Origin of the sequence: Schleiferilactobacillus shenzhenensis LY-73 (assembly GCF_000469325.1) — a bacterium.
Taxonomy (GTDB): domain Bacteria; phylum Bacillota; class Bacilli; order Lactobacillales; family Lactobacillaceae; genus Schleiferilactobacillus; species Schleiferilactobacillus shenzhenensis.
Window position 1 is genome coordinate 18,215 of sequence record NZ_KI271583.1, and the last position, 55,744, is coordinate 73,958.

A 55,744-nucleotide genomic window follows, 5' to 3' on the forward strand; every position below is an offset into this window, starting at 1 on the left:
ACCCGTTTATGGCGTGTGGAGAAAAGCCCCGCACTTGGGCATTCTTGACTTAGGGTCCTTAGACTGTGTGGGGCTGCCCGCCGGAGCCCGTCTGGGGCTGGCTTGGGGTCCTTAGACCACGGTGGCCTGCTCGGTGGAACCCGTTTAGAGGAGCCCGATTTGTACTATCGCACAGAACACCATTACGCCATCGGTTTGCGGGGCTGGGATAAGAAAGGCGGGGAGACGATCATGGCACCGAGAATTCGCGTACCGCACCTGCTGCAGCATCTCATCAAGGGGGCGTTAACCGCCACGGTGATCCTGGCCGTGTGGATCGTACTGTATCTGCTGGATGCCGGGGAAGGCGATTCATCCCCGCTGGAATTGGCTGGGATGTGGACGTTCATTGTGATCAGCGCGCTACTGTGGCTGGCGGTATGGACCCTCATGATGCGGCGGCACCGCAAATGATTACTCAAAACAGGCAAGGATGACAAAACGCCGGAGTTTCCTCAGCCAATCTGTCGCCTTGCCTTTTTCATATTCAAATCCCCATACTTTTCTGGCCATTCACCCCTACTTTCTCCCCCCGGAAACAGCTTACACTAGGAGCATAAGGCCGTTTAGCGGTCAATGACATTGACGAGGTGAGAGATTGTGACACCTGATATTCGCTGGCTTGATGATCCCGAGACGTTTCGGGTAGGCGTGCTGCCCGCCCACAGTGACCATCGCTTCTACCAGCATTACCACGAGATCGCGGGGGAGCATTCCAGCTTGGCCCAAAGTCTCAACGGGACATGGCGCTTCCATTTTGCGCCCAACCCCCAAGCCCGGCTGCAGGATTTCTGGCAGGCTGATTACGACCTCAGCGGCTTCGACACCATCACCGTGCCGGAGCATGTTGAGATCGCGGGGTACGATAAGCTGCATTACATCAATACGATGTATCCCTGGGAGGGCCATCATTTCCGCCGGCCCGCCCACACCGTGGGGCAGGATACCAGCGGCACCGGCATGTTCAGCACCGCCCCGGACAATCCGGTGGGCCAGTATGCACTGGACTTCACGCTCGCGCCGGCCTTTGCCGGTAAGACGGTCACCGTGCAGTTCGCCGGTGTGGAAGAGGCCATGTATGTTTGGCTCAACGGCCACTTCTTAGGCTACGCAGAGGACAGTTTCACCCCTTCGGAATTCGACTTGACGCCATACTTGCACGCCGGCGCCAACCGGTTAGCTGTCGAGGTATTCAAGCGCAGTACGGCCGCTTACTTAGAAGACCAAGATATGTTCCGCTTCTTCGGCATCTTCCGCGACGTGACGCTGCTGGCCAAGCCGGCCACGCACATCGAGGACCTGCACATTCAGCCGACGCTGGCCGACGACTTGCAGAGCGGCGTGGTCAAACTGGACTTGACTTGCAGCCCAGTGGCTGCCGGGTCCACCGTGCGGGCCATCATCCGCGACGATGAGGGTGAGACCCTGATGGATACGACCCAGCCTGCCGCGGCAGCCCAGTCATTCACCAGCGACACCCTGGTCCATGTTCATCTTTGGGACCACCACCACCCCTATCTGTACCAGCTGTATCTGGAAGTGCATGATGCAGCTGGCCAACTGGTGGAACTGGTACCGTATCAATTCGGCTTCCGGACCATCACGATCGATGCGCAGAAAGTGATCCGCTTGAACGGAGAGCGCCTGATCATCAACGGCGTCAACCGCCACGAGTGGGACGATGAGCGGGGCCGGGCGGTCACGGCCGCCGACATGGATGAGGACATCCGCATCATGAAGACGCACCACATCAACGCGGTGCGGACCTGCCATTATCCCGACCACATTTCCTGGTACGACCGCTGCGATGTGAACGGCATTTACATGATGGCCGAGACGAACCTGGAATCCCATGGTACCTGGCAGAAAATGGGCGCCATTGAGCCGTCCTACAACGTCCCCGGCTCCGTGGCGGAATGGCGAGCGGCGGTTCTGGACCGGGCCCAGAATAACTACGAGACCTTCAAGAACCACACCGCCATCCTCTTCTGGTCCCTGGGCAACGAATCCTTCGCCGGCGACAACATTGCGGCGATGAACGCCTACTTTAAGAAAGTCGACCCGACGCGCCTCGTGCACTACGAAGGCGTCGTGAACGACCGCGAATACGAGGATCGTATTTCTGATGTTGAAAGCCGGATGTATGCCCATCCGGAAGACATCGTCAAGTACCTGGGCAATCACCCCAAGAAGCCGTTCCTGCTGTGCGAATACATGCACGACATGGGCAACTCGCTGGGCGGGATGAAGGCTTACACCGACCTCATTGACCGCTTCCCGCAATACGCGGGCGGCTTTATCTGGGATTTCATCGACCAAGCGATTGCGGTGACCGATCCGGTGACTGGGCAGAAAGTCCACCGCTACGGCGGCGACTTCGACGATCGGCCAGCGGACTATGAATTCTCCGGCGACGGCCTGCTCTTTGCGGACCGTACACCCAAACCAGCACTCCAGGAGGTGAGCTATTATTATGGCCGATACGACAAATAAAAAGTTGCGCGTCATTTACGGCGACGTCACGTTAGGCGTTCAAAGCGACCGGGTGCAATACATTTTCAATTACACCCGCAACGGCTTGGAATCCCTGGTGGTGGACGGTAAAGAATGGCTCTACCGGACGCCGCTGCCCACTTTCTGGCGGGCGACGACGGATAACGACCGGGGCAACGGCTTTTCTCAAAAATCCGTGCAGTGGCTAGGCGCCGATATGTTCATGAAAGCGGCGGGGGCCACGGTGAAAATTGACGGCGAGCCGATCGACTTGCCCATCGCGCCGGGAAACAACCAGTATTCGGATCACGAATACGCCGATAGTGTGGCGGTGACCGTTCATTTCACGACGGCCACGATTCCCACCACGGCGGTCCAGGTGGAGTACCGCATTGCGGCAGACGGCACCTTGACGATGCACGTCCACTATACCGGCAACGCCAATCTGCCGGATCTGCCGGTCTTCGGGCTGCGCCTGATCATGCCCACCAAGGCCGTGCGCTATACCTATCAGGGCCTGTCCGGCGAGACATATCCCGACCGGATGGCCGGCGGCGTTCCCGGAACGTATACCATCCAAGGGCTGCCGGTAACGCCGTACCTGGTACCGCAGGATAACGGCGTGCACATGGCCACCGACTGGGTCGAGGTCGTCCGCGCGACGACCCAGGACAACACCCAGCTGACCCCCGGGGAGTTCGGCTTGCGCATCAGCAGTGTGGACGCACCGTTCGCTTTCTCCTGCCTGCCGTACACGGCAGAGGAGCTGGAGAACGCCACCCACATCGAGGAATTGCCGCCCGCGCGGCGCACCGTGCTGAGTATTCTCGGGGCCGTTCGCGGTGTCGGCGGAATCGACAGCTGGGGCGCAGATGTGGACAAGCCGTACCATATTCCGGCCGGTGAAGACATCGACTTCAGCTTTAAGGTCGCCCCGTTGTAATCGATTGAAGGCAGAAAAAAAGCAGGTTCCGCCAGCGCGTCAAACGCGCCGGGGACCTGCTTTTTTTGCTTGGCCGGGGCACAGGATTAACTCTTCCTCGCCAGACGCTTCATCGTCCGCCAACTGGTCGCCGCTAAGTAAACGTAGATTCCAATCCAAAGCAGTGTGACGACGATCTGGCCGGTGGTATTAATACCCTCGAACAGGTTCGGTGCGGCCATCACACCGAAGAGGATGAACATCACTGCGCGGAGCAGGCACTGGACGACGAATTCCCGTGGGTGGCGGGGAATGCTGTAAAGTAAGCGGGCAGTGCGCCGGCGGTCGAACATGACCCAGAACCCGAAGATGACCAGCAGAATGAGGGCGCCGTATTGCATGATGAATTTCTCCTTTGTTGAGCCCAAGACCTGTCTGCCTCTATTGTAAGGCAGACGGGCCAACAAGCGGTGCCAGCGGCTTGGACCAGGGGGCAGACGGCCTTTTCTCCCTTAGCCGGCTTAAATCTTACCGACCAGATCAGCACCCGGCTTCAATGTCTTGTCGCCGGGCTGCCAATTCGCCGGGCAAACCTGGTCGCCGTGGGCGGCGACGAACTGGGCCGCTTCCAGTGTACGCAGGCATTCGGCGGCGTTACGGCCGATGCCCATGTTATTGATGGTGTAGGACTGAATCTGGCCCTTGGGATCGATAATGAAGGTCCCGCGGAAGGCCTGGCCGCTGGCCTTGTCGTAGACGTCTAAGGCGTGGGCGAGGGTACCGGCGGGGTCGGCCAGCATCGGGAACTGGATATCCTTAATGGTGGGACTTTGCTGGTGCCAGGACATGTGCACGAACTCGGAGTCTTCCGAGACTGAGTAGACCTCAGCATCGTGACTGACGAAGTCTTGGTAATGCTTTTGCATATCACCCAGCTCGGTGGGGCAGACGAACGAATAGTCTGCGGGATAGAACATCAAGACGGCCCACTTGCCCAGCATGTCGGAGCGGCTGACATCGTGGAAGCCCTCGTTTTGGTAGGCCTTAACGGTGAAGTCCGGTAACGTTTGACCAATTAAACTCATGATCATTCCTCCAATTTAGAATCATTATTGAGTCACCATCAGCGTAGTCCCTTGCTAATTCTTTGGCAAGACGAAAAAAACCGTCACCGGTAAGACCGGGACGGCAGGGAACGCTTGGGTTTACTTCAATGCATCTTTGATTTTTTGCGGGACCTTGCTGGCCGCGATAGGCGACGGGCCATCCACAATCCGTTTTTCGGAGACCTTGCCGATGTAGTAACTGTTGTTCACCAGCGGGGTGGGGTTGATCCGGCTGATCTCGAAGGGCACGGTCACCTTGGAGCCGTCTTCCCGAATGAAGGTCAAACTGTAGTCATAAGAGTACAGCTGCTGGCCATTGTCAGAAACCTTGGCCCCGGTACTGTCCACCGTCGGTTTTTTTTCTGGGGTGGCAGTCACGTAAGTGTACGCTGTTTTACCATTATATGTACTGTCCCAATAGCGATAACCGACGACGCCGACGACGAGCAGCGCGGCGAGTGCGATGATACCGAGAATCTTTTTCATTTTAGAATCCCTCCGTTTGTCTGATTGAATACAGTATACTCGGTCGACGGTGAGAAGGAACGAACGGATTTGTAAGGGAGAAAGGCAGGTACCTAAATAGTTTGACAAGGGAAGAGACCGGGTGTATCATCATCAATAAGTTAGGTACCTCATATTAAGCTGCCTAACAATAAATTCAAGGAGACGATATTGAATGACTGACCAAACGCAAGATTTGTTCCGCGCCTTCCGCCGCTTCGGCCAACTGAGCCGGCGCCTCGCCTGGCAGCAGCCCCAGCCGCCGCACCATCATGGCCAAGCCCGCATCCTGCGGGTCATCGCGAATGAAGACGAGCCCAACTCCGCCCGTCTCGCCGAGATCCTCGACATCCGGCCGTCCTCAGTTTCTGAATTATTGAAGAAACTGGAAGACGCCGGCCTGATCACCCGGGAACCCGACCCGGATGACAAGCGGGCTAGCAAGATCCACATGACACCAGCGGGGGAGGCGAAGCTGAAGGAAGCGGAGCAGGCCCAGACCGACTTCGCAGACAAGGCCTTCAGCGGCCTCAGCGACGAGGAGCAGCAGCAGCTGCTGGCTTTGCTCACGAAGACCGACGATGCCTTGGCTGGCCAAGTGAAGGATACCCCGGACTTCCCGGACGATCCCCGCTTCGGCGGTCGCGGTATGCACCATCACGGCCCCTGGGGCGATGGTATGCAACACCATGGCCCCCACGGCTTCGGCCGCGGCGAAGGCTTCCCCGGCCGGCCCGAATTCGGCGAACGCCACATCCACGGCTTCGGCGAACAACCGGACGACGACGAGGATGAAGACTAATATAGGGTGAAAGGCACTGCTGACCGGTCCCAAGCAGTAATTGGTCCCGGTCCGTGGTAAGATAGAGAGCATCGCACTCGCAAGAGGGGCGCTGCTCTCTTTTTTTCTGATGATGGAAGGGGCGCGTTACGGGGATGGGGCGATCGCCATAAACGGGCTCCGCCCTCTTTTTTTCTGCAAACCACGATTACGCCTTGTAATCTCAGCCCCCATCTTGTAGAATATCAAAGGTGCTGTTTTTTCAGAGGGATTAATATACCCCTGAGAGGAAACAGAACCAAGTAGCGCAGACGCAGGAGGTTGCGACACGCCCGGGTGCTTTGCCACGGGCCAGGCCGGGAATTCTTGCTGAGCTAGTCTACTTTGCGAAAATAGACGAAGGAGGTCACACCATGGCAAAACAAAAGATTCGTATTCGTTTGAAGGCCTACGAGCACCGGACCTTGGACCAGGCTGCTGATAAGATCGTGCAAACCGCACAACGTACCGGCGCCCAGATTTCTGGTCCGATCCCGCTGCCCACCGAACGCTCCCTGTATACGGTGATCCGTTCACCCCATAAGTACAAGGATTCGCGTGAACAATTCGAAATGCGGACGCACAAGCGCCTGATCGACATTATCGATCCGACACCCAAGACCGTGGATTCACTGATGAAGTTGGATCTGCCCAGCGGCGTCGACATCGAGATCAAGCTGTAATTCATAAATCAAATTTATTGGAGGTGTACTCATGGCCAGAAAAGGTATCTTAGGAACAAAAGTGGGAATGACTCAAGTCTTTACCAAGAACGGCGAGCTGATTCCGGTGACTGTCATTAAGGCAGACCCGAACGTGGTCTTACAAGTGAAGACCCCGGAAACAGACGGCTACGAAGCTGTCCAACTCGGCTACGACGATCTGCGTAAAGTATTGAGTACCAAACCTGCGCAAGGTCATGCAGCAAAAGCTAACACGACGCCTAAGCGCTACATTCGGGAAATTCGCGATGTTGCGCTGGACGATTACAAAGTTGGTGCGACAGTTACTGTCGACGAATTTCAGGCTGGGGACATCGTTGATGTTACCGGTCGTTCCAAAGGCCATGGTTTCCAAGGTAACATTAAAAAGAACGGCCAGTCCCGCGGTCCTGAGACCCACGGTTCCCGTTACCACCGTGTACCAGGTTCAATGGGTTCCATCATCAACCGGGTCTTCAAGAACAAGGCATTGCCTGGCCGGATGGGCAACCACAAGGTAACCATGCAAAACCTTGAAGTGGTGTCCACTGATACGGAAAACAACGTGATTTTGATCCGGGGGAACGTCCCTGGGGCAAACAAATCATTAGTAACGATTCGTTCGACCGTTAAACACGGCAAGCTTAAGAAATAACAAATCAGAAAGGAGGAGCACTAAATGGCAGACGTCACATTATACAAGCAAGACGGCAGTGAAAACGGCACGATCACGTTGAACGATGCGATCTTCGGTATTGAACCGAACGACAGCGTCATCTTCGATGCAGTGATCATGCAGCGCGCTGGTCAGCGTCACGGCACCCATGCAGTCCTTAACCGGTCCGCAGTTCGGGGCGGCGGTCGCAAGCCCTGGAAGCAAAAGGGTACTGGCCGGGCTCGTCAAGGGTCGATCCGGGCACCGCAATGGCGCGGTGGTGGTATCGTCTTTGGCCCGACACAGCGGTCTTACGCTTACAAGTTACCGAAGAAAGCCCGCCGCTTGGCAATCAAGTCCGCGCTTTCGCAAAAGGTCATTGACGGCGATTTGATCGTTGTCGATACCCTGAAGTTCGACAGCCCCAAGACGAAGGAATTCGCCAGCGTCCTGAAGAACCTGAAGGTCGACAGCAAGGCATTGATTGCCTTGGAAGCCGGCAATGAACAAGCTGCTTTGTCCGCCCGCAACCTGGCCAACGTTACTGTTGTTCCGGCCACCGGCGTGAACGTCTTAGACGTTGTGAACAGCGATAAGCTGATCTTGACCCAAGCAGCGCTTTCCAAGATTGAGGAGGTGCTCGCATAATGGCAGCTCGAGATATTATCTTACGCCCCGTTGTCACCGAACAATCCATGGCGCTCATGGATGACAAGAAGTACACGTTCGATGTCGCGATTGGCGCCAACAAGATTGCTGTGAAGCACGCCGTTGAAGAAATCTTCGGTGTCCACGTCAAGTCAGTCAACATTGCCAACATCAAGCCCAAGAAGAAGCGGGTCGGTCAGTACATGGGCCGGACCAAGAAGCGGCGCAAGGCAATCGTGACATTGACCGCCGACAGCAAAGAAATCAAACTGTTCGAAGAATAATCCTTACACATTTTGAATAACTAGGAGGGGAATCGCGTGGCCATTATTAAGTATAAACCGACGACCAACGGCCGCCGGAATATGACCGGTTCCGACTTCGCTGAAATCACTAAGACGACGCCGGAGAAGAGCCTGCTGGAAAGCAAGAGCAAGACGGCAGGCCGCAACGCTCATGGGCACATCACCGTGCGCCATAAGGGCGGCGGCAACAAGCGCAAGTACCGCGTCATCGATTTTAAGCGGAATAGCAAAGACGGTGTGAAGGCAACGGTCAAGGCAATCGAATACGATCCTAACCGTACCGCTAACATCGCATTGCTGGGTTACGAAGACGGCACCAAGGCTTACATCATTGCACCTAAGGGCCTGAAGGTCGGGGCAACGGTTGAATCCGGTGCCCAAGTCGACATCCAGATCGGTAACGCCATGGAGTTGGGCAACATCCCTGATGGGACGACCATCCATAACGTTGAGTTGAAGCCTGGCAAGGGCGGCCAATTGGCACGTTCCGCTGGTGCTTCTGCGACGATCTTAGGTAACGAAGGCAAGTACACGCTGGTTCGGTTGAGCTCCGGTGAAGTCCGGATGATCATCTCGACCGCCCGTGCTTCCATCGGTTCCGTCGGTAACGAACAGCACGAATTGATCAGCATCGGTAAAGCCGGCCGCAAGCGCTGGATGGGCGTTCGCCCGACGGTCCGCGGCTCGGTTATGAACCCGAACGATCACCCGCATGGTGGTGGTGAAGGGAAAGCACCGATCGGTCATCCGTCACCGATGTCACCGTGGGGCAAGAAGACGCTGGGTAAGAAGACCCGGAATACGCGTGCCCGCAGTGAAAAGCTCATCGTTCGTCACCGCAAGGGCAAATAAGCATGACGCTTATGCCCCTTGCCATTACACTTTACGCATAAGGGAGGTTTACGAATGGGTCGCAGTTTGAAAAAAGGACCGTTCGCCGATCAGTCATTACTGAAAAAGATCGAAGCCCAAGAGGGCCACGATAAGAAGACAGTAATTAAGACTTGGTCTCGCCGGTCCACAATTTTCCCAAGTTTCGTTGGTAACACGATTGCCGTTTATGATGGTCGGAAGCATGTCCCGGTGTACATCCAGGAAGACATGGTCGGCCACAAGTTAGGCGAATTCGTACCGACCCGGACATTCCATGGTCACGGTACCGACGACAAAAAGACAGCCCCTGCAGCTCGTCCTGCAGCACGCTAGTAAGGGAGGAAAGAACTCATGGCTGAAACAATTACCTCAGCAACCGCGATTGCGCGGACAGTCCGCATCGCTCCCCGAAAGGCGCGTCTCGTGATCGATTTGATTCGGGGCCGCAGCGTTGCGGAGGCGCTGGCAATTTTACAATTTACGCCCCGCGCCGGCAGCCCGATCATCACGAAAGTGTTGAAGTCGGCTGTTGCAAATGCTGAACACAACTATGACTTAGAAGCGCAAAACCTGTATGTCTCTGATGCTTTTGTCAACGAAGGCCCAACCCTCAAGCGGTTCCGTCCTCGGGCCAAAGGCTCCGCGTCTGCCATCAACAAGCGGACGAGCCATATTACGGTCACCGTTTCTGAAAAAGAAGAATAAAGGAGGGAATTACGAGTGGGTCAAAAAATTAATCCGATCGGCTTCCGGGTCGGTGTCATCCGCGATTGGGATGCACGCTGGTATGCCGAACGTAAAGACTTCGCCGACAATCTGCACGAAGACTTGGAGATCCGTAACTACATCGCCAAACGATTAGTTGACGCCTCCGTTTCCCGCGTGGAAATCGAGCGGGCCGCTAACCGGGTCAACGTTTCCATTCACACTGCGAAGCCGGGTATGGTGATCGGCAAGGGCGGCGCTGAAGTGGAGAACTTGCGCAAAGAGTTGAATAACTTGACCGGCAAGCGCGTCCACATCAACATCGTGGAAATCAAGAAGCCTGATTTGGACGCTCATCTGGTTGGCGATTCTGTCGCTAAGCAGCTGGAAGCCCGGATTGCCTTCCGTCGTGCCCAGCGCCAAGCCGTTCAACGGACGATGCGCGCTGGTGCCGAAGGGGTCAAGATCCTCGTTTCTGGCCGTCTGAACGGTGCCGATATTGCCCGTAAGGAAATGCAGCACCAAGGTTCCGTGCCGCTGCACACCCTGCGTGCCGACATCGACTACTCATGGGACGAAGCCCACACCACTTACGGTAAGTTGGGTATCAAGACTTGGATCTACCGCGGTGAAGTACTGCCTGGCCAAAAGCCGGTGGCAGACGACGCTGGTCCCAGTCAGAACCAGCAACGGCGCAATGACCGTCCGCAACGGCCGCGTCGGAACAACAACAGCAGAGGAGGGAAATAATCCATGTTAGTGCCTAAGCGTGTTAAGCACCGTCGTGAATTCCGTGGTAAAATGCGGGGCGCTGCCAAAGGCGGCAAGACGGTGGAATTCGGCGACTTTGGTTTGGAAGCACTCCAATCACACTGGATTACCAACCGTCAGATCGAAGCAGCCCGTATCGCCATGACGCGTTACACCAAGCGTGGCGGTAAGGTCTACATCCGTATTTTCCCTCATAAGTCATACACAGCCAAAGGTGTCGGCGTCCGGATGGGTTCCGGGAAAGGCGCACCGGCTGGCTGGGTATCACCCGTTAAGCGCGAAAAGATCATGTTTGAGATCGGCGGGGTTTCGGAAGAAGCCGCGAAGGAAGCATTACGTTTGGCTTCCAACAAGCTGCCCATCAAGACCAAGATCGTTAAGCGGCAGGAAGTAGGTGGCGAATCTAATGAAGGCTAAAGATTTCACAAAAGAATTACGTGGTTTGTCCACTGACGAAATGCTGAAGCGTGAGCAACAGTACAAGGAAGAGCTTTTTAACCTCCGTTTCCAACAGGCGACTGGCCAGTTGCAAAACACTGCACGCTTGTCTGTCGTTCGCAAGAGCATTGCCCGGATCAAGACTGTCTTGCGCGAGCAAGCGGCGAATAAGTAATCGGAAGGGAGAAAGTTAACTTGAGCGAAGCAACTACTGAACGTAACCACCGTCACGTTTATCAAGGCCGTGTCGTAGCTGACAAGGGCGATAAGACGATCACGGTCGTTGTGCAAACGTACAAGACGCATCCCGTGTACAAGAAACGGGTCAAGTATTCCAAGAAGTACTATGCCCACGATGAGAAGAACGAAGCTAAAGTCGGCGATCTGGTACGGATCATGGAAACACGTCCGTTGTCTAAGACCAAGCGCTTCCGGTTACTCGACATTGTGGAGCAATCGAAGTAACGCCCGTCTGACGAAAGGAGGAAATACAAGTGATTCAACAAGAAACTCGGTTGAACGTCGCCGATAACTCCGGTGCCCGGCAGATTTTGACCATCAAGGTCTTGGGCGGTTCGAACCGTAAGACAGCCAACATCGGCGACGTTATCGTTGCCACTGTGAAACAGGCTACACCCGGTGGCGTTGTCAAGAAGGGTGACGTCGTGAAGGCGGTCATCGTCCGGACGGTATCCGGTGCGCGGCGTGCGGACGGCTCCTACATTCGTTTCGACGAGAATGCAGCGGTCCTGATCAATGCGGACAAGAGCCCGCGGGGAACCCGTATCTTTGGCCCCGTTGCGCGGGAATTGCGTGAACACGACTTCATGAAGATCGTGTCCTTAGCGCCGGAAGTACTTTAATTCCACCAATTCCACAACAGCAAGGAGGCTAAAACATGTTTGTAAAAACCGGTGATAAAGTCCGGGTCATTGCAGGCAAGGACAAGGGTAAGGAAGGTACTGTCACCAAAGTACTGCCCAAGCGTAACCGTGTCATTGTCGAGGGTGTGAACAAGGTTAAGAAGCACACCAAGCCGACCCAGGCTCAACCCCAAGGCTCTGTTCAAGACGTTGAAGCAGCGATCCACGCTTCGAACGTCCAAGTCCTGGACCCCAAGGATAACCAGCCTACGCGCGTCGGCTACAAAGAAGTCGACGGCAAGAAAGTACGTTATGCCAAGAAGTCCGGCCAAGCCATCGAATATGTCGCCCCTGTCGCAGCGTCTGACAAAAAAGACGACGCCGACAGCGACGACAAGAAGTAAACTGCCAGCGAAAGGAGGACTACACCTAAATGGCTAATCGTTTAAAAGAACGTTACGTTAAAGAAATCACCCCGTCTCTGATGGAGAAGTTCCACTACACCTCCGTGATGCAGACGCCAAAAATTGCCAAGATCGTGCTCAACATGGGTGTCGGCGACGCTGTCTCCAACGCCAAGAACCTGGACAACGCCGTTGACGAACTGCGTCTGATCGCTGGTCAGCAGCCGCTGATCACAAAGGCTAAGAAGTCCATTGCGACATTCCGTCTGCGTGAAGGCATGTCCATTGGGGCCAAGGTCACACTGCGGGGCGACCGCATGTATGACTTCCTGGACAAACTGATCAACGTTTCTCTCCCTCGGGTTCGTGACTTCCGGGGCGTTAGCAAGAATTCCTTCGACGGCCGGGGCAACTACACCCTGGGTATCAAGGAACAGCTGATTTTCCCTGAAATCGACTATGACAAGGTTGACCGTGTCCGCGGTTTGGACGTTGTTATTGTCACCACTGCGAAGACCGATGAAGAAGCGCGGGAATTGCTGACCCAAGTCGGCATGCCCTTCAGCAAGTAAGGAGGAGCACTTTGGCTAAGAAATCTTTGATCGTCAAAAACGAGCGGCCTGCCAAGTTCAGCTCGCAGGCCTACACTCGCTGCCAGCGTTGTGGTCGGCCACACTCTGTTTACCGTAAGTTCAAGCTCTGCCGGATCTGCTTGCGTGAACTGGCGCATGAAGGTCAGATTCCCGGCATGCACAAGGCTAGCTGGTAATTCCAGTCAGAAGGAGGTTAAAACCACATGACCATGACTGATCCGATCGCAGACTACCTGACCCGGATTCGTAACGCCAATATGGTGCGTCATGAATCTTTGGAGGTACCTGCATCCAAAATGAAAAAAGATATGAGCGAGATCTTGAAGCGCGAAGGCTTCATCCGCGATTACGAAGTCATCGACGACGACAAGCAAGGCATCATCCGCATCTTCCTGAAGTACGGGAAGAACAACGAGCGCGTTATTTCCGGTTTGAAGCGTATTTCTAAACCTGGTTTGCGCAGCTACGTGAAGTCCGGTGACGTGCCGAAGGTCCTGAACGGCCTGGGCATCGCTATCATTTCCACGTCCCAGGGTGTCATCACGGACAAGGAAGCACGCGCCAAAGACGTCGGCGGCGAAGTTATCGCCTACGTTTGGTAATTCATTTCTAGAGGAGGTGCAACACAGTGAGTCGTATTGGTTATAAAGCCATTCCGGTCCCGGCCGGCGTCACCGTTACTGTAAACGGTGACCAATTGACCGTTAAGGGGCCCAAAGGTGAGATGACCCGGACATTCGATCCGGCCATCACCATCAAGCAAGAAGACAACGAGATCCATCTGGACCGTCCGAATGATAGCTTGAAGGCAATCCACGGCACGACCCGGGCGAACCTGAACAACATGGTCGTCGGCGTCACCGAAGGATACACCAAGAAGCTGCAATTGGTTGGGGTCGGCTACCGGGCCCAATTGAAGGGTGACACGTTGACATTGAACGTCGGCTACTCCCACCCGGTCGAGATGCACGCCCCCAAGGGTGTGACCATCGAAGTCCCTTCCAACACTGAGATCAACTTGAGCGGTATTTCTAAGCAAGTCGTTGGTGCCTTCGCTGCCACGATTCGTGAGGTACGCCCGCCTGAACCTTATAAGGGTAAAGGGATCCGTTACGTTGACGAATATGTTCGGCGTAAGGAAGGTAAGACTGGTAAGTAATCCTTACCAGTGGTTCTTGCAACTTAGCCGTGCGCTGTGCGTACGGCGTCAATCAATCGTATGAGGTGAACATTGTGATTTCTAAACCAGATAAAAACAAGACGCGGCAACGGCGTCATGCACGTGTCCGCGGCAAGCTTTCTGGTACTGCTGAGCGCCCACGTCTGAACATTTTCCGTTCGAATCAACACATCTACGCGCAAGTAATTGATGACGTAGCGGGTGTTACGCTCGCAAGTGCCTCAACCATCGAGTCTGACCTGGCCCAAGGGACCAAGACGGAACAAGCCGCCAAAGTTGGCGCAGCTGTTGCCAAGCGCGCAGCAGACAAGGGTATCGAAGAAGTCGTTTTTGATCGCGGCGGTTACTTGTATCATGGCCGGGTAGAAGCCCTGGCTGACGCTGCCCGTGAAAACGGCTTGAAATTCTAATAAAAAGGGAGGCAAATACTTTTATGGCAGTTATCGATCCGAGTCATTTAGATCTGGAAGACAACGTGGTATCGATCAACCGGGTCACTAAGGTTGTCAAAGGCGGCCGGCGTCTGCGGTTCGCCGCTCTGGTCATCGTTGGCGACCACGAAGGTCACGTCGGTTTCGGCACGGGTAAAGCACAAGAAGTACCCGAAGCGATCCGCAAGGCCGTCGAAGACGCTAAGAAGAACTTGGTTGAGTTGCCCATCGTTGGGACAACCATTCCCCACCAGGTCATCGGTCACTACGGTTCCGGCCGCATCCTCTTGAAGCCGGCCGTTGCCGGGTCCGGGATTGCTTCCGGCGGTGCCGTTCGTTCAATCATGGAACTTGGCGGTATCGGTGATATCACCAGCAAGTCCCTGGGTTCGAACACGCCCATCAACGTTATCCGCGCCACCTTCGACGGGATCGCTCAAATGAAGACCGCCGCTGAGCTGGCCGATCTTCGGGGCATCTCCGTTGATCAACTCACTGCTGAATAGGAGGCATCACCGTGGCACAATTGAAAATTACGTTAATTCGTTCCGTTGCCCACCGGATCCCCGAACAGCGCTTAGTTGTTAAGGAATTGGGTCTGGGCCGGGTCAGCAGTACTGTGACGTTGCCGGACAATGCCGCAACGCGCGGTGCGCTGACAAAGATCGCCCACTTGATCGACGTGAAAGTCGTCGAGGACTAAGTAAAAGCAAAAGGAGGTGCACGATTTGAAGTTACACGAATTGAAACCCAGCACCGGTGCGCGTCATGCCCGTAAGCGGGTCGGCCGCGGCACTAGTTCCGGTTATGGTAAGACAGCTGGTAAAGGGACCAAGGGTCAATTGGCTCGCCAAGGCGGGAAGACTCGTTTAGGTTTTGAAGGTGGCCAGATGCCTTTGTTCCGGCGCATGCCGAAACGCGGCTTCAACAACGTTAACCGTAAGGAATACGCTGTGATCAACCTGCAAGACCTGAACCGGTTCCAAGACGGTACTGAGATTACACCGGCATTGCTGGTTGAGTCCGGTGTCGTGAAGAAAGAATTATCCGGAATCAAATTGTTGGCGAAAGGCGAACTGACAACCAAGGATCTCAAGATCCAAGTCAACAAGTTCTCACCGGCCGCCAAAGATGCTGTCGAAGCAGCAGGCGGTTCTGTTGAGGTGATTTAATGTTTGCTACTATTCGAAATGCTTTCAAGGTCAAGGAGATTCGGAACAAGATCTTCTTCACCCTGGGCATTTTCATCGTGTATCGACTGGGCGCACAAATTGCGGTGCCGGGGATCGATGCAGCAAGTTTGACCAAGATTTCTCAAACGGGTCTGATCCCGTTACTGGATACCGTCTCCGGTGGGGGATTGGCCAACTACTCCATCTTCTCCATGGGGGTCTCACCCTACATCACGGCGCAAATTGTTGTCCAGCTGCTGCAGATGGATATCATTCCGAAGTTCGTGGAATGGAGCAAACAGGGTGAAGTGGGTCGGCGCAAGCTGAACCAAGTGACCCGTTACCTGACGATCGTCCTGGGCTTCTTACAGTCCATCGGGATTACTGCCGGCTTCAACGCCCTCAGTCAATACCACTTGGTGACGACTCCTGGTTGGACCACGTACATCACCATTGGGGTCATCCTCACTGGTGGGACCATGCTGCTGACTTGGCTGGGTGAGCAGATCACCGACAAAGGGATCGGCAATGGGATTTCCATGCTGATCTTCGCCGGGATCATTGCCCGCCTGCCCAACGGGATCTATCAACTGATTTCGCAGCAGATCGTCAACCAAGAATCCGGCAATATCATTACTGGGATCATCGTGTTGGCCCTGATTGCGCTCGCTGTATTGCTCATCACTCAGCTGACGACTTTCATGCAGCAAGCCAACCGGAAGATTCCGATTCGTTACACCCGCCGGGCTGTCGGCGGCGGCAGCGAGAGCTACCTGCCGTTGAAGGTCAACGTCGCGGGCGTGATTCCCGTCATCTTCGCCAGTTCGTTCATCGTGACCCCCCAGACCATCTTGATGGTCTTCCAGGCCAAGTATTCGGACACTGGCTGGTACCAGACCCTGAGCAACATCTTCAGTATGCAGACGACCACTGGGGCATTGATTTATACCCTCTTGATCGTACTGTTCACTTTCTTCTATGCCTTCGTTCAAGTCAATCCGCAGAAGGTCTCCGAGAACCTGCAGAAACAGGGGAGCTACATCCCCAGTGTCTGGCCGGGGAAGAGCACTGAGAAATACCTATCCGGTGTTTTGATGCGCTTATCCACCGTCGGCGCGCTGTTCCTGGGGGTCATTGCCCTGCTGCCGCAATTGGCTGCGAATATCTGGGACCTGCCCCAATCCATTGGGTTAGGCGGGACCAGCTTGCTGATCGTCGTCGGGGTCGCCCTGGAGACGGCCCGTCAACTCGACGGTTTGCTGATGAAGCGCAAGTACGTTGGATTTATCCGGGAATAGGAGACGAGCGACATGAATTTGATGTTAATGGGACTGCCCGGTGCTGGTAAGGGCACCCAGGCAGAAAAGATTGAGGACGAGTACCCCATCGTCCACATTTCTACCGGTGACATGTTCCGCGAAGCCATGGCCAATGAGACCCCCGTGGGCCTGCAAGCCAAGGCGTACATGGACAAAGGCGACCTGGTGCCGGATTCCGTCACCAACGCGCTGGTCAAGGAACGCTTGAGCCGGTCCGACGTCGACAAAGGGTACATGCTGGACGGTTATCCGCGGAACATCGACCAGGCGCACGCCTTGGACGAGATCACTGCGGAACTGAACAAGCCGCTGGATGCCGTCATCGACATTCAGGTTGCACCTGAGAAGCTGATGAAGCGGCTGTCCGGCCGCATCATCTGCAAGAACTGCGGCGCGACCTACAACAAGTTCTTCAACCCGCCGAAGGTTGAGGGCACGTGTGACCGGTGCGGTCACCACGAGTTCTACCAACGGGACGACGACAAGCCCGAGACCGTTAAGAACCGGCTCGACGTGAACATTAAGATGAACACGCCGCTGCTGGCTTTCTATGAAAAGAAGGGCATCCTGCACCGCGTCAATGGCGATCAAGACATTGACAAAGTATTTGCAGAGGTGCAGCACGTTCTCCAAGCCTTTACGCACTGACCTGACGCCAGTTGGCAATCATTGCCGGCTGTGGTAAACTAGGTCAGTATGTTGTGTGGGGGTAGCTCGCACATTTTTTTGCGTATGTAGATAATTGAGGAGGAAGCCTTCTTGGCCAAAGACGATGTCATTGAAGTCGAGGGTAAAGTAGTCGATACGTTGCCCAACGCGATGTTTAAAGTAGAACTGGAGAATGGCGCCACAGTGCTGGCCCACGTTTCCGGTAAGATCCGGATGCACTACATCCGCATCCTGCCCGGGGACCGGGTCACCGTGGAGCTGTCTCCCTATGATCTGACCAAGGGTCGGATCACGTACCGTTTCAAGTAACTCAGGGGGGACTGGGCAACCGGTCCGTTCGAGTGAGTAACACACAAAGGAGGAAAACGTCTTATGAAAGTACGTCCGTCTGTTAAACCGATGTGTGAACACTGCAAGGTTATCAAGCGCAAGGGCCGTGTCTGCATCATCTGCTCTGCCAACCCGAAACACAAGCAGCGTCAAGGTTAATCACAACAACACTATGGAGGTGAACTAAATGGCTCGTATCGCAGGTGTAGATTTACCCCGTGATAAGCACATCGTCATTGCCCTGACCTATATCTTTGGGATCGGCAATACCACTGCAAAGAAGATTCTGGACCAAGCCGGTGTCCCTGAAGACACCCACGTTCGCGATTTGACTCCCGATCAAGAAGAGAAGATTCGTGCCGTCGTGGAGACTATCCGGGTCGAAGGTGACCTTCGCCGGGTCGTTTCGATGAACATCAAGCGGCTGCAAGAAATCGGTTCTTACCGTGGCATGCGTCACCGTCGGGGTCTGCCCGTCCGTGGCCAGAACACAAAGAACAACGCCCGTACGCGTAAAGGTCCTAAGACCTCGATCGCTGGACGTAAAAAGTAAAAAGGGAGGTTAACGAATGGCTACTCGTAAGAGCACACGCAAACGCCGTGTGCGGAAGAATATTGAGTCCGGCGTGGCCCATATCCATTCCACGTTTAATAACACATTGATCATGATCACGGACCCCCAAGGGAACGCAATTGCTTGGTCCTCTGCCGGTGCTTTAGGCTTCAAGGGCTCACGTAAGTCGACCCCGTTCGCAGCGCAAATGGCTGCTGAGTCCGCTGCCAAGGAATCCATGGAACACGGCATGAAGAGCGTTGAAGTGGCTGTCAAAGGCCCTGGCTCCGGTCGTGAAGCTGCGATTCGTTCGCTGCAGGCGACTGGTTTGGAAGTCACCGCGATTCGTGATGTGACCCCGGTACCGCATAATGGTTCCCGTCCGCCAAAACGTCGTCGTGTATAAGACCCCAGTTGCGTGATCGCAGTTTGTATTGCCGCTTATATTTGATCGAAGACACGTTTTGAAAGGGGTACTCATCACTAATATGATCGAATTTGAAAAGCCGAATATTACTAAGGTCGACGAAACCGCGAATTATGGGGAGTTTGTCGTCGAACCTCTCGAACGTGGTTACGGCACAACCCTTGGTAATTCGTTACGGCGCGTCCTTTTGTCCTCTCTTCCCGGCGCAGCTGTGTCGAGTGTTCAAATTGATGGCGTACTGCACGAGTTCTCCACGATTGACGGGGTGCTCGAAGACGTTACTCAAATCATTTTGAATATTAAGAAGCTTGCCTTGAAACTGAACACCGACACCGAGAAGACGGTGGAGATCGATGCAGAGGGGCCAACGACCGTTACCGCCGCGAATATCATCACTGATGACGACGTGGAGATCCTCAACCCGGAACAGTACATTTGCACGATCGCCGATGGCGGCCACCTGCACATGCGGATGACCATTAAGAGCGGCCGCGGTTATGTACCGGCTGATCAGAACAAGAGTGAAGATATGCCGATTGGCGTATTACCGGTGGACTCTATTTTTACCCCGATCGAACGTGTCAACTACCAAGTCGAGAGTACCCGAGTGGGTAAACGCAACGACTTCGATAAGCTGACATTGGCGGTATGGACGAACGGATCGATCGGTCCCCGTGAAGCGATCTCCCTGGCGGCCAAGATTCTGACCGAACATCTCGCTGGGTTCGTCAATTTGACGGACGAAGCGAAGAATGCCGAAGTCATGGTCCAGAAGGAAGAAAACCACAAAGAGAAAATGATGGAGATGACCATCGAAGAGCTCGACCTCTCCGTACGCTCCTACAATTGTCTCAAGCGGGCCGGTATCAACACAGTTCAAGAGCTCACCAATAAGACGGAAGCCGACATGATGAAGGTCCGCAACTTGGGCCGCAAGTCGTTGGAAGAAGTCAAAGCCAAGCTGGCTGCTTTAGGCTTGTCCTTGAAGAGCGCCGACTAACATAAACGAAGGAGGGAATCATACATGAGTTATCGTAAGCTCGGTCGGAACAGTTCTGCCCGTCGTGCCATGCTGCGCGACTTGACGACTGCTCTGCTGATCAACGAACGTATCATCACGACGGAAAGCCGTGCTAAGGAAATTCGCAAGAGCACTGAAAAGATGATCACCCTGGGTAAGAAGGGTGATCTGTCAGCTCGCCGCCAAGCCGCGACCTATGTGCGCGACGTGGTTGCAGACGTGAAGGAAGAAGACGACAGTGTCGTTATCCAATCCGTTCTGCAGAAGCTGTTCAGTGACATCGCACCCCGCTACACAGAGCGTCAAGGCGGTTATACCCGCATCTACAAGACGGCTCCGCGTCGCGGCGATGCTGCGCCGATGGTCATTATCGAATTAGTCTAATTGACCGCAGCGTGAAGAAATTTCTTCTGCGGCGAAAAACGGGCGTTACGATGGTGGATTGGCAACTCCGAGTCTAGCTTCGGCCGGTGCGCGACAGTCGTCCGCACCGTGCTCACCACGGAATTGGTTTCTTAATATGTTTGTGAGAAAGGCGTCCGGCTTTAGCTTGGCGTCTTTTTTCTGTATAATCAGTCGTGTTGTACCACCAGAAGGAGGGCGAAGGACAGATGACCGAAGAAGCACCCATCATCACGATGGAGAACGTCACGGTGCGCTATGCGGAACAAGAACAGCCCGCGCTGGACGGCATCAGCTTGACGATTCCGGCCCATTCGTGGACCGCCCTCATTGGCCACAACGGCAGCGGTAAGTCGACGCTCATCAAGGCCCTGGACGGGCTGGTGACGATCGACGGCGGTACCATGACCGTGGCCGGTTTGACCGTCAACGAGGAGAATATCTGGCAGATTCGCCGACGGCTTGGTGTGGTCTTTCAGAACCCGGAGAACCAATTTGTCGGTGCCACAGTGGCGGATGACGTGGCCTTCGGCTTAGAGAACGCCCAGGTCCCCCGGCCAGCCATGGTGGATCGGGTGGCGGCGGCGTTAGAGCAAGTGGGTATGACCGCCTATGCCGAGCGGGAGCCGGCCCATCTGTCCGGGGGCCAGAAGCAGCGGGTGGCCATTGCCGGGATCTTGGCCTTGGCGCCGGATATTATTGCGTTGGACGAAGCGACCAGTATGCTTGATCCGGAGGGCCGGGCCAGCGTACTGCGGACGATTCGGACACTGAAAGCCCAAGAAAACTTAACGATCCTGTCGGTCACCCATGATTTGGAAGAGGCCGCTGCGGCTGACCACGTGATTGTCATTGATAATGGCCACCTGGTCGCCAGCGGCACGCCGCCGGAGATCTTCGCCCAAGGGGCGGCACTCATCGATATGGGATTGTCCGTCCCGTTCACCGAACAACTCAAAACTGACCTGGAAGCCGGCGGCATCACCTTGCCGGCCGGCTATCTTAACGAAGAGGAAATGGCAGCGCAGCTATGGAAATTGTACTCGACCATGTAAGCTTTACTTACCAAGCCGGTACCCCGTTTGCGGGCGACGGTCTCAAAGACGTCAGTGTGACCATCCCCGACGGCTCCTATACGGCGATCATCGGCCAGACCGGCAGCGGCAAGTCCACCTTGCTCCAGCACTTGAACGCGCTGCTGAAGCCGACCCAGGGCACCGTGCGGATCGGCGACCGGGTGATTACGCCGCAGACCAGCAACAAGAACCTGAAGCCGCTCCGGGCAAAGGTTGGTCTCGTTTTCCAATTCGCGGAAAACCAGCTATTTGAAGAAACGGTGGAAAAAGACGTCGCCTTTGGCCCCAAGAACTTTGGCGTCCCCGCGGCGGAGGCCATGGAACGCGCCCACCATGCCCTGACGTTGGTGGGCATCGGCCCGGAGTACTACCAGCACTCGCCCTTTGACCTTTCCGGCGGCCAGATGCGCCGGGTCGCCATTGCCGGAGTCCTGGCGATGACCCCGGAACTGCTTATTCTGGATGAGCCCACCGCCGGCCTGGATCCCAAGGGCCGTAAGGAACTGATGACGTTATTTGAGCAGCTCCACCAGGAGCAGGGAATCGGCATTGTGCTGGTCACCCACCAAATGGAAGATGTGGCGAATTATGCCGAACACGTCCTGGTCATGGCCGGCGGCCAGGTCATCAAACAAGGTTCCCCAGCAGCCATCTTTGCTGATCCGGACTGGCTGCACGCCCACCACTTAGGCCTGCCCCAGGCAGCGCGGTTCGCCCGGCTCGTGCAGGCCCAGGGGCTGCCTTTGCCGGCACCGTTGCCGCTGACCGAGAAGGCACTGGCGCACGCCCTACTGCCCCTGTTGCACCCAGGAAAGGGGCAGAGCGATGAATAAACTGATGATTGGCCGCTATCTCCCGGGTGACTCGCTGGTGCACAAAATGGACCCGCGGGGCAAGATCGTCTTGGTCTTTTACTTTATCTGGCTCGTCTTCTTTGCGGACAACGTCTGGTCTTATCTGACCGTTGGGCTCTTTACCCTGCTGGCCGTGCTGCTCACCCGCATCAAACTGATTTATTTTTGGCGGGGGATCCAACCGGCCATCTTTCTGATCCTCTTCACCGTCCTGATCCAGGTGTTCTTCACCCGCGGCGGCCAGGTCTACTGGGCGTGGGGACCCTTTGCCCTGTCGAGTGCCGGGGTCGTCAACGCCTGGTTCATCTTCTTCCGGTTGGTGATCATCATTGCGATGTCGACGCTGCTCACACTGACCACGTCGCCCCTCGATATCTCTGGGGCGCTGTCGTCCCTGATGACGCCGCTGAAGTGGGTCCATGTACCAGTGGATATCATTGCCTTGATGCTCTCTATTGCGCTGCGCTTCGTGCCCACGCTGATGGATGAGACGGTCCGCATCATGAATGCCCAGCGCGCCCGCGGGGTAGACTTCGGCAGCGGCAGTCTGGCCCAGCAGATCAAGGCCATCGTGCCCATCCTCATTCCCCTGTTTGTCAGCGCTATGCACCACGCCGAGGACCTGGACGACGCGATGACCGCCCGGGGCTACCGCACCGATGCCCCGCGTACAGCGTTCCGCGTCATCCAGTGGCACCAGCGCGATACCCTCAGCGTCGTGGCTTTCGCCGCGCTGACGGCCGTGGTTTTTCTTGTCCGAATGCCTTAAGTGAGAAAGGAGACAGCCCATGCCCCGCTATCGGTTGATTCTGGCCTATGATGGCACCAAGTTCCATGGCTTTCAAAGCCAGCCCCAGCTGCGCACTGTACAGGGAACGATCGAGCAGGCGCTGGTCAAGATGACAAAAGGCAGGAGCGTGACCGTCTTTGGCGCCGGCCGCACCGATGCCGGCGTCCATGCCCAGGGCCAGGTCGTCCATTTTAATTTCCCGGGAAATATTCCCCCACGGAACATGATGCTGGCACTGAATTCGCTGATGCCCCTGGACGTGGTCATCAAGGACTGCACCATCGTCCCGGAGACGTTCCACGCCCAGTTCTCCACCGTGGGCAAGCGCTACGGTTACCGCGTGTCCCGCACCCGCTTCACTGATCCGTTCAAGCGTTTCTATACGGGTCATTATCCGTATCAGTTAGACCTGGACCGCATTCGCGCAGCGTTACCGGATGTCGTCGGTACCCACGACTTCACCAGTTTTGCTGCTTCCGGCGGCGTGATCAAGAACAAGGTGCGGACGATTTACACGGCGACCATGACCGATCGGCCGGAAGAAGATGAGCTGTATTTCGAATTCATCGGGAACGGCTTTCTCTACAACATGGTCCGTATCTTAGTGGGCGTTCTGTTAGAAATCGGCAATGACCGCCGGCCGGTCGCGGAATTCCCCCGGCTATACGCCGCCAAAGACCGCCAGGAAGCGCGCATCACGGCTCCCGCGAGCGGGCTGTACTTGCAAGAAGTGTACTATACTGACGCAGCGTTGCAGGCGGCCGTGACGGCGAGGCAGCACACGACTGCCAAGGATTAAGCCGGCTTACCATAACCTGAATCGAGGTGACGGGGATGCGCAATCGGTGGTTGTGGCTGGTTAATATACTCGTGCTGCTCGGGTTCATCAGCGCCGCTATTGTCATTCTGCGGCGCACCACGGATGGCACTGGCCACGTAGAGACAGGGGCCTCCCGCCTGGTCGCCCTGGCGGTGCTGGGGATCGCCCTGCTGTTGATTCTGGCAGTGGAACTGATCGTCTGGCTGGTTAAGCGGCGGCACGAGTGATCCGCAGTGGTGGTCTGGCCGGGTGGCGTTTCGCCAATTACTGACCAAATAATTGACTTCAGTATAGAAAACGGTTACAAATAAGATAGTAACTGATCTGGGAGGGAGTCTTTTACCTATGGCCAAAAAAGAGCAGCCAATCGTCAATATTCACCGGCAGGATCCGCCGCAGTGGTTTAAAGATGCGGGATTCGGCATCTTCATCCACTGGGGTGTCTATAGTGTGCCCGCGTATGCCCCGGTGGATGTGGAGGACTTCGGTACGATTATGAAAGAGAAGTCCATGAAGTACCTGTATGAGAACCAGCCGTATGCCGAATGGTACGGCAACAGTATGAAGATTCCGGGCAGTCCGGCGTATAAGTACCACCACGAGCACTATGGCGACCATACCCCCTACACCAGCTTTGCCAAGAGTTTCCAGCAAACCAGCCAGGCAGTGGACGTGGAAAAATGGGCGGACATGTTTGCGGCGGCGGGGGCGAAGTATGTTGTTGTCGTGACCAAACACCACGACGGCTTCGTGATGTATCCCACTGAAGTCAACAATCCCAACATTGCGGACTATCATCTGAATTTTGATTACGTCGGCCAGCTAGCCGAAGCGGTGCGTAAACGCGGCATGCACTTTGGCGTGTACTATTCGTCACTGCTGGACTGGACGTTCACGACCAAGCCCATCGAAAGCACGGCAGACCTGATCCTCAGCACGAACAAGACCCAGACGTATCTGGATTATGCGTGGGACCAATGGCACGAGCTGATCGACCGGTATCACCCCGACATTCTGTGGAGCGACATCGGCTATCCCGACGATCCCCGGCTGCCCCAACTGTTCAAGGACTTCTATCAAGTCATGCCGGATGGGCTGGTCAATGACCGCTGGAGTATCTTCCCAAACTGGATGCGGCATCAATACCTGCACCCGCTGTTCAATTGGGCCGCGAAGATGCAGTTCAAGCAGTCCCAAAAGGCAGACCCGAAGGACATGCCGCCCCAGTATTACGATTATCGGACGATTGAGTACACCACAGACTGGCACGGGACGGATTACTTCGAGACGACCCGCGGGATGGACAAGTCCTTTGGCTACAACCAGTTCAGTCGGCCGCAGGACTATATCACCGCCGATGAAGTCCGGGATATCGTGAGACTGGTCAAGCCCCAGAAGGGCCGCCTGCTGCTGAACGTCGGTCCGGAGAAAGACGGCACGATCCCGCCGTATCAAGAACAGATTTTGAAGGATTTGGCAGAAAAGCAGCCTTAACTCGCAATGCAGCCGTTCGCCTGACGCAGGCGGGCGGTTTTTTTGTCTTTGGGGCTTGCCTTGAAGTGCACTTCAAGGTTTAGAGTAGAGACAGTTAAGAAAAGGAACGGTGAATTGTATGGAAACAATCAAGTTGAATAACGGTGTCGACATGCCCCAGCTGGGCTTCGGCGTGTTCCAAATTACTGATCCCGCCGTTGCTGAACAGGCCGTCGTGGATGCCATCCACACGGGCTACCGGCTCATCGATACGGCGGCTTCTTACGGCAACGAAGAAGCTGTCGGCCGGGCCATCAAGCGCAGCGGTGTAAAACGGGAAGACTTGTTCATCACCACGAAGCTGTGGGTGAGCGACACGGGCTACGAAGCGACCAAGAAGGCGGTGGCGACATCGCTCAAGAAGCTGCAGCTGGATTATCTGGACCTGTATCTAATCCATCAACCCTACGGCGATGTTTATGGCTCTTGGCGGGCGATGGAAGAACTGAACCAGGCCGGGACATTGCGGGCTATCGGCGTCTCTAATTTCGAACCGGACCGGCTTTGGGACCTTTCTCTCTACAATGACACCACACCGGCGCTGAACCAAATCGAGATCAATCCTTGGAACCAGCAGACGGACGCCGTGGCTTTCATGCAGGCCCACGGTATCCAGCCGGAAGCCTGGGCACCATTCGCGGAAGGGAAGCATGACCTCTTCAAGAATCCGGTGCTCACCGGGATCGGTGAGCAGTACGGCAAGTCCACCGGCCAAGTGATGCTGCGGTGGCTGATTCAGCGGGGCATCGTGGCGATCCCCAAGTCCGTTCACCAGGAACGCATGGCAGAGAACTTCAATATCTTCGACTTCCAGCTGACCGACGCCGATATGGCGCAGATTGCCGCACTGGATAAACACGAGAGTCAGTTCTTTGACCACCGTGATCCGGCGGCGGTTCAACGCATTCACGACCTGAGCCGGTGAGCCGCCATGACGATTGACGGGGTTGCCAAAAAATTCAACGTCACCAAGGATACGCTTCGGTACTGGGAGCGAATCGGGCTGCTCCCGCCGATTCAGCGGAACGATAGCGGCTACCGGGACTATACCGAACACGACATGAACTGGGTGTTCTACATCCAGGCCCTGCGTAATGCCGGCATGTCGATTGAAGCGTTGATCGAGTTTGTGACGCTGTACCGCCAGGGTAACCAGACAGCGGCGGCCCGTAAGACGCTGCTCGTGGACCAGCGGCAGACGTTGCTGGACCAGTAGCACGAGATCGAGAAGACTATCGACTACCTGACGTATAAGATCGATCATTTCGGTGATCACATGCTGACGTATGAGGAAGAAAAGCTGGCCTACGAAGGCCGGCCAAACGACAAAGGAGTGGGAAAATGACCAAAAACGTATTGATTATGGCGGCGAACGGCCAGATTTCAAAGATCGTGACGCACCGTTTGTTAACCGAACCAGCATTCAAGGATGTCCAGCTGACCCTGTTCTTACGGAATAAGGACAGGTTGGCGAAGTTGGCTGACAATCCCCGAGTGACGCTCGTGGAAGGCAGTTTGGACAATGCGGACGACGTCGCCAAAGCGATGGCCGGGCAAGATATTGTCTTCGTCGGCGTAGTCGACCACAGTCCGGCCAACGCAGAAACTAAGAACGTGATTGCCGGGATGCAAGCGGCCCATGTGCAACGGGTCATCTATACGAATGTGCTGGGCATCTACGACGAGGTGCCCGGGGCATTTGGTGCCTGGAATAAGCAAACGATCAGCAGCGGGCTGCCGACGGCCCTGGGCTCTGACCAGCTGCTGGCGGCGTCTGGATTGGACTACACCACCCTGCGTCTGCCCTGGCTGAATGACCGCGACGTGCACTATGAAGTGACCCACCGGCACGACCCCTACGTTGGCGTGTCCGGGTCCCGGCAGAGTATTGCGGACGTCGTGGTCCGCATCATCACGGACCCGGCGTTATACAAGGACGACAGCATTGGCATCGCCGACCCGGACACGGCGGGTCATGACCGGCCGGTGTACTGAGACAGCGGGACAGGCAAAAAAACGGCGGCCGCCCATGAAGCACGAACCGCCGCAACGTCATCGCTAACCGCCTCTGTCTAAGTCGCGGGCAAGATGCGCAATGGCCTGTCCTTCTGCCACCGCATCAGCGGATAGACCAAGACGGCCCCAAGCAGCGGGAAGAGCCATGGGACTTGGGCCAAGAAACGGGTGCTGACAGAGTTGAGGATGAGGGGCGAAAATGACCGGCTGGCCGGCATGCTTTCACCAAACGACAGCAGCAGACTGATCAGGATGAGCGCCACCACGATTTGGCTACTGACCGCACTGCCGCCCTGCAGGATCACCCGGTCCGCCACCATCAAGAACAGCCAGGACCAGACGGCGATACCCAGTGCATAGAGTAAAATATCAGCAGGTACCGTCCAGCCTGGGCGTAATTGGCCGGTCCAGGGATCCCGGACCAGGGCGGTGGCGCTCATCAGCACGCTGCTCAATAGGGCGATACCCCCATTAAACATGGCTTGCTGGTGCCAGACCGCCGCCGGCGGGGCAGTGGTCGCCAAGTCCGCCAAGGGCCGGCGGAGCGGGATGACGATGAGCACGGTCAGCGAGATGAACGGCACCAGATCGACATGACCGCCCACCGCACCGCCCCGGGCGACCGCTGCCCAATCTGCGGGGTGCTTTGCGATCTGTTCCAAGACAGGTATCAGAGCAACGGCAGCGTACCAAAGACGCCACAGTCCATACAGCAGGACGGCCCACCAGCGGCCGCCGATACGGGTACGCACAGAAATCACCTCCGCATTGATATTCTCTGCTGGGGGGGGGGCGAATGTCAACTGAAACAGCTTACACTATGATTCATGCGCAATTAACGAAAGGGGAACCTTACTTATGAAAAAAGTTATCGTAATCACCGGCGCCTCCAGCGGCATCGGTGAAGCCACCGCCAAGCGTCTGGCGAAAGCCGGCAATCCGGTGGTTCTCGCCGCCCGGCGGGAGCAGCGGCTGCAAGCCATCGTCGCGGATATTGAAGCCATTGGCGGCCAAGCCGCTTACTTAGTGACAGACGTCACCCAACGGGAGGAAGTCCAAGCCCTGGCGGACCTGGCTGTGGAGAAATTCGGCCGAATCGACGTGTGGATGAACAATGCGGGATTGATGCCCCAGTCCACTTTTGATCAGCTGAAGGTTGCTGAGTGGGACCGCATGGTGGATGTGAACATCAAAGGCGTCCTCTACGGCATTGCCGCCGCCTTGCCGGTGATGCGCAAGCAGCAGAGCGGCCAGTTCATCAACGTTTCTTCCGTGGCCGGCCACGTGGTTCATGCCGGCAGCGGCGTGTATGCCGGCACCAAGTTCGCCGTGCGGGCCATCAGCGACGGCCTGCGCCAAGAGGAAGCCGCGGCCGGCAGTCATATCCGGGTCACCGTCATTTCTCCCGGTGCCGTGGCTACTGAGCTGACGGAGACGATCACCGACGCCGCTGCTAAGAAGCGGATCGATGCGCTGTACGACGCCGTCGCCATTGCTCCGGAACGCATTGCCGAAGCGGTGGATTACGCCATTGCCGCCCCGGAGGATACCTCCGTGAACGAGATCTTGATTCGGCCGACGAAGCAAGTCGGTTGATGGTGAAGAAAAGCGGCACCGGGGAATTTGTCCCGATGCCGCTTTTCTTATGCCGTCAGCCATGGCCGGACGTGCTGCCGCCAGAGGATCACCGCGGCACAAGCCAGACCGCCGGCCGGCAGAAGCAAGGTTTGAGTGGCAAAAAAGACGACGAGATGGTGAGCACTGCTTTGATTGAATGCGTGCAGACCGGAGAAAAACTGAGTGAGCAAGACGTAGACAATAATGACCAGCAGCAGACCGCTGACCCACCGGCTGTGCCGGTTCAGCCAGTCGCTGCCCCGTTGGCAACCGGCCAGGAAGCACCAGTACCAAAGAGCCGTGGTCATACCGTAATGAAGGAGCTTCAGCGCGTCAGGCCAATCAGTTAATAGCCAGAACGTGAGCGGGTCGCGGGTACTGGCGGCGGCCGCGGTCATGATGGCGGCCGTTAAGCCGCTCACTAGGAGGTCGAGCAGCGCCGCCTGCCGCCAGATTTGTTCTGGTGGTGTGGTCCGCAGTAAGGCAGTAATGGGCTTATCCAAAGGCATGATGATGAACACCAGGAGAAATGCAAAGACCAGCAAGCCATTGGCCGCGCCGGAGGGCAGAGCGGTACCAGCGCCGGGCGTTGTCCGGGGATGCAGGCGATAAAACTGATAGACACCGGCGTTTGCTGTGATGCAGGCAAGGTACAGCACGATGGCCCACCAGCGTTTTTTGAGCAGCAGCATATCCAGTCACCTCGTTTTTAGCAACGGCGTTAATCGATGGTTGTGCGGACGACCAGAGGATGGCGGCGCTCCCAGACGCACCACAGGACAACGGCAGCGGCGCCGCCCAGGACCAGCAGCCAAGGGGCGGCGGAGAGAAAGCGGGCGATTTGCATGCGGCCAGCCGGGCCGCGGCGGCCCTGGCGGTCCATCAGGTTGGTCAGCACCAACAGGCCCAAAACGACTACGGCCCAGGGCCGCCAGTTGATAGTGCGCCAATTCACTGCCAGCCGCTGACCGACCATCAAGAAAAGCCAGCTCCATAGGCTCATGGCGAGGGCGTACCAAATCACGTCCAGCGGCCGGGTCCAGCCGGGGCGGATTGTCCCCGTCAGCGGATCGGTGACCATGCCGGCGGTCCCCATAATCAGGAGACTGCTGCCCACTGCGACGATGGCGTTGAACCCAGACTGAATGCGGTGCACTGCCGGGGCCGGCTGCGTCGCGACCAGCGTTCGCAGATTACCGGCCAGCGGCAGAATAATGAACAGCGTGAGCGAAACGACCGGTCCGAGGAGTAATACGGCGTTCGGCGTGGCGATCTGTCGGCCGTACGCGGCGACACTCAGGTGCTGCCGGCCGGCTTCCCGCAGTATGGGCAAGGTGGCAGTGAGTGCATCGAACAGGCGCCAGACGACATACAGCAAGATTGCCCACCACCGCTTGCCAATCAGTGTTTTCAATGCCAGCGCCTCCTTCTCCACCCACATTGTCCGATAGCTGGAAAGAAAGGTCAACGAAAAGACACGGCACGAAAAAAGCAGCCTCGGCTGACGATGGTCAGCATCATGGCTGCTTTGGTCTATCCGGATACCGTTCATTGCCTGTTCGTTAATACCCTTGCTGCAAATCGACCTGATTCTCAGCGAGCGTCCCATCCTGGACGAATTGAACCAGGTTGTGATACAGGATGTCGGCGGCGGCCGCGTAAATGCCCGCAAAAGCGCCGGAAATATGCGGCGTCATCAACAGATGGGGTGCTTGCCAGAGCGGCGAATCGGCCGGCAGGGGTTCCTGCTCAAAAACGTCCAAGGCCGCGCCGCCCAGCTGACCGTTGTGCAGTGCGGCGACCAGCGCCTTCGTATCCACGGACGGACCGCGGCCGACGTTGATGAAGAGGGGCGCCCCGGTCAAATCGTTGAAGAAGGCGTCGTTGAAGAAATGATGCGTCTCGGCCGTCAAGGGCATGATGTTGACGATAACGTCAGCGGCCTTGGCCAGTGCCAATGAATCGCTGTCCCGTCCGACGGTGGCAAAGGGCGCCACCGGTTCCCCATGGTGGGAAATACCGTTGACCGTCATCCCCTGCTGGGCCAAGACTTCGGCGATTGCCCGCCCGATGTGACCAGTGCCGTAGATGAGGGCGGTCTTCCCTGGCAAGGTGAAGACGCTAGCCCGCAGGTCATCGCTGGCCCAGAAGTCGGCTGGGGTCCGCTGGGCACTGGCGGCCACGCCCCGGGCAAAGGCCAGGATGTAAGCCAGGACCGACTCGGCAATGGGCTGGGCGTGGATGCCGCTGGTGTTGGCCAACAGAATATTCTTGGACTGCAATGTCGTCAAGGGGAAATAATCCACCCCAGCAGAGAACGACTGCACGAAGCGGACGGACGTATTCTCCGGGAGCAGGGCAGCCGCTTGCTTGTTCCAGCCGAAGATGACGGTGATGTCAGCCAAGCCGTGTTGGGCTAAGTAGTCTGTGCTTTCGACCTGAACGTTGGGGAGAGCGGTGATTTTTTCTTTTTCAGGGGCAGGGATGCCCATTAAGTCGAGTACTTTCATATCGTAAAAGCTCCTTTCTGCCTACCGCTATTCTAGCACCTGCCCCCTAGGACGTTGACCCGGATTCCGAGCGGGCGTAGTCGATGGCCAGGACCAGGGCGACGATCAAGCCTTCGTAGTCCTCGTTGTCGATGTCCAGTTCGTAAGCATGGCCGAAGGAAAACGCATCCTCGTGGATCTTGGCAATGGGGCGGCCCTGGGCCGACACGGTGAAGTGCAAGCCGGTCCAGCTGCCCTCCACGTCCACGGCCCCGCTGTCGATGTCGTATTGGTCGCGGAGAAAAGACAGCTTCTTCTTGATGGTGGCGACGACGGCCCCATTCATTTCCACGTCGAAGGTGGCCAAGAAGCTGAAGGGGCGGTGGACCACCTTGGCGATCTCGTGACCGGCGGGGTCGAAGATCTGAAAAGTTTTGGGCACCTTTAACAAGCTGCCTGTGACGGTGTAACAGACTTTGCCCTCAAAGTCGGTGACATCAAAGCGGCCGCCGAGGTTGAAGAAATGCTGGCGGACGTAGAGTTGGCTCATGGCGGAGCTCCTTTCTTGATTGGTTCCAGGATACCACAGTCGTTCGCTGGCGGACTAAGAACGCCGGCGCCAATCGATGACCACTCCAGTCAGATACAGAACTGCCGCGGCCGCGCCGATCCAGAAAGCAATCCAAGTCTTTTCGAGGAGCGTCAGGGCGATGATACTGATCAGTTCCAGACCAAAAAGCAGATTGAACAAGCCCCGGTTGATCGGCTTCTTGGTGACGAGCGCATCAATCAGAATCCCGGCAAACGCGGCCAGCAGCACAGCATCGACGATAACGAAACCCAGCAGCACATTGGCGTTGACCATGGTGGGCACCTTCCTTTTCTGTCTCAATTATACGCTGCTGCCGCCGCTAACACTGGGCAGACGGCTTCACATGATCTCGGGGAACTGGCGGTGGTCTCGGCGCGGGCCAACTCGCCGTTGACACGGCGGCTCCCAACCGGTATGATGGTACTCGGTATTGTTTACCCCACTGTGAGCCCCGGAAACTTAGATTGGTGTAAACACCGAAATTGGAGGAACTTATTTTGCGTACAACTTATCTGGCTAAGCCAACTGAAATCGAACGTAAATGGTATGTACTCGACGCCACAGATATTCCCTTGGGACGTATCTCGGCGGCCGCTGCCACCATTCTGCGGGGCAAGAATAAGCCACAATTCACTCCGAATGTGGATACGGGTGATCATGTGATTATTATCAACGCCGCAAATGTGAAGCTGACCGGCCGCAAGGCCTCCCGCAAGTTATATCATCACCACAGCAACTATGCTGGCGGGCTGCGCACCCGGACTGCCGGAGAGATCCGCGACAACCGTCCGGAAGAATTGATCGAGTTATCGATCAAGGGCATGATGCCGAAGAACTCGCTGGGACACAAGCAGTTCCTGAAGCTGCATGTCTATGCAGGGGCAGAACATAAGCAAATTGCCCAACAACCCGTAGTGCTCGATATTAACAAGCTTATCTAAAGGAGGAATTCATTGTGGCACAAAACGCAGATTATCTTGGCACAGGCCGGCGCAAGAATTCCGTTGCCCGTGTTCGCTTAGTACCTGGTACTGGTAAAATTACGGTCAATGGTCGCCCGGTTGAAGATTATATTCAATCCGCCAACCTGATTCTCGACCTGAAGCAGCCGTTCGGCGTGACTGAAACGACCGACACTTACGACGTTAAAGTCAACGTCTTTGGCGGCGGCTTCTCCGGCCAAGCCGGTGCGATCCGTCATGGTATCGCCCGGGCTTTGCTGCAAGTCGATCCCGACTTCCGCGGCGCACTGAAGAGTGCCGGGTTACTGACCCGTGACCCTCGGATGAAGGAACGGAAGAAGCCTGGTCTGAAGAAGGCCCGTAAGGCTTCCCAATTCTCCAAGCGTTAATCTTTGGATCAGCGATTGGTCAAAAATCCCGCCGATACGATCGGCGGGATTTTTTTGTCCCCCCAGCGCGACGGGTATTCGATTGGGGGTTGGTTACTGAGCTGGGGCCAATAACCCAAAGTGGGCCAACGCGTTGACGATGCCGTGCTGGTCGTAGCGGTCCGTCACGTAGTCGGCTTCAGCCCGAGCGGCCGGGACGGCATTGCCCATGGCGATCCCGTAATCGGCCGCACTCAGCATTGGCACATCATTATTACCGTCGCCGAAGGCAAAGATGGGGGCCGTATCCAAGTGCAGCCCAGTCCGCAAGGCATTGAGCCCTGAGGCTTTGGTGGTGCCTTTGGGCGCCACGTCCAGGCAATAAATTGAATTGCGGTAGAAGGTCAGCGTCGGGAACTGCGCCCGCACAATCGTTTCCAGCCGGTGACCGGCGTCATTGTCCGCTAAGAAAAGCAAGCCCTTGGTCACATCCTGGCTGTGATAAAAGTGGGGATCGACGGGCGGCGCGGGTTTCCGAATCTTTCGGTAGTTCGTGGTCACCACGTCATTGATCCGGTTCATGCCGACACCAACGTGGTTAGAAAACGCGACACAGACATCGCGGTCATCGGCCCAGGCGGCGAGCTTTTGGACCGTGGCCGCCGGCAACCATGTGGTGTGCAGCTGGCGGCCTTCGGCATAGACATCGGCGCCATTGGCACTGACGATGGCGTCGAACTGGCCGGCGGCGATGATGTCGGCGATCTCAAACCGGTCGCGGCCAGTGGCGATCACCGGCAGTACGCCGTTGGCCCGCAAGCGCTGCAACGCCGCCACCGTCTCCGCGGGAATTTTCTTTTCGTCGTTCAGCAAAGTGTTGTCAAGATCGAAAGCAGTTAATGCCCGGTACTTCATGAATTTCAATACGTCCTTTCTCAACCGTTTAAGGAATATGCCTCCCCATTGTACCAAATCAACGGGGCGGTCCCTAACCGGCACCCTGGATTCGGTTTTCAGAAAGCAATGTGCTAAGATGACAAAAGCAGCATTTTAAAGACATCAGCAGAAGAAAAGGGGATTCATTGTGGACGGCAACGCACATTTTCGGCCCAAGACGGACTGGCACCTTTCTGAAAAACATCATATGGCCATTCCGTGGCAAGACTTGGTGCGGGAGGAGGATCGGCCAGCGAAAGAGGCCAGTCTGCAAGAACGGGCGGCGGTCGTCGGCCGGGTAGGCATCATTCTGCTCTCTTGCGGTACCGGGGCCTGGCGGGTGCGGGAAGCGATGGACACCGTCGCCCGGGTGCTGGGGCTGACGTGTTCCGCGGACATCGGCCTGGTCTCCCTCGAATATACCTGCTTCAGCGCGACCCACCACTATTCCCAGGTCTTAGCCCTGCCGACCAGCGGGGTCAACACGGACAAACTGGATCGGATGGAACGCTTCGTCCATCAATTCGCTGAGCAATATGCCGACCAGCCGATTCGTGAGATTCACCTGGCCTTGGGCCGCATTCAACGGCGCTCCGGTAATTACTCGTTCGTCATCGGCGGGCTCGCGGCGGCGCTGGCTTGCAGCGCCTTCGTGTTCCTCCTGGGCGGCGGCCCGGTGGAGATGCTGTGTGCCTTCATCGGGGCCGGCATCGGCAATCTGATTCGCGGGTTCATGATCAAGAAACATATGACAACGTTAGCCTGCGTCGGGGTCGGCGTGGCCGCGGCCTGCCTTTCTTACGTCGCCGTCTTCCAGTCGCTCGTGGCAGTGTTCAATGTGGCGCCCCAGCACGAAGCCGGGTACATCGGGGCTATGCTGTTTGTTATTCCGGGATTCCCGTTCATCACCAGTATGCTGGATATTTCTAAGCTGGACATGCGCTCGGGCATTGAGCGGCTGGCCTATGCCACGATGATTACGACGGTGGCGGCCCTGGTGGGCTGGCTGTTCGCTCTGCTGGTCCATTCTCAACCCGGCAACTTCCTGCCGCTGGGGCTGAGTCCTTGGCTGCTGGCCGTTTGCCGCGTCGGCGCCAGCTTTTGCGGGGTCTACGGTTTCTCCATCATGTTCAACAGTCCGCAAAAAATGGCCATCACGGCCGGTTTGGTGGGCGCCGTGGCCAATACACTGCGCTTAGAACTGGTGGACCTGACCGCTTTGCCCCCGGCCGCAGCGGCGTTCTTCGGCGCGCTGACCGCCGGCCTGCTGGCGTCGCTCATCAACCGCTACCAGGGCTTCCCCCGTATCTCGCTCACGGTACCGTCCATCGTCATCATGGTCCCCGGTCTCTACATCTACCGCGGTGTGTACGCCATCGGCACCAATGCCATTGCAACAGGCGCCCTGTGGCTGACGCGCGCCGTGCTGATCATTATGTTTCTGCCCATGGGCTTATTCCTCGCCCGTCTGATTTTGGATAAGAAATGGCGCCAGAGTGATTAACCGTTTCAATTTAGTTGACCATCATCGCTGTTTTCTGCTCGCCAACACGGTAAACTTGAGTGAGAAGGAGAGTGATCATCATGGCTCAAAAATCTTTGGTCTTGTACTTTTCACTGTATGGCGACACTCAAACGATGGCCGAGCTGCTCGGCCGCATCACCCACGGGACAGTCGTCCCCCTGCAGGTCGAAACCCCGTTTCCCGATGACATGAACGCCGTCAACGATGTCGCTGAGGCCCAGCGGGCGAAGGGCACGTTTCCCGTGCTGGCAGGGCCGCTGCCCCCGGTGCAGGAGTACGCCATCGTTCTGCTTGGCGGGCCGGTCTGGAATGGTCATGTGGCGACACCGCTGCGCCGGCTCATTCAAGACACCGATTTTGGGGACGTGCCGGTGGCGCCTTTCTACACTTATGCCACAGATCCTGGCGACTATGCTCAGGAGGTCAATGCCTTACTGGAACCCGGCAGCCGGGCGTCGCTGGGGATGAGTGACGAGACCGTGAAGAAGACGAATCAGGCCACGGCGGAGTTGCAGAAATGGTGGGACACGGTACGGCCGCAGTAGTGCACGTTGTCTCGCTGCGGGACGACCCGCGCTTGCTGGCGCAGATGATCCGGTTCTTCCAGGCCCAGTGGGGGTCGCCGAATAATGATCCGCTCTATGCGAATTGTCTGACGCACAGCGTGGCCCCCATTGGCCCGCTGCCCCAGTGGTACTTGGCGCTGACGGCCAGCGGCCAGGTGGCCGGCGGCTGCGGACTGATTCCCAACGACTTCATCAGCCGGATGGACTTGATGCCCTGGCTGTGTGCTTTGGCGGTGCGGCCGCCGTACCGCCATCAAGGCGTGAGCCGCATGCTGGTGGCACGGGTCGTGGCGGATGCCGCAGCGGCCGGGTTCGAGCGCCTGTACCTGGGCACGGATCTGACGGATTTCTACGAGCGCCAAGGATTCAGTTATCTCGGCGAGGGGTACCAGCCCTGGGGCGGCCGACTGCGCATCTACCAGCGGCCGTTGCAGCAGGCCTAACCACTGATTTGGGAACCGTTTCCCGAAACCCCTTGCATTCTCTTCGTGGATTTGCTATAGTGTTTTTGTAAGCAAGGATTGTAACCGCTCTTGTAGTGGGCAAAGCCTGTAGACCGCAGAGTTCATCTATCGAGGATAGGTGTCGGCCCACAGGCTTTTTCTGTTCAATTGGGAGAAAGGAGGCAGACGGCCGACCAGCATGGAAGTAACGAAAGTATTCAATAATAACGTGGTTTTGGCCAAGGACGGCAGCCAAGCCCTGGTCCTGATTGGCAAGGGGATCGGCTTCGGGAAGAAACCCGGGCAGCCCATCACCGTCACTGATGAGATCGATGTCTATCGCCCGGAAGCAGAGAATTGGCTGAAGAACTTCCAAGAAGCGGTCACTTCTATTCCCCCGGAGTATTTCGAACTGGCGTCGGAGATCATCAAGAAGGCCTCCGCCGCCCTCCAGACAACGTTCAACAGTTACCTGCTGATTGCGCTAGCTGACCACATCCAGTTCGCCATCTACCGCCACCAGCACGACATGGATATCAGAAACGAGCTGCTGTGGGAGATCAAGCGCATCTACCCCCGGGAATATGCGGCCGGGCAGGATGCCTTACAGATGACGAACCAGCGCTTCCAGGTGCAGCTCCTGCCGGACGAAGCCGGGTTCATCGCCATGAAGTTCGTCGAGAACAGTATGCAGGGGTCCACGGACCGCACGACCAAGGAGATGACCAAGCTCATCAACGGCATGCTGGATATCGTTCAGTACCAGCTGGGCCGACCGCTGGACAGCGACAGTCTCAGTTTTCAACGGCTGCTGGTCCACCTGCGCTTTTTCGCCCAGCGGACCGTGATGCACGTGGCCGATCCCAACGGCCCGGACGACGATTTTCTTTACGACCACGTCGCCCAGAAGTATCCCCAAGCCTTCGCCTGTGCCCAAAAGGTGACGACCTTCGTCACCAAGAGTACGGCCCGGCCGGTGGCTCGGGGTGAGCAAGTCTATCTCACCGTCCACATTCAGCGGCTTATTGCAGAAAGCAACCAGTAATCATTCATCTCACATCGGGATCGTAACTATTCAATTAGGCGAAACCCAGATCCACCTCGTACGACCACTCGGCCGCCGCGGCGGGTTTGGGTTTTTCTGTTATCTAGGAGGTCATCACAATGGATCAGAAAGCATTGGCCCAAGGCATTCTCCAGGGTGTCGGCGGCAAAGACAATATCGAAAAGGCGTGGCACTGCGCCACCCGCATGCGCTTCTATTTGAAAGATGAAAAGAAGGCCGACACGGCGGCTGTGGAGAAACTGGACGGGGTCATCACCGTCGTGAAGTCTGCCGGCCAGTACCAGGTGGTCATCGGTAATGCTGTCGCAGATGTCTTCGACCAGTTTGCCAACGTCGCCGGCATCAGCGACGACGGCACTCAAGGCGGAACGGCCCAGAAGGAAGAAAAGAAGGCCGAGGGCAGCCTCATCAACCGGTTCATTGGGTTTATCTCCGGCGTGTTCACCCCCTTCCTGGGGGCGATGGCCGGCGCTGGTATTCTGAAAGGGTTGCTGGCCCTGTTCACTGCTTTGGGGTGGCTGTCCACTAAGTCCGGCACGTACGAGATCCTTTACGCCGCCAGTGACGGTCTGTTCTACTTCCTACCGATTTTCTTGGCGTTCACTGCGGCCAAACAACTACACGTCAGCCAGTTCATCGCCGTGGCCCTGGGGGCGACACTGGTGTATCCCACACTGGTGGCCGCGGCCGGAAAGGGGACGACGCTGCATTTCTTGGGTATCCCCGTCGTCTCGGCGACGTACACCTCCACCGTTATTCCCATCCTGCTGGCGATCTGGGTCCTTTCTTACCTGGAACCGCTCTTGAATAAGATCTTTCCGGAGGCCGTGCGGACCATCTTCACCCCGCTGTTCTCGCTGCTGATCATGGCGCCGCTGACCCTCATCGTCGTGGGGCCGGTGGGGACCGCCGTCAGCAACGTCCTGGCCGCCGGCGTCATGGGTATCTACAACTTCATGCCTTGGCTGGCCGGCGCCATCATGGGGGCCTTCTGGCAGGTCTTCGTCATCTTCGGCGTGCACTGGACCTTCGTGCCGCTGATGATGAACAATATCGCCAAGATGGGCTACGACCCGCTGCTGCCGATTCTGGCGGCTGCCGTCCTGTCCCAAGGCGGCGCCGCACTGGGCGTCTTCTTGAAGAGCAAGGATGAGAAAATGAAGGCTTTGGCCGGTTCCGGCGTCATCACGTCCCTGTTCGGTATCACCGAGCCGACGATCTATGGTGTGACCCTGAAGCTGAAGCGGCCGTTCTATTGCGCCGTGGCCAGCGGGGCCATCGGCGGGGCGATCATTGGTGCCGGCGCTGTCCACACCAGTTCCTTCGCCTTACCTTCACTCCTGGCCATTCCAGGATACACCGGCAACGGCGTGGTCATCGGCTTGCTGGGTGTCGCCGTCGCGTTCTTCGGCGGCGCGGTCCTGTCCTACCTGTTCGGCATTAAGAAAGAAGACAATGTGGCCGCCGCTGCGACGGTGACCAGTACGGATGGGGCGCTGACTGTCCAAGCGCCAGTCGCCGGCACCTTGATTCCGTTGAAAAACGTGAACGATGAAGTATTCGCCACCGAAGCCATGGGCCAAGGCATTGCCATTGTGCCCACCGCCGACACGATTACCGCCCCGGTGAGCGGTGTGGTCAGTGTTCTCTATCCCACCGGACACGCCATTGGTATTACCGCCGACAACGGCGTGGAGCTGCTGATCCATATTGGTATCAACACCGTGGAGTTGAACGGCCAGTATTTTGAGGCCCTGACGAAGCAGAACGCCCACGTTAAGGTCGGCGACCCGCTGGTGAAGGCCAACTTCGCCCAAATCAAAGCCGCCGGTTACGACACCACGGTGATGGTCATCGTCACGAATACCAACAGCTACGCTGCCGTTACACCGACAGCAGAAACCGAGGCAGCTGCCGACCAGACCATTTTGACCATGACCCCGGCTGCCAAAACCACCAAGACTACAGAAGGAGTCACAGCGACTAATGTATAAACCTGATTATCCCCACGAATTTCCCAAAAACTTTCTTTGGGGCGGCGCCACCGCCGCCAATCAGATCGAAGGCGCTTGGAACGTTGACGGCAAGGGCTTGACCACTGCCGACGTTGTGCGCCAGGCCAGCGACCGCAAGAAGATGTCCATGGACGACGTCACCCGCGCCTCCATTGAAGAAGCGGTGGCCGACACGACCGATACCCATTACCCCAAGCGGCGGGGCAACGATTTCTACCATCGGTACGAAGAAGACATTCGCTTGCTGGCCGAGATGGGCTTCAAGGTCTTCCGCTTCTCCATCGCCTGGGGCCGCATCTTCCCCAACGGCGACGACGCTGAACCGAATGCGGCCGGTCTCGCTTTCTATGACCAGGTCATCAGCACCTTGGAGAAATACCACATCCAGCCGCTGGTCACCTTGTCCCACTACGAGATGCCGATTCACTTGACCCTGGAACAAAACGGCTGGGCCAGCCGGAAAACGATCGCCGCCTTCAACCGCTTCACCGAGACGGTGTTCACTCACTTCCGAGGCCGGGTGCCGTACTACCTGACCTTCAACGAGATCAATACGGGCACCTGGGGCTTCCACGAGACCGGGGCCATCGACACCGACCGCTCATCGGACGAGCAGCTGCAGCTGCGCTACCAAGCCCTGCACCACCAGTTCGTGGCCAGCGCCATGGCCACCAAGCAGCTGCACGCCATTGACCCCAGTGCCAAGATGGGCTGTATGCTGGCGCGGATGCAGACCTATCCGGCTACGCCCAACCCCGTGGACGTTCTGGCGGCTCAACAGGCTGACCAGCGCAACCTGTTCTTCACCGACGTCCAAGCCCGGGGCGAGTACCCCGAGTACATGAACCGTTACTTCGCTGACCACGGCATTAGGATCCAGATGGCGGCGGATGACGAGGCCGTCCTCAAGGCTAATCCGGTGGACTTCATTTCGTTCAGTTACTACATGACCACCGTCACCAGTGCCGACCAAGGCCACGTCGTCAACGGCAACATGGCCACCGGCGGCCGCAATCCGTACCTGCAGGAATCCGCCTGGGGCTGGCAGATCGACCCGGTCGGCCTGCGTATCACCTTGAATGCCATGTGGGACCGTTACCGCAAGCCGCTGTTTATCGTGGAGAATGGCCTGGGCGCGGAGGATAAGCTGGAAGACGGTCATGTCCACGACAGCTACCGCATCGATTATCTGCGGGCGCACATTGCCCAGATGAAGCAAGCCATCGGCGACGGCGTCCAGCTGATGGGCTACACCATGTGGGGGCCGATCGACTTGATCAGCTTCTCCACGTCAGAAATGTCCAAGCGGTACGGTTTCGTGTATGTGGACCAGGACGACGAGGGCCGGGGGTCCTTGGCCAGGATCAAGAAGGATTCGTTCTACTGGTATCAGAAAGTCATTCAGAGCAACGGCGCCGACTTGAGCTAACTCAGTGGGGAAAAAAACACCAAGCAGCATACGACTTTGGCTGCTTGGTGTTTTTGCGTGCGCATTGAAAAACAATGCGCGGGACCCGGCGATTTGGGCCCTCCGGCTGGCTGGGGCTGGAACGCCATGGACGCGACTTTGAGCCAAGCAAAGTGCGCTTGTCTCAAAGATCGGCCTTGTTGTAAGTGGGCAAAGAGCGCCCACTTACAACAATTTCATGGCTGAGCCCCGCCAGCCTCCGGGCCCAAATCGCCTACATCCTGTCCAATCGTAAGGTTTTCGATGCCAGGACACATTCACCGGAGGGGTCGCGTGAACTTCATACTGCCAGGCAATGCTGTAATGACCGCAGAGAGGTTTGCCAGGGCTTCATATCAAGTGAGACTGTTTTAGTTAGTTTCCGAGAATGTAGGAGCCCGGAGTCACCCGGGTCAAGACCACACGGTAACCGCTCTACCCCAAAACAGTTACTTAGCCTGCGCGGCTTTCAACCGTTGCGCAATTTCTGCCTTGGTCCCCACAGAGATAAACAGCGGACCGTCTGACTGGGCGGGCAGGCTGTCGGCTAGGCCGCCTAAGTCGTATGGATCGAACCCGATTTGGTCGATTAAGTCTTTGACGGTGTTCTTCGCCTGCTTGTCGTCCCCGGCGATGGGCACAGCGATGCGCTGCGGGTCGCCGGTGGGGCGGGGCATGGCGGTGATGCGGGCCATGGCGATGGTGTTGAAGCCCTTGACCACTTTCTTACTCTGCAATTGGCGAGCGACGAACTGGGACGTGGCCTCTTCGTGTTTCTCCAAATTCATGATATTCCCGTCCCGGTTCGGAAAGTAGTTGGTGACGTCCAAAATGATGGGATCGCCGGGAAACGGCGCCGGCAATTCGCGGACCGCATTGAACGGCACAGCCAGCACGACCAGCGGCTGTTTCACGGCGTCCGCGATGGTGCCGGCGCTGGCGTTGACGCCCAGTTTCTCAATTAACGGATTCAAACTCTCCACGCTGTGGCGGTGGCTCATGACGACATGGTGACCGGCATGGACGAACAACTGCGCTAAGGCTTTACCCACATTCCCGGTACCGATAAACCCAATATCCATAATCGATTCCCCCTTGTTTGCTCTACTTCAAGCATATCACGCGAGGCCGCGGACGGCACGGTCACACGCTTGGTACATTGGCCTGGACCAGTTGACTGGCACAAAAAAATACCGTTCGGCAACTGCCAAACGGTATCGCGGTCATTTGATTGCGCGAGTGGAGACTGCAGGGTTCGAACCTGCGACCCCTTGCATGTGATGCAAATGCTCTCCCAGCTGAGCTAAGCCTCCAAAAACACTACGTCTACTACTATAAAACTTGTGGAAGAAAAATCAAGGGAAAAGACACGGTTCGAGGGAAATTGTTAGCGTTTCCCGAGACAGCCTGTTATGCTTTTCTCGACAGTAATGGGGCCGTCAACAGAAAGCGGGGAGTCCATCATGATTTACGAGGGCATTGCACTAGTGTTACTGGCCGTTCAGCTGCTGGCCAGCCGGAAGAAAAGTCTCGGCATGGGGATCGTCAATATCGTAGCGTTTATTGCGTTCACCGCCGTGATCCTGCAGCTGCTCCTGGTCAGGATCACGGCACCCAACTGGCGTATCGCCACGGTCATTGGCATCGTCATTGTGGGGGTGGGGTGGACGGCCTGGCTGATCGTTCAACTCATCCGCCCCGTCCATCAATCGGCGGCTTAGGCAGAGGTCACAGCAGTTCATTTGTTGTCCTCCGGGTCATGCACCTCATGCCATGCATTGAGCTGTGCCAGCCCCGTAACAGCCCGCCTCGGAGCCCAATCGGTGGGATGTGACCCGCACGGCGGTCCATTGTGCCGCAACGGGGTTGTTGGTATGATTAAACTTACTAAATCCGTGGGCTAATCCAGTAGAAAACGCGAGGAACAACGAGTGAGCAACAACAAAATTATCCAACTGATTCAACATGAGTTAACCGAAATCACCGAGCACCAAATCGGCATGGTCATCCAATTAATGGATGACGGGAATACCGTCCCCTTCATTGCCCGGTACCGCAAAGAAATGACCGGCAACCTGGACGAAGTACAAATCCAAACCATCGAAGAAGCCTATCAGCGGGCCAACACGCTCCAGGACCGTAAGGCCGCCGTCATCAAAAGCATCGACGAGCAGGGCAAGTTAACGCCGCGCTTGACCCAGCAGATTGAAGCCAGCACAACACTCCCAGAGGTCGAAGACATTTATTTGCCTTATAAGCAGAAGCGCCGCACCAAGGCGATGGTGGCCCGCAGCCAGGGACTGGCTGGACTGGCCGAGTGGCTGCTTTCATTTCCCACGGCGCCGCTAGACCATGAGGCAGAAAAGTATGTGACGCCAGAGAACGGCATCGAGACCGCTGAGGAGGCTCTCGCCGGCGCCCATGAAATCTTAGCGGAAGGTTTCGGCGAAGCCGCGGAATTGCGCGGGTGGATCCGCCGCTGGACGACCAATTCCGGTAAACTTAAAGTCGTTGCGAAGGCTAGCGCCAAGGACGTAGACGAAAAGGGCGTTTACCAACAGTATTACGATTTTGAGGCGCCCATAAAGAAAATCGCCGCGACGCAGACCTTAGCGATCAACCGCGGTGAAAAGGAAAAAGTATTAACCGTCAAAGTCGTGACAGCGCCAGAGGCGGTCATGAACTTTCTGCACTTTAAGATTATTGCCAGTCACCCTGAGAGTGCCGCCACGAAGTTTATCGAAGCCGCCTACCAAGACGCCTACAAGCGCTTTATTGCCCCTGCCATTGAGCGGGAAGTACGCAATACGCTGACCGCGACAGCGGATGCCGCGTCCATTAAGGTGTTCGGTCAAAATTTATATCATCTGCTGATGCAGCCGCCGCTGAAGGGCAAGGTCGTGCTCGGCTTTGACCCCGCGTACCGGACCGGGTGCAAGCTGGCAGTGGTCAACGAAAACGGCAAACTGTTGGCCCAAACGGTGATTTATCCGCACCCGCCGGCCCCTGAGAAAAAGCGTCAGGCCGCCGCTGGTGAACTGATCGACTTATTGGAAAAATACCAAGTGACCATGATTGCCATTGGCAATGGGACCGCCAGCCGCGAGTCAGAACAGTTCGTGGCCTCCGTGATCAAGCAGGCCAAACGGGACATTTTCTACGTTATCGTGAACGAGGCCGGCGCTTCTGTTTACTCCGCCAGTCAGGCCGCCCGGGATGAATTCCCGGACTTGCCGGTCGAACGGCGCAGTGCGATCAGTATTGCCCGCCGGCTGCAGGACCCGCTGGCAGAACTGGTCAAAATTGACCCCGAATCGATCGGTGTCGGCCAATACCAGCATGACCTGCCCAGCAAAGAACTCGCGAATGAACTGGACACGATCGTTGAACGGGCGGTGAATCAAGTCGGGGTGGATTTGAACACCGCCAGTGCCCAATTATTGACCCACATTTCCGGGCTCTCATCAACCATTGCTGGCAACATTGTCCAGTATCGCGACGACCAGGGCCGGTTCACGACGCGGACCGCTCTGAAAAAGGTCCCGCGCCTAGGGCCCAAAGCGTTCGAACAGGCGGCAGGCTTTCTCCGGATTCACGACGGGCAGAACCCCTTAGACAACACCGATATCCATCCTGAAAGCTACCCCGTGGCGAAAAAAATCATGGCCGCGGCGGGTGTGGCAGCCGCTGATTTGGGCAGCGCTCAGGCGAACGCCCAAATCCAGCAAGTGGCCGCCGCGAACTTCGTCACTGGCGAGGTCGGTGCGGCAACGGTCCACGACATCATTGCCAGTTTGCAGGCACCGGGCCGCGACTTGCGGGAGACAATGCCGGCCCCGCTGCTCCGCCAAGACGTGCTGACGATGGCGGACCTCAAAGTGGGCATGAAGCTGCAGGGCACGGTCCGCAATGTGGTTGATTTTGGCGCGTTCGTCGACATTGGCGTGAAACATGACGGTTTGGTCCACGTTTCTAAAATGGCCCGCAAATTTGTTCGGGACCCGAAGACCGTTGTGGCGGTGGGCGATATTGTCGATGTGTGGGTCGTCTCCGTTGACCTGGACCGGGAACGGATCCAATTGAGTATGGTTGAGCCTACTGAAGGGTAATCAATCGCTGCACGACGCGGCGGCGCTATGGCTCGTCTGGATCGTGCGCTTCATGCCAGGCCTTGATCTGCGCCAGCCGCGCGGCAAATTTTGCCTCCGACCCCTGATCGGTGGGGTGGTAATACTCGTGACCGACCAGATTGTCCGGCATCGTCTGCATGGTGGTCAGCTTGTCCTTGGTATTGTGGGCATACTGGTAGTCCTCGCCGTAATGCAGGTCGGCCATCAGCTTGGTGGGCGCGTTGCGCAGCTGCAGCGGCACCGGCTCCGCGGTGGTCTCTTGAGCGTCCTTCTTGGCAGCGTCGTAAGCCGTGTAGAGGGCGTTAGACTTCGGCGCCAGGCTCAGGTAGACGACGCACTGGGTAAGGTTCACGGTACACTCGGGCATCCCAATGAAGTGGGCGGCTTGGTACGCGGCGACGGCGATCTCCAGCGCCCGGGAGTCGGCCAGTCCGACGTCCTCGCTGGCGAAGCGGATCAGCCGGCGGGCAACGTACAACGGGTCCTCGCCGCCCTCAAGCATCCGGGCCAGCCAGTAGATGGCGGCGTCTGGGTCGCTGTTGCGCATGGATTTGTGCAGGGCAGAAATGATGTTGTAGTGTTCTTCGCCTTTCTTATCGTAAAGCAGGGACTTCTTCCCCAAAAGCGGCACCAGCGCGTCTTTCGTGATGGTGACGCCTTTTTTGTCCCGGGGCGAATTGAGCACGGCCATCTCCAGTGTGTTCAGTGCCACCCGGGCGTCGCCGTTGGCGAACTCGGCCATGATCTGCAAGGCTTCAGGGGTCAGCGTGACGTGCTGCTTGGCTAAGCCCTCCGGCCGGGCCACCGCCCGTTGAATGATGGTGGCAATGTTGGCCGTGGTCAGCGGGTGCAGGACGAAGACCTTGCAGCGGGACAGCAGTGCGGAGTTGATCTCGAAGGACGGGTTCTCCGTGGTCGCCCCGATGAGGATGATACTGCCTTTCTCCACGTAAGGCAGAAAGGCGTCTTGCTGGGCCTTGTTGAAGCGGTGGATCTCGTCGACGAAGACGATGGTGCGCTCGCCGTATTGGCGGTTGGCCTCGGCGGTCTTCATCACCTCGCGAATCTCCTTGATGCCGCTGGTAACAGCACTGAAGTGGATGAACTTGGCCTTCGTCTGTTCGGCGATGATCTCGGCCAAGGTGGTCTTGCCGGTCCCTGGCGGCCCCCAGAAGATGAGGGAGGGCACGTCGTCGTGGCTGATCATCTCCCGCAGCGCCCCGTTCTCGCCCACCAGCTGGTCCTGACCGACGAAATCGGCGAGGGTACGGGGTCGCATCCGCGCCGCCAGGGGTTCCCGGGCTTCGTTGATCGAATCGAATAAAGAGGTCATCAGCGGCTGCTTCCTTTCTGAAAATAATTTTGAATTCGAAAATTGAATACCGTAGAATAAGGCGTAAAGAATTCTCCCCGGGAGGACCCGCTGTGCATAAGATGCCTTACCGCAACAAGCCGCCGGGCACACGCATTACCTGCTGTTAGTCTCTTTCAGAAAACACGGAGGTAATTGCGATGCCTGATACAACAGAGACCCGGCCCCACTATATTCCGTGGGTCGTGGTCGCGTTAATGGATTTCGTCACCGTCATCGGCTTCGACGATATCATTTATAACTTTCGGAACCAAGGCTTGGTGGCGGTCACCAGCTGGGTGCTGATGACCTTTCTCTACGTCATTCCGTACTCCTTAATTGTAGCGCACTTAGGGTCCACGTTCAGCGCCGATGCCGGCGGTATCACCAGCTGGGTGCGGGAGACCAACGGCGATACGCTGGGCTACTTCGCCGCGTGGTTCTACTGGATCACCGGCCTGCCCTACGTCGTCGACGTGGCCAATTCTGTGGTCATCAGCTTCGGCTGGATGGTCAACGGCGACGGCGACATCCAGTCCCACATGAACAACGCCTGGTTCGGGCTGCTCACGGCGGTGGTGTTCATCTTCTTCATCTGGTTCCAGAGCCGCTTCCAGAACAAGTCGCTGGAGATCATGTCGGTCATCGGCGGCGGGGCGATGTTCATTATGACGGTCCTGTTCGTGGGCATGACCATCGTCGGCCTGACCCAGGGCAGCCCGATCAAGACCCAGCCGTTTAACCTGCAGGCCTTTCTCCCTAAGAAATTGGACTTGAGCTTCTTCGCCACCTTCGGCCTGTTCATCTTTGCCATGAACGGGTCCGAATTGGCGGCGCCATACACGGCGGACATGAAGCACCCCAGCCGGGACTTCCCCAAGTCGTTGAAGATGATCGCCGTGATGACGATGTTTCTGACGTTGTTCGGGACCTTCTCCCTGGGCGTCTACTTCAACGCCCACCACTTGCCCAACGACTTGAAGATGAACGGGTCGTACTATGCGTTCCAAGCCATCGGCAAGCAGTTCGGGCTGGGTAATATCTTGATGTACGTCTTCGCGGTGGTCCAGTGTATCTACATGCTGGCCCAGCTGGCGGTGATTCTGGACGCCTCCACCCGAGTCTTCCTGGGGGACATGGCCAAGCGCTTCATGCCGCGCCAGCTGAGCAAGACCAACGCCGCTGGCTTGCCAATCAACGGGTATTGGATGACGACGATCCTCTGCGGCATCATCATGGTCATCGCCGGCTTCCTGCCCCAGATCAACGACATCTTCAACTGGCTGCTGAACTTGAACGGCATCGTCTCGCCGTTCTCCACCTGCTTCCTGTTCTGGGCGTTCATGATGGTCCGGCGCCACAGCGACCGTTACCCGACGCCTAGCTATACCTATCTGAAGAATGACCGGGTAGGCTTCCTGGTCGGTCTATGGATGTTTGCCATCACCTTCCTCTTTGCCTTGATGGGCTTCTGGCCGGTGGACGCGGCATACGGCAGCGCCCTCTGGACCCGCTCGCTGGTGCTCTATATCGTGGTCACACTAGGCATGGTCGTGCTGGGCTTCCTGATGCCCTGGATCGCCAAGCGCCAGAGAGAAAGGGACGGCCTCGCCTTTGGCGCGGCCTTTTGGTACACCGTTACCGGCCTCCTGATGGTCGGCGGCGTGTATGTCTTCACGATTGGGATTTACAACGAGATCGTCCCGGCCAGCTTTGGCGTTTGGCGGGTCGTGATTACAGTGCTGGTCGACTTGGGCGTGGTCGCCCTGGTCTGGCTGGGCACGCGGAACGGCCGGCGGCAAGTGGCAACGGCGGCAGACGATTAACGCAATCGCCCATACTGGCGACTGTTCAATTCGGGTGGGGGATACCTCACCCTTTTTTGCATCGACTTAATGGTGTCTATCGATGATAAGCAGCATCCAGCGCGAAATCCAACGATTGACCGAGCGACAGTAGCAGAAATACTGACTCTGACGGCACACCATGGACCGATGCTTCAGCCGGGTGTGCGCTCCACGGAGGCTGCGAAAAGCAGCCGTACTGTGGGTCGAAATGGACATGTACTAAAGGGCAAAAACACAGCCAGTTAAATAATTTTCGAGTTCGGTGAATACACGTGGAAGGGTGACGTTATTTTCCCACGCGTGTTTTTTTGTTGTGTTTTAATCAGCGGATACAAAGGACCAACTTGATTCTTCCACATTATTTAATTACGTATTTGACTATTGCCAAAAATAACACACATTTTGTATGAAAGCGACATCAATCATCCTTGCAATACAATTCCCACTATTAATTACCTTGAAAAAGTGGGAACTAAGTGGGTAAATAGAGATGAAGAAAATTCACAAAAAAGAATATTTAGGGAGCTAAAATACGATGAGGGAAAGACGGACACTTTTGTGGTTGGCCGCCACACTCGTGTTAGGATGCAGCATGGTTTTCTCTACTGTCAGCCAAACACGATTGGCTTTTGCGGCCGCTGCGCCGCAAGGAGAATTGAAGACACAGGCAGGTAAGACGTCACTCAATGACTTTACGGGCACGATGCCCAATTTTCCCCCGCCGACGTCTGCACCGTCTGCTGCCACCGCCGGACTGTCCGCAGCAACATCACCCAATTCAATCACGGCGACCACGAGTGCGCAGTATATTGATGACGGGACAGCACCCTTTGACAGCGACGACAATGCCGGGGACGATTCATCGGCCCACAACAATCGGGTGCGCTCATTCGATACGATTCTGATTCCAGTCTATTATCATATCAACACAGCAGTGGCAAATCCTACCAGCCTGACAGTCCGTGTTGACGGCTATGTGGCGGGCGGCTACTCGCAGGGAAGAGTGGTGGCATATTTTCCTCACTTCGATACGTCGGATAACACAACTGACACCATTAACGTGGATGCGGCGACTGGACAATCGAGCTTTTCTCAGGTACGGACATTAAACAACTTGAGCGGCGTGATCTATGTCACCGTTGCTACGGAAATGGGTTACCAGGGGGCAACGTTTACGCCGCATGTTAATTTGGCGCTGACTGGCGTCAACGGATCATCCGTAGTTAGTGCGCCGGCAGTATCCGTCAGCGGCATACCGGCGTATACGTTGAGTTGTACACCGGATGTCTCATTCAACGTTTTTGGCGCCAATGCTAATGTCACACCCCCGGTTTCAATGTATCAATATGTCGCTGTTCAACTAAACCAGTTATCCCATGGAAATGCTGAGTCTGAAAAGGGGGTAACATTTCCTAACAGTGTTACGTTTACTACCCATATCACCGGTGATGTGACGATGAAGAACAGTAGTGATCCACAATTAACCGGCGATCCGGGTGCATCGTCTTATTTTTCGGGCGGGACTGTACCCGATGCGAACACGTCACCAAGCAATCAGAAATCTGGAGTCCCCTATATTTGTTCCACGACCCGTGTTGGCACCAGCCAAACAACAACACTCACTTTTACTAACCAAGCCGGTGCCTTTAACAATAGCTACCATTTTTGGGCTGATCCAGTGAGAGATGCCACTGAATTAAATAATATTGACATTGCATCGTACTGGACATATCAGGACCCGTTTTCTTTAGGGGGTATAATGAATCCAAACTCTTTGGAAAACACAGTGACCCTATATAACAACTTTGCTTTTGCCGCTGGGACTAATCTAAACGCCGTTACTTTAAATTATGATTCTGCGGACAGCATTCCACATTTTAAGCCGCAACCACCCGCTGGTGAATTTCAAACGTATGTGGGCTACTCGAATCCCAATGATTCCCCATCTGGTCAGACACCCTTTGTCAGTTCATTTACCCCAGGAACCGAACTGGAAAGTTACGACGACCGAGATCGGTTATTTCACTCTGCTGTTCAGAATATGCCTTTACGGATTGCCAGTTTATTACCTAGCATTGCTAAACCTGCCAGTACCACGTATCACGGCGGCACCTGTTATGTGATGAAGTGGAATCCTAATAGTTTCAACCTGACGACCGACGATGTCAGTGCTACTCAGAACGCTGAGAGTTCCGGAGGTGCCGGGACACTGAAATGGGGCGTTCTCCAATCTTCTGTCACACCGGCCTACTCGGGTCAGGGGTTATTTGATCACGGCATCTCGGACTATACGTGGTATTCAAATTACCAGGCTGCGCAGCAAGACGGTCAAGTGAGTGCCATCGCCCTTGATCGGCCGGCGGCGATTGCGGCCGGTGATGTGGAAAACATTGGTGCGCAATTGGTCATTCATTCGGGCAGTTTGATTGGTGGTGCCGATACTGCAGGCAACCCCAATATGGTCTCTTCCAATCTATATTTGTATCCTGATGCCAATCGGGAATCTGTCATCTCGGTTGCCGAGAGTGACCAGCCCGACTTCACGAACGCGGACGAATATTCCGGTAATACGCTCATGCACCAGACCCCCTACCGGGACTACGATGAAACTTACGGCCAGTTTGTCACCATTGGCGTCGTGAAGAACACCTTGGCCAGTTATGCCGCTCCGTTTAATGGATATGGAAGTTATGGCTGGCATTTTTCGGCCTTCAGTTTTTCTCGGGGTAATGGATTTCCAGTTGATGCACCCTGGAGCGACCAGCAAATCAATTACGTCCCCAGCCAACCTGAGCTTCTGCATATTCCCGGCAGTCTAGTGTATTTGGACATGACCCATCCCGATCAGCAGCAGAAAATTACCCGTACTGTTACCCTGCCCCAGGGTGTGCGGTATGACCCAAGTTACCCTCCTCAGCTCGATTACGGGAACTACGGATCCTATTCTCCCCTGTTTACACAGGCATCAACCCAGCCTTCTTGGGCGCACTTTCCCAAAATCACACCACCGCGTATTTACAGCAATACCGACGGCACGACAACGCTAACGTGGACGTACGAACTTTCGTACAACGATTTAGAGAAAAGCTTTATTTATGCAGGCGCCCCCAACACTTTACCCGACATTAATTTCAAAGTCCGCTTCGACGATTATGCTTGGTCGTACACTGGTACGCCGCCGACAGTCTCGGTCACACTCCCGGACCATGGCCAGCACATCCTCGTGGCGGGGGATGTGACGAACAATTCACCCTGGGCAAATAACGCCGACCTGTCGCAAGCTCTTAAAGTTAGTCTCAACGCCGGCCCTTACGTTTCTGCCATCATACCCCAATCCATTGGCTATCCGCACAGCAGTTTCACAGTCAAAAACCGGCCCTATTCCACCGTCTACCCCACGGGGAATGATGACATGGTCGGGCTGATTCCAATTTCGCACAACGGAGATGCCGCCGGCTCTAATTTCCACGGGCAAGTGCAGCTCAGCAAGCTAGCGGTCACACCCGGCGGCCACACTGTGGATGTATACGTCAGCACGGCTGCCGCAGCGGAGTCGATCACTAATCCACGTGATGTGAACATCAGCGACGGCACTTGGACCAAATATACCGGGGATGCTTCACAATTAGCCAAGGTCACGGCAGTTTACTATCACGTTAGCGGCAACATGCCATATGCGGACCATACCGTGTCCATTGACACAACCTACAGTACGACTAACAATTTGCCAGGAGATATTTATGCTGCCAACTCCGTCGTCGCCGGCTACACGACCGATAGTACGCCTAAGAATGTCGTCAACACGGCGGCCCCCAGTACGTACCAGATTACGGCGGGGCAGTTCTCGGGTCTGGAATGGCACGATATGAACGGCGTGGTGAACGGCCAAACTCAGGGTCCAGACGGTTTGCTGAATCATCAGGATATCGGCGTTGACGGTACCGTGACCCCGGTGGGTGTCAACCTGTTCAAATTGAATACCAGTACTCAGCAATGGGAACTGGCTGAACACTATGACACCGCCACTGGCCAGATCAGTACGGCGGATGTTCTCCAGAGTGCCGCTGGCAACTTTGCGTTGGACGGCATCACGGCGGGGCAGTATTGCGTCGGCTTTAATCGGGGTGATGCGGCCGCAGTTGGTTTGCGGCCGACGAAGAGTGATGTCGCTCTGGATGGGAACAGTACAATTAACTCGGATCTCAGCAATACGACAGCCACCAGCGGCAGTGAAACATACTACCTAAGCAGCAAGACATTTACCATGCCGGATTTGACGAATCTGGGGTCAGCGCCCAACATGATCTTCGACAACGTCAATGCCGGTTTCATCGGTGTCGACGGAGGATACAGTCTCAGTGTGCCCAATTTGAATTTTGGTTCTCACGTGCTGCCGCTTCTGGCGAGCATTGCGGTGCTGCCGAATTTGCCAAAGGCAGGCGCAACTGTGCCCGATAATACCGTGACTGCCAAAGTAATACCGACGTACGCCAATCCGTACAATATCGATGTCTCTGTCGCAGTCAGCCCATTTCATTTACTGGACAGCACTGGCCAGCCTACCAGTACGGAGGGGTTGCAAGAAAGCACTATCAACTTCTATCCCCAAGCGGCGGATCAGAGTCCGACCGTTAGCTTGACTCCCGGCGATGCCGCCCAACCATTGTGGCAAAACATCCGCCTGACCGGGTCCTATAGTGAAGACTACAACCGGATCGTCTTGGATGTGCCTCAACCGAATGCTCAGAATATGGTTCAACCGGGCAAGTATCAGGCGACCATGACATACACACTGAATGTGGCGGGGTTGTGAGCCCGTAGAGAAATGGTCAGAAAAAAAGCAAGGCGGCCCATTCCAGGGTGCCTCGCTTTTTTTCATTGCCCGCAGTTTTTTCCGTATTGACTAACGGACCCAATTACCAGCCCGGAACACCGGCACACTGGTCCCGTCAGCCTGGAGACCGTCAATACTCATATCGCTGCTGCCGACCATGAAGTCCACGTGGACCTGGCTGCGGTTAAGGCCGGCGGCGGTCAGCTGGGCGTCATCCATCTGGGTGCCGCCGGCGACGGAGAAGGGATAAGCCGCCCCCAGGGCGAGATGGCTGGCGGCGTTCTCGTCGAAGAGGGTGCTGTAGAACAGAATGCCGGACTGGGCGATGGACGACTGGTCAGGGACCAGGGCTACTTCACCCAGGGAACGGGCACCGGCGTCGGTGGCCAGTAAATGCTGGAGGACGTCGTTACCTTGGTCGGCCGTGGCTTGGACCACTTGGCCGTCCCGGAAAGTGAACTGCATCCCCGTCAAGAGCTGGCCGCCGTATGCCAGCGGCTTGGTGGCGGTCACCCGGCCATTGATGCGGGTGCGGTCGGGGGCGGTGAAGACTTCCTCGGTGGGCATGTTGGGCACGAAGGTGTCGCCCGCCGGCGTCTGGGCCTCGCCGGCCATCCATACGTGGTGCGCGGGCAAGCCGATATGTAAGTCGGTGCGCGGGGAGGTGTAGTGCAGTTCGGTGAATTGCTGCTGGTTGAGCCAAGCAGTGCGCTCGGCCAGCTTCTTAATGTGTGCTGCCCAGGCCCCGCGGTAATCATCATCGCCCAGACGGACCGTCTTGAAGATGGCTTCCCAGAGCTTCATGGTGGCACCGGCCGCGCTCAACTGGGGGAAGACGGTTTGGGCCCACTGGGGACTGGCCGCGGCAACGACGGTCCAGGCAATATCGTTGTTCTGGATGGCGACCCGCCAAGGCTGGCCCACCGTGCCCAGCGCCCGGCGGTAAGCCGCGGCTCGTTCGGGATCAACTCCGGCCAGGGCATTGGGGGCTTGGGAATGGACAGAAATCCGCTTGGCGTGATGCTGCAGCCAGTATTCGATCTGGTCGGCGTACATCGGCGGGACCGTCAGCAGGCGCTCGTCCGGGGCGTGGAGCAGCTTTTGCCGGTCTAACGCGTCGTTGTGCCAATCAGTCAGGACTTCGACCGCGCCGGCGGCGTATGCCGCACTGCCGATTTTTTCGGCGAGTTCGCTTTGGTCGCTGCTGATAGTGACGACCACGGTGTCGCCGGGCTTGACCGCCACCCCGGTATGAATGATCAAATCGGCATAGCGGGTCAGCTGGTCAGAAAGGGTATAAGTCATTCAGATTCCTCATTTCGCAAAAAAACAGCGTATTAAATAACGGTGATTCGCCGATAGTATACCACGACTGGGGCCTTATTGAACCAATAAGAAAACAGTCGCAAATCTGAGACACGAAAAAAGTATGAGAATCTTCGAGAATGTGATAACATAACGCTGGAGGATGTTGCGGCACGAGACACTATTTTTCAAAAGCGGTCATTTTCGCTCAACTTGGACGTGGGGGTCTGTTAGAAAAATAACGTCTCGACAAAGGAGGTTCATCATGGCACGAAGGAAAATGATTACCCGTGATATGATTCTCACCAGTGCGTACGATTTGGTGGTGAAGGATGGCTTCAATAATTTCACGGCACGCAATATTGCAAAACGGATGGGCTGTTCCACCCAGCCGCTGTACTTGGAGTTCAGCTGCATGGACGACTTGAAACGGGCTGTGATCGAGAAGATCCAGGATTATCTGCGGGAGGATGTCTTCAGCCGGCACTATACCGGTGACCCGCTGATCGATCTGTCGCTGTCGTACATCGACTTGGCCAAGAACGACCGGTCGTTATACCGGGCGATTTATATCGAGGACCATTTTGGCCGCGAAGCGATGCGCCGCTTTGCGTACGAAATGGGCATGGAGCGCTTGCGCCTCTATCCCGATGCTCAGCAGCTGTCGGAACGGCGGCAGCGGGACATCATCACTGGCAACTGGATCATTTCCACCGGTCTATCGGCCCTGGTATCGGCAGGATACCTGGATATTTCCCAGGATCAGATGGTCCAGATCTTGACGGCCCAGCTCAACGATTTCATCGCCAACGACCGAT

At 56.4% G+C, this 55,744-nt stretch carries 66 protein-coding genes, 1 tRNA gene and 3 pseudogenes (1 of these 70 only partly in view); 56 read left to right on the top strand and 14 right to left on the bottom strand.

From position 1 onward, the window contains the following. Positions 1-159 precede the first annotated feature (159 nt). The 3 genes from L248_RS02120 to L248_RS02130 all read left to right on the top strand — a co-directional run bounded on the left by L248_RS02120 (position 160) and on the right by L248_RS02130 (position 3,475). A complete protein-coding gene (locus L248_RS02120) occupies positions 160-453 on the top strand; it encodes a hypothetical protein (protein WP_022528402.1) in 294 nt (97 codons plus the stop codon). Between the two features lie 186 nt (positions 454-639). Continuing rightward, positions 640-2,532 carry a glycoside hydrolase family 2 TIM barrel-domain containing protein gene (locus L248_RS02125; RefSeq protein ID WP_040534443.1) on the top strand — a complete coding sequence of 631 codons (1,893 nt, stop codon included), beginning with the start codon at positions 640-642 and terminating at the stop codon, positions 2,530-2,532. Continuing rightward, positions 2,513-3,475: a beta-galactosidase small subunit gene (locus L248_RS02130; protein WP_022528404.1), complete on the top strand. Its 963-nt coding sequence runs from the start codon at positions 2,513-2,515 to the stop codon at positions 3,473-3,475. Before L248_RS02125 ends, L248_RS02130 begins: the two co-directional genes overlap by 20 nt. A gap of 86 nt (positions 3,476-3,561) precedes the next feature. Here L248_RS02130 and L248_RS02135 read toward each other — a convergent pair whose 3' ends face one another. From L248_RS02135 to L248_RS02145, 3 genes are all read right to left on the bottom strand, one after another. Beyond that, a complete protein-coding gene (locus L248_RS02135; protein WP_040534445.1) occupies positions 3,562-3,855 on the bottom strand; it encodes a hypothetical protein in 294 nt (97 codons plus the stop codon). A 120-nt stretch (positions 3,856-3,975) separates the two neighbouring features. Continuing rightward, positions 3,976-4,539, bottom strand: a complete 564-nt coding sequence (locus L248_RS02140) for a peroxiredoxin (RefSeq protein ID WP_040534447.1) — start codon at positions 4,537-4,539, stop codon at positions 3,976-3,978. Positions 4,540-4,659: 120 nt separating this feature from the next. Then, a complete protein-coding gene (locus L248_RS02145) occupies positions 4,660-5,046 on the bottom strand; it encodes a DUF1093 domain-containing protein (protein ID WP_022528407.1) in 387 nt (128 codons plus the stop codon). Positions 5,047-5,239: 193 nt separating this feature from the next. Here L248_RS02145 and L248_RS02150 point away from each other — a divergent pair, with 193 nt between their 5' ends. From L248_RS02150 to L248_RS02330, 39 genes and pseudogenes are all read left to right on the top strand, one after another. Then, entirely contained in the window at positions 5,240-5,866 is a 627-nt protein-coding gene (locus L248_RS02150; protein WP_022528408.1) for a MarR family winged helix-turn-helix transcriptional regulator, read from the top strand. Between the two features lie 392 nt (positions 5,867-6,258). Further along, positions 6,259-6,567: a 30S ribosomal protein S10 gene (gene rpsJ, locus L248_RS02155; protein WP_022528409.1), complete on the top strand. Its 309-nt coding sequence runs from the start codon at positions 6,259-6,261 to the stop codon at positions 6,565-6,567. Positions 6,568-6,598: 31 nt separating this feature from the next. Continuing rightward, positions 6,599-7,240, top strand: coding sequence for a 50S ribosomal protein L3 (gene rplC / locus L248_RS02160; RefSeq protein ID WP_022528410.1), 642 nt, complete (start codon positions 6,599-6,601; stop codon positions 7,238-7,240). Positions 7,241-7,264: 24 nt separating this feature from the next. Next, positions 7,265-7,888 (top strand): 50S ribosomal protein L4, encoded by a 624-nt coding sequence (gene rplD, locus L248_RS02165; protein ID WP_022528411.1) that lies wholly within the window; start codon positions 7,265-7,267, stop codon positions 7,886-7,888. Next, positions 7,888-8,172 (top strand): 50S ribosomal protein L23, encoded by a 285-nt coding sequence (rplW, locus tag L248_RS02170; protein ID WP_040534451.1) that lies wholly within the window; start codon positions 7,888-7,890, stop codon positions 8,170-8,172. Before rplD ends, rplW begins: the two co-directional genes overlap by 1 nt. A gap of 36 nt (positions 8,173-8,208) precedes the next feature. Continuing rightward, positions 8,209-9,045: a 50S ribosomal protein L2 gene (gene rplB, locus L248_RS02175; RefSeq protein WP_022528413.1), complete on the top strand. Its 837-nt coding sequence runs from the start codon at positions 8,209-8,211 to the stop codon at positions 9,043-9,045. Between the two features lie 54 nt (positions 9,046-9,099). Further along, positions 9,100-9,399, top strand: coding sequence for a 30S ribosomal protein S19 (gene rpsS, locus L248_RS02180; protein WP_022528414.1), 300 nt, complete (start codon positions 9,100-9,102; stop codon positions 9,397-9,399). Positions 9,400-9,417: 18 nt separating this feature from the next. Beyond that, a complete protein-coding gene (rplV, locus tag L248_RS02185; RefSeq protein WP_040534452.1) occupies positions 9,418-9,771 on the top strand; it encodes a 50S ribosomal protein L22 in 354 nt (117 codons plus the stop codon). A gap of 15 nt (positions 9,772-9,786) precedes the next feature. Further along, positions 9,787-10,422, top strand: a pseudogene (gene rpsC / locus L248_RS02190) (30S ribosomal protein S3); the annotation flags it as partial. A 102-nt stretch (positions 10,423-10,524) separates the two neighbouring features. After that, positions 10,525-10,959, top strand: coding sequence for a 50S ribosomal protein L16 (gene rplP / locus L248_RS02195; RefSeq protein ID WP_040534454.1), 435 nt, complete (start codon positions 10,525-10,527; stop codon positions 10,957-10,959). Next, positions 10,949-11,155, top strand: a complete 207-nt coding sequence (gene rpmC, locus L248_RS02200; protein WP_027829056.1) for a 50S ribosomal protein L29 — start codon at positions 10,949-10,951, stop codon at positions 11,153-11,155. Before rplP ends, rpmC begins: the two co-directional genes overlap by 11 nt. Positions 11,156-11,175: 20 nt before the next feature. Continuing rightward, on the top strand, positions 11,176-11,445 hold the full coding sequence (rpsQ, locus tag L248_RS02205; RefSeq protein WP_027829057.1) for a 30S ribosomal protein S17: 270 nt from the start codon (positions 11,176-11,178) through the stop codon (positions 11,443-11,445). Positions 11,446-11,474: 29 nt separating this feature from the next. Further along, positions 11,475-11,843, top strand: coding sequence for a 50S ribosomal protein L14 (gene rplN, locus L248_RS02210; protein WP_022528420.1), 369 nt, complete (start codon positions 11,475-11,477; stop codon positions 11,841-11,843). Between the two features lie 35 nt (positions 11,844-11,878). Continuing rightward, positions 11,879-12,181, top strand: a pseudogene (gene rplX, locus L248_RS02215) (50S ribosomal protein L24); the annotation flags it as partial. Positions 12,182-12,276: 95 nt separating this feature from the next. Then, positions 12,277-12,819: a 50S ribosomal protein L5 gene (gene rplE / locus L248_RS02220; protein WP_022528422.1), complete on the top strand. Its 543-nt coding sequence runs from the start codon at positions 12,277-12,279 to the stop codon at positions 12,817-12,819. Positions 12,820-12,830: 11 nt separating this feature from the next. Beyond that, positions 12,831-13,016 (top strand): type Z 30S ribosomal protein S14, encoded by a 186-nt coding sequence (locus L248_RS15530; RefSeq protein ID WP_081701176.1) that lies wholly within the window; start codon positions 12,831-12,833, stop codon positions 13,014-13,016. 27 nt (positions 13,017-13,043) lie between these two features. After that, complete coding sequence (rpsH, locus tag L248_RS02225) at positions 13,044-13,442, top strand: 30S ribosomal protein S8 (RefSeq protein ID WP_022528423.1); 399 nt, start codon at positions 13,044-13,046, stop codon at positions 13,440-13,442. A gap of 26 nt (positions 13,443-13,468) precedes the next feature. Further along, positions 13,469-13,999 (top strand): 50S ribosomal protein L6, encoded by a 531-nt coding sequence (gene rplF, locus L248_RS02230; RefSeq protein ID WP_022528424.1) that lies wholly within the window; start codon positions 13,469-13,471, stop codon positions 13,997-13,999. 65 nt (positions 14,000-14,064) lie between these two features. Continuing rightward, the gene (rplR, locus tag L248_RS02235) at positions 14,065-14,430 is read left to right on the top strand and encodes a 50S ribosomal protein L18 (RefSeq protein WP_022528425.1); all 366 of its coding nucleotides are present in this window, start codon (positions 14,065-14,067) and stop codon (positions 14,428-14,430) included. Between the two features lie 23 nt (positions 14,431-14,453). After that, positions 14,454-14,957 carry a 30S ribosomal protein S5 gene (rpsE, locus tag L248_RS02240; RefSeq protein ID WP_022528426.1) on the top strand — a complete coding sequence of 168 codons (504 nt, stop codon included), beginning with the start codon at positions 14,454-14,456 and terminating at the stop codon, positions 14,955-14,957. An 11-nt stretch (positions 14,958-14,968) separates the two neighbouring features. Continuing rightward, entirely contained in the window at positions 14,969-15,154 is a 186-nt protein-coding gene (gene rpmD / locus L248_RS02245; protein ID WP_022528427.1) for a 50S ribosomal protein L30, read from the top strand. 25 nt (positions 15,155-15,179) lie between these two features. Next, entirely contained in the window at positions 15,180-15,623 is a 444-nt protein-coding gene (gene rplO, locus L248_RS02250; RefSeq protein WP_040534460.1) for a 50S ribosomal protein L15, read from the top strand. Next, on the top strand, positions 15,623-16,921 hold the full coding sequence (gene secY / locus L248_RS02255) for a preprotein translocase subunit SecY (protein ID WP_022528429.1): 1,299 nt from the start codon (positions 15,623-15,625) through the stop codon (positions 16,919-16,921). The genes rplO and secY overlap by 1 nt, the downstream gene beginning before the upstream one ends. A 12-nt stretch (positions 16,922-16,933) precedes the next feature. Continuing rightward, entirely contained in the window at positions 16,934-17,590 is a 657-nt protein-coding gene (locus L248_RS02260) for an adenylate kinase (RefSeq protein WP_022528430.1), read from the top strand. A 111-nt stretch (positions 17,591-17,701) separates the two neighbouring features. Continuing rightward, positions 17,702-17,920, top strand: coding sequence for a translation initiation factor IF-1 (gene infA / locus L248_RS02265; RefSeq protein ID WP_022528431.1), 219 nt, complete (start codon positions 17,702-17,704; stop codon positions 17,918-17,920). Between the two features lie 63 nt (positions 17,921-17,983). Then, positions 17,984-18,100 carry a 50S ribosomal protein L36 gene (gene rpmJ, locus L248_RS15535; RefSeq protein ID WP_081674905.1) on the top strand — a complete coding sequence of 39 codons (117 nt, stop codon included), beginning with the start codon at positions 17,984-17,986 and terminating at the stop codon, positions 18,098-18,100. 28 nt (positions 18,101-18,128) lie between these two features. Beyond that, positions 18,129-18,494 carry a 30S ribosomal protein S13 gene (gene rpsM, locus L248_RS02270; protein ID WP_022528432.1) on the top strand — a complete coding sequence of 122 codons (366 nt, stop codon included), beginning with the start codon at positions 18,129-18,131 and terminating at the stop codon, positions 18,492-18,494. Positions 18,495-18,510: 16 nt separating this feature from the next. Next, positions 18,511-18,900 carry a 30S ribosomal protein S11 gene (rpsK, locus tag L248_RS02275; protein ID WP_040534464.1) on the top strand — a complete coding sequence of 130 codons (390 nt, stop codon included), beginning with the start codon at positions 18,511-18,513 and terminating at the stop codon, positions 18,898-18,900. An 82-nt stretch (positions 18,901-18,982) separates the two neighbouring features. Beyond that, positions 18,983-19,921, top strand: a complete 939-nt coding sequence (locus tag L248_RS02280) for a DNA-directed RNA polymerase subunit alpha (RefSeq protein ID WP_022528434.1) — start codon at positions 18,983-18,985, stop codon at positions 19,919-19,921. A 24-nt stretch (positions 19,922-19,945) separates the two neighbouring features. Next, on the top strand, positions 19,946-20,326 hold the full coding sequence (gene rplQ / locus L248_RS02285; RefSeq protein ID WP_040534466.1) for a 50S ribosomal protein L17: 381 nt from the start codon (positions 19,946-19,948) through the stop codon (positions 20,324-20,326). Between the two features lie 227 nt (positions 20,327-20,553). Beyond that, positions 20,554-21,399, top strand: coding sequence for an energy-coupling factor ABC transporter ATP-binding protein (locus L248_RS02290; RefSeq protein WP_040534468.1), 846 nt, complete (start codon positions 20,554-20,556; stop codon positions 21,397-21,399). Next, positions 21,375-22,253, top strand: a complete 879-nt coding sequence (locus tag L248_RS02295; protein WP_022528437.1) for an energy-coupling factor ABC transporter ATP-binding protein — start codon at positions 21,375-21,377, stop codon at positions 22,251-22,253. Before L248_RS02290 ends, L248_RS02295 begins: the two co-directional genes overlap by 25 nt. Beyond that, entirely contained in the window at positions 22,246-23,043 is a 798-nt protein-coding gene (locus L248_RS02300; protein ID WP_022528438.1) for an energy-coupling factor transporter transmembrane component T family protein, read from the top strand. The genes L248_RS02295 and L248_RS02300 overlap by 8 nt, the downstream gene beginning before the upstream one ends. Before the next feature lie 19 nt (positions 23,044-23,062). Further along, the gene (truA, locus tag L248_RS02305) at positions 23,063-23,863 is read left to right on the top strand and encodes a tRNA pseudouridine(38-40) synthase TruA (RefSeq protein ID WP_022528439.1); all 801 of its coding nucleotides are present in this window, start codon (positions 23,063-23,065) and stop codon (positions 23,861-23,863) included. Positions 23,864-23,898: 35 nt separating this feature from the next. Continuing rightward, a complete protein-coding gene (locus tag L248_RS02310) occupies positions 23,899-24,111 on the top strand; it encodes a DUF3923 family protein (protein WP_040534470.1) in 213 nt (70 codons plus the stop codon). A 118-nt stretch (positions 24,112-24,229) separates the two neighbouring features. Next, positions 24,230-25,378 (top strand): alpha-L-fucosidase, encoded by a 1,149-nt coding sequence (locus tag L248_RS02315; RefSeq protein WP_022528441.1) that lies wholly within the window; start codon positions 24,230-24,232, stop codon positions 25,376-25,378. 118 nt (positions 25,379-25,496) lie between these two features. Continuing rightward, positions 25,497-26,342 (top strand): aldo/keto reductase, encoded by an 846-nt coding sequence (locus L248_RS02320; RefSeq protein ID WP_022528442.1) that lies wholly within the window; start codon positions 25,497-25,499, stop codon positions 26,340-26,342. A 6-nt stretch (positions 26,343-26,348) separates the two neighbouring features. After that, a pseudogene (locus L248_RS02325) lies at positions 26,349-26,762 on the top strand (MerR family transcriptional regulator). Further along, on the top strand, positions 26,759-27,412 hold the full coding sequence (locus L248_RS02330) for an NAD(P)H-binding protein (RefSeq protein WP_022528444.1): 654 nt from the start codon (positions 26,759-26,761) through the stop codon (positions 27,410-27,412). The pseudogene L248_RS02325 and the gene L248_RS02330 overlap by 4 nt, the downstream one beginning before the upstream one ends. 77 nt (positions 27,413-27,489) lie before the next feature. Here the strand turns inward: L248_RS02330 and L248_RS02335 are convergent, their stop codons facing one another. Next, the gene (locus L248_RS02335) at positions 27,490-28,185 is read right to left on the bottom strand and encodes a hypothetical protein (protein ID WP_155828542.1); all 696 of its coding nucleotides are present in this window, start codon (positions 28,183-28,185) and stop codon (positions 27,490-27,492) included. A 106-nt stretch (positions 28,186-28,291) separates the two neighbouring features. On the opposite strand from L248_RS02335, the gene L248_RS02340 reads away from it, so the two are divergent. Continuing rightward, entirely contained in the window at positions 28,292-29,029 is a 738-nt protein-coding gene (locus L248_RS02340) for an SDR family oxidoreductase (protein ID WP_022528446.1), read from the top strand. A 47-nt stretch (positions 29,030-29,076) separates the two neighbouring features. Here the strand turns inward: L248_RS02340 and L248_RS02345 are convergent, their stop codons facing one another. The 5 genes from L248_RS02345 to L248_RS02365 all read right to left on the bottom strand — a co-directional run bounded on the left by L248_RS02345 (position 29,077) and on the right by L248_RS02365 (position 32,404). Next, complete coding sequence (locus tag L248_RS02345; protein ID WP_022528447.1) at positions 29,077-29,742, bottom strand: hypothetical protein; 666 nt, start codon at positions 29,740-29,742, stop codon at positions 29,077-29,079. 29 nt (positions 29,743-29,771) lie between these two features. Then, positions 29,772-30,464: a hypothetical protein gene (locus L248_RS02350; RefSeq protein ID WP_040534474.1), complete on the bottom strand. Its 693-nt coding sequence runs from the start codon at positions 30,462-30,464 to the stop codon at positions 29,772-29,774. 148 nt (positions 30,465-30,612) lie between these two features. Continuing rightward, complete coding sequence (locus tag L248_RS02355; protein WP_022528449.1) at positions 30,613-31,560, bottom strand: NAD(P)-dependent oxidoreductase; 948 nt, start codon at positions 31,558-31,560, stop codon at positions 30,613-30,615. 46 nt (positions 31,561-31,606) lie between these two features. Then, positions 31,607-32,089 carry an LURP-one-related/scramblase family protein gene (locus L248_RS02360; protein WP_022528450.1) on the bottom strand — a complete coding sequence of 161 codons (483 nt, stop codon included), beginning with the start codon at positions 32,087-32,089 and terminating at the stop codon, positions 31,607-31,609. A gap of 54 nt (positions 32,090-32,143) precedes the next feature. Beyond that, the gene (locus L248_RS02365) at positions 32,144-32,404 is read right to left on the bottom strand and encodes a hypothetical protein (RefSeq protein ID WP_040534475.1); all 261 of its coding nucleotides are present in this window, start codon (positions 32,402-32,404) and stop codon (positions 32,144-32,146) included. A 224-nt stretch (positions 32,405-32,628) separates the two neighbouring features. Between L248_RS02365 and rplM the strand changes: the two genes are divergently transcribed. Together rplM and rpsI are read left to right on the top strand one after the other, a co-directional pair. Beyond that, on the top strand, positions 32,629-33,072 hold the full coding sequence (gene rplM / locus L248_RS02370; protein WP_040534477.1) for a 50S ribosomal protein L13: 444 nt from the start codon (positions 32,629-32,631) through the stop codon (positions 33,070-33,072). 14 nt (positions 33,073-33,086) lie between these two features. Beyond that, on the top strand, positions 33,087-33,482 hold the full coding sequence (gene rpsI, locus L248_RS02375; RefSeq protein WP_022528453.1) for a 30S ribosomal protein S9: 396 nt from the start codon (positions 33,087-33,089) through the stop codon (positions 33,480-33,482). Between the two features lie 93 nt (positions 33,483-33,575). Here rpsI and L248_RS02380 read toward each other — a convergent pair whose 3' ends face one another. Next, positions 33,576-34,376 (bottom strand): Cof-type HAD-IIB family hydrolase, encoded by an 801-nt coding sequence (locus tag L248_RS02380; protein ID WP_022528454.1) that lies wholly within the window; start codon positions 34,374-34,376, stop codon positions 33,576-33,578. Between the two features lie 229 nt (positions 34,377-34,605). Between L248_RS02380 and L248_RS02385 the strand changes: the two genes are divergently transcribed. The 6 genes from L248_RS02385 (at position 34,606) to L248_RS02410 (ending at position 41,441) form a co-directional block, all read left to right on the top strand. Then, positions 34,606-35,901: a threonine/serine exporter family protein gene (locus L248_RS02385; protein WP_081701193.1), complete on the top strand. Its 1,296-nt coding sequence runs from the start codon at positions 34,606-34,608 to the stop codon at positions 35,899-35,901. Between the two features lie 80 nt (positions 35,902-35,981). After that, positions 35,982-36,467: a flavodoxin family protein gene (locus tag L248_RS02390; RefSeq protein WP_040534479.1), complete on the top strand. Its 486-nt coding sequence runs from the start codon at positions 35,982-35,984 to the stop codon at positions 36,465-36,467. Then, positions 36,440-36,931: a GNAT family N-acetyltransferase gene (locus tag L248_RS02395; protein ID WP_051999834.1), complete on the top strand. Its 492-nt coding sequence runs from the start codon at positions 36,440-36,442 to the stop codon at positions 36,929-36,931. The genes L248_RS02390 and L248_RS02395 overlap by 28 nt, the downstream gene beginning before the upstream one ends. Before the next feature lie 199 nt (positions 36,932-37,130). Next, positions 37,131-37,976 carry a PRD domain-containing protein gene (locus tag L248_RS02400; RefSeq protein ID WP_022528458.1) on the top strand — a complete coding sequence of 282 codons (846 nt, stop codon included), beginning with the start codon at positions 37,131-37,133 and terminating at the stop codon, positions 37,974-37,976. A 119-nt stretch (positions 37,977-38,095) separates the two neighbouring features. Further along, the gene (locus L248_RS02405) at positions 38,096-39,991 is read left to right on the top strand and encodes a beta-glucoside-specific PTS transporter subunit IIABC (protein ID WP_022528459.1); all 1,896 of its coding nucleotides are present in this window, start codon (positions 38,096-38,098) and stop codon (positions 39,989-39,991) included. After that, positions 39,984-41,441, top strand: a complete 1,458-nt coding sequence (locus tag L248_RS02410) for a glycoside hydrolase family 1 protein (RefSeq protein WP_022528460.1) — start codon at positions 39,984-39,986, stop codon at positions 41,439-41,441. Before L248_RS02405 ends, L248_RS02410 begins: the two co-directional genes overlap by 8 nt. Before the next feature lie 467 nt (positions 41,442-41,908). Here L248_RS02410 and L248_RS02415 read toward each other — a convergent pair whose 3' ends face one another. Next, a complete protein-coding gene (locus L248_RS02415) occupies positions 41,909-42,541 on the bottom strand; it encodes an NADPH-dependent F420 reductase (RefSeq protein WP_022528461.1) in 633 nt (210 codons plus the stop codon). Positions 42,542-42,699: 158 nt separating this feature from the next. Continuing rightward, positions 42,700-42,772: transfer RNA gene (locus L248_RS02420), tRNA-Val, on the bottom strand. 150 nt (positions 42,773-42,922) lie between these two features. On the opposite strand from L248_RS02420, the gene L248_RS02425 reads away from it, so the two are divergent. Further along, positions 42,923-43,180, top strand: coding sequence for a hypothetical protein (locus L248_RS02425; protein ID WP_040534481.1), 258 nt, complete (start codon positions 42,923-42,925; stop codon positions 43,178-43,180). A 210-nt stretch (positions 43,181-43,390) separates the two neighbouring features. Further along, positions 43,391-45,568: a Tex family protein gene (locus L248_RS02430; RefSeq protein ID WP_022528463.1), complete on the top strand. Its 2,178-nt coding sequence runs from the start codon at positions 43,391-43,393 to the stop codon at positions 45,566-45,568. Between the two features lie 25 nt (positions 45,569-45,593). Here the strand turns inward: L248_RS02430 and L248_RS02435 are convergent, their stop codons facing one another. After that, positions 45,594-46,925, bottom strand: coding sequence for a replication-associated recombination protein A (locus L248_RS02435; RefSeq protein ID WP_196811983.1), 1,332 nt, complete (start codon positions 46,923-46,925; stop codon positions 45,594-45,596). Positions 46,926-47,101: 176 nt separating this feature from the next. Between L248_RS02435 and L248_RS02440 the strand changes: the two genes are divergently transcribed. After that, entirely contained in the window at positions 47,102-48,766 is a 1,665-nt protein-coding gene (locus L248_RS02440; protein ID WP_022528465.1) for an APC family permease, read from the top strand. Positions 48,767-49,442: 676 nt separating this feature from the next. Continuing rightward, complete coding sequence (locus tag L248_RS15730; protein WP_155828544.1) at positions 49,443-53,600, top strand: hypothetical protein; 4,158 nt, start codon at positions 49,443-49,445, stop codon at positions 53,598-53,600. A 90-nt stretch (positions 53,601-53,690) separates the two neighbouring features. Here the strand turns inward: L248_RS15730 and L248_RS02450 are convergent, their stop codons facing one another. Next, on the bottom strand, positions 53,691-54,926 hold the full coding sequence (locus tag L248_RS02450) for an aminopeptidase (protein WP_022528467.1): 1,236 nt from the start codon (positions 54,924-54,926) through the stop codon (positions 53,691-53,693). Between the two features lie 265 nt (positions 54,927-55,191). Here L248_RS02450 and L248_RS02455 point away from each other — a divergent pair, with 265 nt between their 5' ends. Next, a protein-coding gene (locus L248_RS02455) for a TetR/AcrR family transcriptional regulator (RefSeq protein ID WP_155828545.1) crosses the window boundary here: on the top strand, positions 55,192-55,744 show its 5' portion. 83 nt of this gene lie beyond the right edge of the window; only the first 553 of its 636 coding nucleotides appear in the window; the start codon lies at positions 55,192-55,194; its stop codon lies off the right edge, out of view.

What these genes read in the sequence shown, in the direction of transcription:
- L248_RS02130 (WP_022528404.1), top strand. Translation starts at nt 2,513, where the DNA reads ATGGCCGATACGACAAATAAAAAGTTGCGCGTCATTTACGGCGACGTC.
- L248_RS02135 (WP_040534445.1), bottom strand. Translation starts at nt 3,855, where the DNA reads ATGCAATACGGCGCCCTCATTCTGCTGGTCATCTTCGGGTTCTGGGTC.
- L248_RS02140 (WP_040534447.1), bottom strand. Translation starts at nt 4,539, where the DNA reads ATGAGTTTAATTGGTCAAACGTTACCGGACTTCACCGTTAAGGCCTAC.
- L248_RS02145 (WP_022528407.1), bottom strand. Translation starts at nt 5,046, where the DNA reads ATGAAAAAGATTCTCGGTATCATCGCACTCGCCGCGCTGCTCGTCGTC.
- L248_RS02150 (WP_022528408.1), top strand. Translation starts at nt 5,240, where the DNA reads ATGACTGACCAAACGCAAGATTTGTTCCGCGCCTTCCGCCGCTTCGGC.
- rpsJ (WP_022528409.1), top strand. Translation starts at nt 6,259, where the DNA reads ATGGCAAAACAAAAGATTCGTATTCGTTTGAAGGCCTACGAGCACCGG.
- rplC (WP_022528410.1), top strand. Translation starts at nt 6,599, where the DNA reads ATGGCCAGAAAAGGTATCTTAGGAACAAAAGTGGGAATGACTCAAGTC.
- rplD (WP_022528411.1), top strand. Translation starts at nt 7,265, where the DNA reads ATGGCAGACGTCACATTATACAAGCAAGACGGCAGTGAAAACGGCACG.
- rplW (WP_040534451.1), top strand. Translation starts at nt 7,888, where the DNA reads ATGGCAGCTCGAGATATTATCTTACGCCCCGTTGTCACCGAACAATCC.
- rpsS (WP_022528414.1), top strand. Translation starts at nt 9,100, where the DNA reads ATGGGTCGCAGTTTGAAAAAAGGACCGTTCGCCGATCAGTCATTACTG.
- rplV (WP_040534452.1), top strand. Translation starts at nt 9,418, where the DNA reads ATGGCTGAAACAATTACCTCAGCAACCGCGATTGCGCGGACAGTCCGC.
- rplP (WP_040534454.1), top strand. Translation starts at nt 10,525, where the DNA reads ATGTTAGTGCCTAAGCGTGTTAAGCACCGTCGTGAATTCCGTGGTAAA.
- rpmC (WP_027829056.1), top strand. Translation starts at nt 10,949, where the DNA reads ATGAAGGCTAAAGATTTCACAAAAGAATTACGTGGTTTGTCCACTGAC.
- rplE (WP_022528422.1), top strand. Translation starts at nt 12,277, where the DNA reads ATGGCTAATCGTTTAAAAGAACGTTACGTTAAAGAAATCACCCCGTCT.
- rpsH (WP_022528423.1), top strand. Translation starts at nt 13,044, where the DNA reads ATGACCATGACTGATCCGATCGCAGACTACCTGACCCGGATTCGTAAC.
- rpsE (WP_022528426.1), top strand. Translation starts at nt 14,454, where the DNA reads ATGGCAGTTATCGATCCGAGTCATTTAGATCTGGAAGACAACGTGGTA.
- secY (WP_022528429.1), top strand. Translation starts at nt 15,623, where the DNA reads ATGTTTGCTACTATTCGAAATGCTTTCAAGGTCAAGGAGATTCGGAAC.
- L248_RS02260 (WP_022528430.1), top strand. Translation starts at nt 16,934, where the DNA reads ATGAATTTGATGTTAATGGGACTGCCCGGTGCTGGTAAGGGCACCCAG.
- rpmJ (WP_081674905.1), top strand. Translation starts at nt 17,984, where the DNA reads ATGAAAGTACGTCCGTCTGTTAAACCGATGTGTGAACACTGCAAGGTT.
- rpsM (WP_022528432.1), top strand. Translation starts at nt 18,129, where the DNA reads ATGGCTCGTATCGCAGGTGTAGATTTACCCCGTGATAAGCACATCGTC.
- rpsK (WP_040534464.1), top strand. Translation starts at nt 18,511, where the DNA reads ATGGCTACTCGTAAGAGCACACGCAAACGCCGTGTGCGGAAGAATATT.
- L248_RS02280 (WP_022528434.1), top strand. Translation starts at nt 18,983, where the DNA reads ATGATCGAATTTGAAAAGCCGAATATTACTAAGGTCGACGAAACCGCG.
- rplQ (WP_040534466.1), top strand. Translation starts at nt 19,946, where the DNA reads ATGAGTTATCGTAAGCTCGGTCGGAACAGTTCTGCCCGTCGTGCCATG.
- L248_RS02290 (WP_040534468.1), top strand. Translation starts at nt 20,554, where the DNA reads ATGACCGAAGAAGCACCCATCATCACGATGGAGAACGTCACGGTGCGC.
- L248_RS02295 (WP_022528437.1), top strand. Translation starts at nt 21,375, where the DNA reads ATGGAAATTGTACTCGACCATGTAAGCTTTACTTACCAAGCCGGTACC.
- L248_RS02300 (WP_022528438.1), top strand. Translation starts at nt 22,246, where the DNA reads ATGAATAAACTGATGATTGGCCGCTATCTCCCGGGTGACTCGCTGGTG.
- truA (WP_022528439.1), top strand. Translation starts at nt 23,063, where the DNA reads ATGCCCCGCTATCGGTTGATTCTGGCCTATGATGGCACCAAGTTCCAT.
- L248_RS02310 (WP_040534470.1), top strand. Translation starts at nt 23,899, where the DNA reads ATGCGCAATCGGTGGTTGTGGCTGGTTAATATACTCGTGCTGCTCGGG.
- L248_RS02315 (WP_022528441.1), top strand. Translation starts at nt 24,230, where the DNA reads ATGGCCAAAAAAGAGCAGCCAATCGTCAATATTCACCGGCAGGATCCG.
- L248_RS02320 (WP_022528442.1), top strand. Translation starts at nt 25,497, where the DNA reads ATGGAAACAATCAAGTTGAATAACGGTGTCGACATGCCCCAGCTGGGC.
- L248_RS02330 (WP_022528444.1), top strand. Translation starts at nt 26,759, where the DNA reads ATGACCAAAAACGTATTGATTATGGCGGCGAACGGCCAGATTTCAAAG.
- L248_RS02340 (WP_022528446.1), top strand. Translation starts at nt 28,292, where the DNA reads ATGAAAAAAGTTATCGTAATCACCGGCGCCTCCAGCGGCATCGGTGAA.
- L248_RS02345 (WP_022528447.1), bottom strand. Translation starts at nt 29,742, where the DNA reads ATGCTGCTGCTCAAAAAACGCTGGTGGGCCATCGTGCTGTACCTTGCC.
- L248_RS02355 (WP_022528449.1), bottom strand. Translation starts at nt 31,560, where the DNA reads ATGAAAGTACTCGACTTAATGGGCATCCCTGCCCCTGAAAAAGAAAAA.
- L248_RS02360 (WP_022528450.1), bottom strand. Translation starts at nt 32,089, where the DNA reads ATGAGCCAACTCTACGTCCGCCAGCATTTCTTCAACCTCGGCGGCCGC.
- L248_RS02365 (WP_040534475.1), bottom strand. Translation starts at nt 32,404, where the DNA reads ATGGTCAACGCCAATGTGCTGCTGGGTTTCGTTATCGTCGATGCTGTG.
- L248_RS02380 (WP_022528454.1), bottom strand. Translation starts at nt 34,376, where the DNA reads ATGAAGTACCGGGCATTAACTGCTTTCGATCTTGACAACACTTTGCTG.
- L248_RS02385 (WP_081701193.1), top strand. Translation starts at nt 34,606, where the DNA reads ATGGCCATTCCGTGGCAAGACTTGGTGCGGGAGGAGGATCGGCCAGCG.
- L248_RS02390 (WP_040534479.1), top strand. Translation starts at nt 35,982, where the DNA reads ATGGCTCAAAAATCTTTGGTCTTGTACTTTTCACTGTATGGCGACACT.
- L248_RS02395 (WP_051999834.1), top strand. Translation starts at nt 36,440, where the DNA reads ATGGTGGGACACGGTACGGCCGCAGTAGTGCACGTTGTCTCGCTGCGG.
- L248_RS02400 (WP_022528458.1), top strand. Translation starts at nt 37,131, where the DNA reads ATGGAAGTAACGAAAGTATTCAATAATAACGTGGTTTTGGCCAAGGAC.
- L248_RS02405 (WP_022528459.1), top strand. Translation starts at nt 38,096, where the DNA reads ATGGATCAGAAAGCATTGGCCCAAGGCATTCTCCAGGGTGTCGGCGGC.
- L248_RS02410 (WP_022528460.1), top strand. Translation starts at nt 39,984, where the DNA reads ATGTATAAACCTGATTATCCCCACGAATTTCCCAAAAACTTTCTTTGG.
- L248_RS02415 (WP_022528461.1), bottom strand. Translation starts at nt 42,541, where the DNA reads ATGGATATTGGGTTTATCGGTACCGGGAATGTGGGTAAAGCCTTAGCG.
- L248_RS02425 (WP_040534481.1), top strand. Translation starts at nt 42,923, where the DNA reads ATGATTTACGAGGGCATTGCACTAGTGTTACTGGCCGTTCAGCTGCTG.
- L248_RS02440 (WP_022528465.1), top strand. Translation starts at nt 47,102, where the DNA reads ATGCCTGATACAACAGAGACCCGGCCCCACTATATTCCGTGGGTCGTG.
- L248_RS02450 (WP_022528467.1), bottom strand. Translation starts at nt 54,926, where the DNA reads ATGACTTATACCCTTTCTGACCAGCTGACCCGCTATGCCGATTTGATC.